The sequence below is a fragment of the Saccharopolyspora sp. NPDC045839 genome (assembly GCF_056431645.1).
Genome location: NZ_JBWKKH010000028.1, coordinates 19274 through 75720 on the forward strand (window position 1 = coordinate 19274; position 56447 = coordinate 75720).

General features: G+C 69.3%; 58 protein-coding genes (1 of these 58 cut by a window edge). 50 read left to right on the forward strand and 8 right to left on the reverse strand.

The window, feature by feature from the left end; genetic code table 11:
- Window positions 1-302 precede the first annotated feature (302 nt).
- The 36 genes from AC07EQ_RS31125 (at window position 303) to map (ending at window position 36355) form a co-directional block, all read left to right on the forward strand.
- Window positions 303-890, forward strand: coding sequence for a YbaB/EbfC family nucleoid-associated protein (locus AC07EQ_RS31125; RefSeq protein ID WP_478391432.1), 588 nt, complete (start codon window positions 303-305; stop codon window positions 888-890).
- A 44-nt stretch (window positions 891-934) separates the two neighbouring features.
- Entirely contained in the window at window positions 935-1231 is a 297-nt protein-coding gene (locus AC07EQ_RS31130; RefSeq protein ID WP_478391433.1) for an ESX-1 secretion-associated protein, read from the forward strand.
- Window positions 1228-8160, forward strand: a complete 6933-nt coding sequence (locus tag AC07EQ_RS31135) for a WXG100-like domain-containing protein (RefSeq protein ID WP_478391434.1) — start codon at window positions 1228-1230, stop codon at window positions 8158-8160. Before AC07EQ_RS31130 ends, AC07EQ_RS31135 begins: the two co-directional genes overlap by 4 nt.
- A gap of 3 nt (window positions 8161-8163) precedes the next feature.
- The gene (locus AC07EQ_RS31140; protein ID WP_478391435.1) at window positions 8164-9402 is read left to right on the forward strand and encodes an ADP-ribosylglycohydrolase family protein; all 1239 of its coding nucleotides are present in this window, start codon (window positions 8164-8166) and stop codon (window positions 9400-9402) included.
- Window positions 9403-9418: 16 nt separating this feature from the next.
- Window positions 9419-11605 (forward strand): ADP-ribosylglycohydrolase family protein, encoded by a 2187-nt coding sequence (locus AC07EQ_RS31145; protein WP_478391436.1) that lies wholly within the window; start codon window positions 9419-9421, stop codon window positions 11603-11605.
- 19 nt (window positions 11606-11624) lie between these two features.
- On the forward strand, window positions 11625-15605 hold the full coding sequence (locus AC07EQ_RS31150; protein ID WP_478391437.1) for an ADP-ribosylglycohydrolase family protein: 3981 nt from the start codon (window positions 11625-11627) through the stop codon (window positions 15603-15605).
- Window positions 15602-17245, forward strand: a complete 1644-nt coding sequence (locus tag AC07EQ_RS31155) for a TNT domain-containing protein (RefSeq protein ID WP_478391438.1) — start codon at window positions 15602-15604, stop codon at window positions 17243-17245. Before AC07EQ_RS31150 ends, AC07EQ_RS31155 begins: the two co-directional genes overlap by 4 nt.
- Before the next feature lie 190 nt (window positions 17246-17435).
- Window positions 17436-17690: a PASTA domain-containing protein gene (locus tag AC07EQ_RS31160; protein WP_478391439.1), complete on the forward strand. Its 255-nt coding sequence runs from the start codon at window positions 17436-17438 to the stop codon at window positions 17688-17690.
- A gap of 483 nt (window positions 17691-18173) precedes the next feature.
- Window positions 18174-18548: a 30S ribosomal protein S12 gene (gene rpsL / locus AC07EQ_RS31165; protein ID WP_009948619.1), complete on the forward strand. Its 375-nt coding sequence runs from the start codon at window positions 18174-18176 to the stop codon at window positions 18546-18548.
- Window positions 18548-19018 carry a 30S ribosomal protein S7 gene (gene rpsG, locus AC07EQ_RS31170; RefSeq protein ID WP_010315434.1) on the forward strand — a complete coding sequence of 157 codons (471 nt, stop codon included), beginning with the start codon at window positions 18548-18550 and terminating at the stop codon, window positions 19016-19018. The genes rpsL and rpsG overlap by 1 nt, the downstream gene beginning before the upstream one ends.
- Before the next feature lie 77 nt (window positions 19019-19095).
- Window positions 19096-21198 carry an elongation factor G gene (fusA, locus tag AC07EQ_RS31175; RefSeq protein WP_132493040.1) on the forward strand — a complete coding sequence of 701 codons (2103 nt, stop codon included), beginning with the start codon at window positions 19096-19098 and terminating at the stop codon, window positions 21196-21198.
- Window positions 21199-21401: 203 nt separating this feature from the next.
- Window positions 21402-22595, forward strand: a complete 1194-nt coding sequence (tuf, locus tag AC07EQ_RS31180; protein WP_093265650.1) for an elongation factor Tu — start codon at window positions 21402-21404, stop codon at window positions 22593-22595.
- Between the two features lie 650 nt (window positions 22596-23245).
- The gene (gene rpsJ, locus AC07EQ_RS31185) at window positions 23246-23551 is read left to right on the forward strand and encodes a 30S ribosomal protein S10 (protein WP_009948626.1); all 306 of its coding nucleotides are present in this window, start codon (window positions 23246-23248) and stop codon (window positions 23549-23551) included.
- Window positions 23552-23586: 35 nt separating this feature from the next.
- On the forward strand, window positions 23587-24237 hold the full coding sequence (gene rplC, locus AC07EQ_RS31190; RefSeq protein WP_478391440.1) for a 50S ribosomal protein L3: 651 nt from the start codon (window positions 23587-23589) through the stop codon (window positions 24235-24237).
- Window positions 24237-24920 carry a 50S ribosomal protein L4 gene (gene rplD / locus AC07EQ_RS31195; protein ID WP_132493038.1) on the forward strand — a complete coding sequence of 228 codons (684 nt, stop codon included), beginning with the start codon at window positions 24237-24239 and terminating at the stop codon, window positions 24918-24920. The genes rplC and rplD overlap by 1 nt, the downstream gene beginning before the upstream one ends.
- Entirely contained in the window at window positions 24917-25216 is a 300-nt protein-coding gene (gene rplW, locus AC07EQ_RS31200) for a 50S ribosomal protein L23 (RefSeq protein WP_132493037.1), read from the forward strand. The genes rplD and rplW overlap by 4 nt, the downstream gene beginning before the upstream one ends.
- Window positions 25217-25248: 32 nt before the next feature.
- Window positions 25249-26082 (forward strand): 50S ribosomal protein L2, encoded by an 834-nt coding sequence (gene rplB, locus AC07EQ_RS31205; protein WP_093265644.1) that lies wholly within the window; start codon window positions 25249-25251, stop codon window positions 26080-26082.
- 18 nt (window positions 26083-26100) lie between these two features.
- Window positions 26101-26382, forward strand: coding sequence for a 30S ribosomal protein S19 (rpsS, locus tag AC07EQ_RS31210; RefSeq protein ID WP_093265642.1), 282 nt, complete (start codon window positions 26101-26103; stop codon window positions 26380-26382).
- A 43-nt stretch (window positions 26383-26425) separates the two neighbouring features.
- Complete coding sequence (rplV, locus tag AC07EQ_RS31215; RefSeq protein WP_093265641.1) at window positions 26426-26842, forward strand: 50S ribosomal protein L22; 417 nt, start codon at window positions 26426-26428, stop codon at window positions 26840-26842.
- Window positions 26842-27681, forward strand: a complete 840-nt coding sequence (gene rpsC / locus AC07EQ_RS31220) for a 30S ribosomal protein S3 (protein ID WP_132493036.1) — start codon at window positions 26842-26844, stop codon at window positions 27679-27681. The genes rplV and rpsC overlap by 1 nt, the downstream gene beginning before the upstream one ends.
- Before the next feature lie 3 nt (window positions 27682-27684).
- Window positions 27685-28104 (forward strand): 50S ribosomal protein L16, encoded by a 420-nt coding sequence (rplP, locus tag AC07EQ_RS31225; protein ID WP_358388963.1) that lies wholly within the window; start codon window positions 27685-27687, stop codon window positions 28102-28104.
- Entirely contained in the window at window positions 28104-28346 is a 243-nt protein-coding gene (gene rpmC, locus AC07EQ_RS31230) for a 50S ribosomal protein L29 (RefSeq protein WP_093265636.1), read from the forward strand. The genes rplP and rpmC overlap by 1 nt, the downstream gene beginning before the upstream one ends.
- Window positions 28343-28618, forward strand: coding sequence for a 30S ribosomal protein S17 (gene rpsQ, locus AC07EQ_RS31235; protein ID WP_132493034.1), 276 nt, complete (start codon window positions 28343-28345; stop codon window positions 28616-28618). The genes rpmC and rpsQ overlap by 4 nt, the downstream gene beginning before the upstream one ends.
- Window positions 28619-28767: 149 nt before the next feature.
- Window positions 28768-29136, forward strand: coding sequence for a 50S ribosomal protein L14 (gene rplN / locus AC07EQ_RS31240; protein WP_010315405.1), 369 nt, complete (start codon window positions 28768-28770; stop codon window positions 29134-29136).
- Window positions 29136-29450 carry a 50S ribosomal protein L24 gene (rplX, locus tag AC07EQ_RS31245; protein WP_478391441.1) on the forward strand — a complete coding sequence of 105 codons (315 nt, stop codon included), beginning with the start codon at window positions 29136-29138 and terminating at the stop codon, window positions 29448-29450. The genes rplN and rplX overlap by 1 nt, the downstream gene beginning before the upstream one ends.
- 2 nt (window positions 29451-29452) lie before the next feature.
- Window positions 29453-30016: a 50S ribosomal protein L5 gene (gene rplE / locus AC07EQ_RS31250; RefSeq protein WP_132493032.1), complete on the forward strand. Its 564-nt coding sequence runs from the start codon at window positions 29453-29455 to the stop codon at window positions 30014-30016.
- 3 nt (window positions 30017-30019) lie between these two features.
- Window positions 30020-30205 (forward strand): type Z 30S ribosomal protein S14, encoded by a 186-nt coding sequence (locus tag AC07EQ_RS31255; protein WP_010315398.1) that lies wholly within the window; start codon window positions 30020-30022, stop codon window positions 30203-30205.
- Between the two features lie 227 nt (window positions 30206-30432).
- Window positions 30433-30831 carry a 30S ribosomal protein S8 gene (gene rpsH / locus AC07EQ_RS31260; RefSeq protein ID WP_010315396.1) on the forward strand — a complete coding sequence of 133 codons (399 nt, stop codon included), beginning with the start codon at window positions 30433-30435 and terminating at the stop codon, window positions 30829-30831.
- A gap of 16 nt (window positions 30832-30847) precedes the next feature.
- A complete protein-coding gene (rplF, locus tag AC07EQ_RS31265; RefSeq protein ID WP_478391442.1) occupies window positions 30848-31387 on the forward strand; it encodes a 50S ribosomal protein L6 in 540 nt (179 codons plus the stop codon).
- A 2-nt stretch (window positions 31388-31389) separates the two neighbouring features.
- On the forward strand, window positions 31390-31791 hold the full coding sequence (gene rplR / locus AC07EQ_RS31270) for a 50S ribosomal protein L18 (protein ID WP_235884041.1): 402 nt from the start codon (window positions 31390-31392) through the stop codon (window positions 31789-31791).
- 35 nt (window positions 31792-31826) lie between these two features.
- Entirely contained in the window at window positions 31827-32438 is a 612-nt protein-coding gene (gene rpsE / locus AC07EQ_RS31275) for a 30S ribosomal protein S5 (RefSeq protein ID WP_132493030.1), read from the forward strand.
- A 5-nt stretch (window positions 32439-32443) separates the two neighbouring features.
- A complete protein-coding gene (rpmD, locus tag AC07EQ_RS31280; protein ID WP_132493029.1) occupies window positions 32444-32626 on the forward strand; it encodes a 50S ribosomal protein L30 in 183 nt (60 codons plus the stop codon).
- Between the two features lies 1 nt (window position 32627).
- Window positions 32628-33077 carry a 50S ribosomal protein L15 gene (gene rplO, locus AC07EQ_RS31285; RefSeq protein ID WP_132493028.1) on the forward strand — a complete coding sequence of 150 codons (450 nt, stop codon included), beginning with the start codon at window positions 32628-32630 and terminating at the stop codon, window positions 33075-33077.
- Window positions 33078-33451: 374 nt separating this feature from the next.
- Window positions 33452-34765: a preprotein translocase subunit SecY gene (secY, locus tag AC07EQ_RS31290; protein ID WP_132493027.1), complete on the forward strand. Its 1314-nt coding sequence runs from the start codon at window positions 33452-33454 to the stop codon at window positions 34763-34765.
- Window positions 34766-34938: 173 nt separating this feature from the next.
- Window positions 34939-35493, forward strand: coding sequence for an adenylate kinase (locus tag AC07EQ_RS31295; RefSeq protein WP_478391443.1), 555 nt, complete (start codon window positions 34939-34941; stop codon window positions 35491-35493).
- Window positions 35494-35563: 70 nt separating this feature from the next.
- Entirely contained in the window at window positions 35564-36355 is a 792-nt protein-coding gene (gene map, locus AC07EQ_RS31300; RefSeq protein ID WP_478391498.1) for a type I methionyl aminopeptidase, read from the forward strand.
- A gap of 115 nt (window positions 36356-36470) precedes the next feature.
- On the opposite strand, the gene AC07EQ_RS31305 is transcribed toward map, so the two are convergent.
- Together AC07EQ_RS31305 and AC07EQ_RS31310 are read right to left on the reverse strand one after the other, a co-directional pair.
- The gene (locus AC07EQ_RS31305; protein ID WP_478391444.1) at window positions 36471-37073 is read right to left on the reverse strand and encodes a class I SAM-dependent methyltransferase; all 603 of its coding nucleotides are present in this window, start codon (window positions 37071-37073) and stop codon (window positions 36471-36473) included.
- 216 nt (window positions 37074-37289) lie between these two features.
- Window positions 37290-37931 (reverse strand): class I SAM-dependent methyltransferase, encoded by a 642-nt coding sequence (locus AC07EQ_RS31310; protein ID WP_478391445.1) that lies wholly within the window; start codon window positions 37929-37931, stop codon window positions 37290-37292.
- 370 nt (window positions 37932-38301) lie between these two features.
- Here AC07EQ_RS31310 and infA point away from each other — a divergent pair, with 370 nt between their 5' ends.
- The 9 genes from infA (at window position 38302) to AC07EQ_RS31355 (ending at window position 44080) form a co-directional block, all read left to right on the forward strand.
- Window positions 38302-38523 (forward strand): translation initiation factor IF-1, encoded by a 222-nt coding sequence (infA, locus tag AC07EQ_RS31315; protein ID WP_009948665.1) that lies wholly within the window; start codon window positions 38302-38304, stop codon window positions 38521-38523.
- Window positions 38524-38575: 52 nt separating this feature from the next.
- Window positions 38576-38689, forward strand: a complete 114-nt coding sequence (rpmJ, locus tag AC07EQ_RS31320; RefSeq protein ID WP_010315372.1) for a 50S ribosomal protein L36 — start codon at window positions 38576-38578, stop codon at window positions 38687-38689.
- Between the two features lie 150 nt (window positions 38690-38839).
- A complete protein-coding gene (gene rpsM / locus AC07EQ_RS31325; protein ID WP_132493024.1) occupies window positions 38840-39220 on the forward strand; it encodes a 30S ribosomal protein S13 in 381 nt (126 codons plus the stop codon).
- 25 nt (window positions 39221-39245) lie between these two features.
- Window positions 39246-39650, forward strand: coding sequence for a 30S ribosomal protein S11 (rpsK, locus tag AC07EQ_RS31330; protein WP_132493023.1), 405 nt, complete (start codon window positions 39246-39248; stop codon window positions 39648-39650).
- Between the two features lie 23 nt (window positions 39651-39673).
- A complete protein-coding gene (rpsD, locus tag AC07EQ_RS31335) occupies window positions 39674-40279 on the forward strand; it encodes a 30S ribosomal protein S4 (protein WP_132493022.1) in 606 nt (201 codons plus the stop codon).
- 151 nt (window positions 40280-40430) lie between these two features.
- On the forward strand, window positions 40431-41510 hold the full coding sequence (locus tag AC07EQ_RS31340) for a DNA-directed RNA polymerase subunit alpha (RefSeq protein ID WP_132493021.1): 1080 nt from the start codon (window positions 40431-40433) through the stop codon (window positions 41508-41510).
- 49 nt (window positions 41511-41559) lie between these two features.
- The gene (gene rplQ / locus AC07EQ_RS31345) at window positions 41560-42090 is read left to right on the forward strand and encodes a 50S ribosomal protein L17 (RefSeq protein WP_132493020.1); all 531 of its coding nucleotides are present in this window, start codon (window positions 41560-41562) and stop codon (window positions 42088-42090) included.
- Between the two features lie 65 nt (window positions 42091-42155).
- Window positions 42156-42992 carry a tRNA pseudouridine(38-40) synthase TruA gene (gene truA, locus AC07EQ_RS31350; RefSeq protein WP_478391446.1) on the forward strand — a complete coding sequence of 279 codons (837 nt, stop codon included), beginning with the start codon at window positions 42156-42158 and terminating at the stop codon, window positions 42990-42992.
- A 530-nt stretch (window positions 42993-43522) separates the two neighbouring features.
- Window positions 43523-44080 (forward strand): endonuclease domain-containing protein, encoded by a 558-nt coding sequence (locus AC07EQ_RS31355; RefSeq protein WP_478391447.1) that lies wholly within the window; start codon window positions 43523-43525, stop codon window positions 44078-44080.
- 218 nt (window positions 44081-44298) lie between these two features.
- Here AC07EQ_RS31355 and AC07EQ_RS31360 read toward each other — a convergent pair whose 3' ends face one another.
- Both AC07EQ_RS31360 and eccE read right to left on the reverse strand, forming a co-directional pair.
- Window positions 44299-45030: a hypothetical protein gene (locus tag AC07EQ_RS31360; RefSeq protein ID WP_478391448.1), complete on the reverse strand. Its 732-nt coding sequence runs from the start codon at window positions 45028-45030 to the stop codon at window positions 44299-44301.
- The gene (eccE, locus tag AC07EQ_RS31365) at window positions 45027-46331 is read right to left on the reverse strand and encodes a type VII secretion protein EccE (protein ID WP_478391449.1); all 1305 of its coding nucleotides are present in this window, start codon (window positions 46329-46331) and stop codon (window positions 45027-45029) included. Before eccE ends, AC07EQ_RS31360 begins: the two co-directional genes overlap by 4 nt.
- Window positions 46332-46505: 174 nt before the next feature.
- On the opposite strand from eccE, the gene eccB reads away from it, so the two are divergent.
- From eccB to AC07EQ_RS31380, 3 genes are all read left to right on the forward strand, one after another.
- Window positions 46506-48098, forward strand: a complete 1593-nt coding sequence (eccB, locus tag AC07EQ_RS31370; RefSeq protein ID WP_478391450.1) for a type VII secretion protein EccB — start codon at window positions 46506-46508, stop codon at window positions 48096-48098.
- Window positions 48099-48345: 247 nt separating this feature from the next.
- A complete protein-coding gene (locus AC07EQ_RS31375; RefSeq protein ID WP_478391451.1) occupies window positions 48346-48657 on the forward strand; it encodes a hypothetical protein in 312 nt (103 codons plus the stop codon).
- A gap of 2 nt (window positions 48658-48659) precedes the next feature.
- The gene (locus AC07EQ_RS31380) at window positions 48660-50237 is read left to right on the forward strand and encodes a WXG100 family type VII secretion target (protein WP_478391452.1); all 1578 of its coding nucleotides are present in this window, start codon (window positions 48660-48662) and stop codon (window positions 50235-50237) included.
- Window positions 50238-50541: 304 nt separating this feature from the next.
- Here AC07EQ_RS31380 and AC07EQ_RS31385 read toward each other — a convergent pair whose 3' ends face one another.
- Window positions 50542-51213, reverse strand: coding sequence for a response regulator (locus AC07EQ_RS31385; RefSeq protein WP_478391453.1), 672 nt, complete (start codon window positions 51211-51213; stop codon window positions 50542-50544).
- The gene (locus AC07EQ_RS31390) at window positions 51210-52334 is read right to left on the reverse strand and encodes a sensor histidine kinase (RefSeq protein ID WP_478391454.1); all 1125 of its coding nucleotides are present in this window, start codon (window positions 52332-52334) and stop codon (window positions 51210-51212) included. Before AC07EQ_RS31390 ends, AC07EQ_RS31385 begins: the two co-directional genes overlap by 4 nt.
- A 142-nt stretch (window positions 52335-52476) precedes the next feature.
- On the opposite strand from AC07EQ_RS31390, the gene AC07EQ_RS31395 reads away from it, so the two are divergent.
- Window positions 52477-53172, forward strand: coding sequence for a hypothetical protein (locus AC07EQ_RS31395; protein ID WP_478391455.1), 696 nt, complete (start codon window positions 52477-52479; stop codon window positions 53170-53172).
- A gap of 58 nt (window positions 53173-53230) precedes the next feature.
- Here the strand turns inward: AC07EQ_RS31395 and mycP are convergent, their stop codons facing one another.
- Both mycP and eccD read right to left on the reverse strand, forming a co-directional pair.
- Window positions 53231-54625, reverse strand: coding sequence for a type VII secretion-associated serine protease mycosin (gene mycP / locus AC07EQ_RS31400; RefSeq protein ID WP_478391456.1), 1395 nt, complete (start codon window positions 54623-54625; stop codon window positions 53231-53233).
- An 11-nt stretch (window positions 54626-54636) separates the two neighbouring features.
- Complete coding sequence (eccD, locus tag AC07EQ_RS31405) at window positions 54637-56076, reverse strand: type VII secretion integral membrane protein EccD (RefSeq protein WP_478391457.1); 1440 nt, start codon at window positions 56074-56076, stop codon at window positions 54637-54639.
- Between the two features lie 292 nt (window positions 56077-56368).
- Between eccD and eccCa the strand changes: the two genes are divergently transcribed.
- Window positions 56369-56447, forward strand: the beginning of a protein-coding gene (gene eccCa / locus AC07EQ_RS31410; protein ID WP_478391458.1) for a type VII secretion protein EccCa. Its footprint extends 4025 nt past the window's final position; only the first 79 of its 4104 coding nucleotides appear in the window; the start codon lies at window positions 56369-56371; its stop codon lies off the right edge, out of view.

A 56447-nucleotide genomic window follows, 5' to 3' on the forward strand; every position in this document is an offset into this window, starting at 1 on the left:
CTCATCTGCGAGAACGCGGCCGGCAGAGACCTTTGTCCTGCTTTCTTCTGTCCTCCCCCCCCCCCCCCCCCCCCCCCCCCCCCCCTGCGCTTTCCGGACATATGCGGCCGTGCTTTGCGGTCGTGATCGTCACTACACGGGAAATCCCGCAGATCCGACCCGGCCTCGCGCGCGCGGTTGATACGGTTCCCGCCGGACGAGATCGAGTGGGAAACCGTGCCAGGGCCAGGGGAACGCGGGTTGTCGCCGGATGGTGGCGCAGCGTTCCTGCCGGTGCGCGGTGGAGCGGTTCGGGGGACGGGTTGCCTGAGGACGACTTCGGACGCGACATCGGCGCGGCCGAGCGGATGGTTCGCGATTGGCAGGAGCGGGCCACCGAGAAGGCCGAGAAGTTCGGCCGGATGCAGCAGGAGATCGAGCAGATCTCGGTGACCGAGACCTCCCGGGACGGCGCGATCGAGGTGACGGTGAACTCCGCCGGCATCCTGCAGGGCCTGCAGCTGTCCGAGAACGCCGGCAACCGCCCGATGGCGAAGCTGGCGGCCGAGATCATGCGCGCCGTGCAGACCGCGCAGGCGAAGGTTCCCGAACTCATGCAGCAGGCCGTGGCGGGCACGGTCGGGCTGGAGGATTCCGCCGCGCAGCACGTGCTGGGCCAGGCCCGCAAGTACTTCCCGGAGATGCCGGAGGACGAGGAAGAACCGCAGAAGCAGGGTTCCGGCCTGCAGGAGTTGCGGTACGGCGTCGAGGACGACTACGAGGAGCCGCAGCAGCGGCGCCAGCCCCCGGCCCCGCCCCAGCGCCCGGCCGCCCCGCCGCAGCAGCCGCCGTCGCGCCGTCGCCCGGACGACTTCGACGACGACTTCGGCGGCGGCTCCTTCCTGCGCTGATCCTGCCGAGCCGACCCGAGGGACCCTTTGCGATGCCGGACGAGATGAACGTCGTCATTGAGAACCTGCGCACCCATGCGTCCAAAGTGGATGGTGTGGTGGACCGGCTGAACGTCGCCATCGACGCGTCGCAGCAGGTTTCGCTGGACAACGACGCGTACGGGATCCTCTGCCGGCCCTTCGCCTGGATGCTCGACCCGGTGGAGCAGCACGGCGTCCAGACGCTGCGGAAGGCCGTCGAGGCGATGCAGGAGGTCGCCGAGAACGTGCGCGGCGCCGCGGAGGAATACCAGTCCGCCGACGACGCGGGTAGCGACGTGATCGGCGGGATCGAGGTATGAGCAACCCGCTCGTCGCGCAGCAGAAGGAGAATCCGGACGGCCCCGGCCCGCTCACCGCGGGCACCGGCGACGCCGGGTGGGGCACCGGGATCGGCATCGCCGAGTCCATCAACGACGTCTCCTCGCTGAACGACGGTTCGAGCTGGGTCGAGAGCGGGCTGGCCTACGGCGGGCTGGCGCTGGAAGTCGTCAGCATCGCCACCGACCCGATCGGCACCCTGCTGTCCTACGGCCTGTCGTGGCTGATCGAGCACGTCGAGCCGCTGAAGGAGGCGCTGGACTGGTTCGCCGGCGACCCGGACGGGGTCAAGGCGTACGGCGAGACCTGGGCCAACGTCAGCAAGGCCGTGGGCGAGGCCGCCACCCAGTACAACGACGCGGTCAAGGCCGACACCGCGCAGTGGACCGGCGCGGCCGGCGACGCCTACCGCCAGCAGGCGGGGGAGAAGGGCGAAGCCCTCGCCGGCGCCGCGGAACTCGCCAACACGATCAGCACCGTGGTCACGGTGATGGGCGAGGTCGTCTCGTTCGTCCGCGAATTCGTCCGCGACCTGGTCGCCGACTGCATCTCGCGGCTGATCACCTACGCGCTGGAAGCGCTGGCCCCGCCGGGCGTCTCGCTGGCCTGGGTGGTGCCGCAGGCGGTCTCGTTCATCGCCAGGACGGTCGGCAAGATCACCGAGATCGTCACCAAGCTGATCAAGACGATCAGCAACGTGGCGCCGAAGCTGGCCAAGCTGGTCGAGGTCTTCGGCGACATCATGAAGGCCCTCGGCAAGCTGGGGAAACGAGCGGCCGACGGCGTGAAGACCGCGGCGACCAACGTCGGCAAGGTCGCGGACAAGCTGGACGTCGCGGGCAAGCTGGGCGACAAGCTGGCGGAGAAGACCTGGAAGAAGGTCGACGACGTCTTCGGCACGGACGTCGTCGGCAAGCGCAACGCCAAGTTCGGCGGCCCGGATGCGCCGGGCGGCGGCTCGGACGGCGAGAGCGACAGCGGCTCGTCCGGGACCGGGCCGGGTTCCCCGGGGTCCGGCTCATCCGGGACGGGCTCGGGTAGCGGCTCGGCGGGGGACGGGACTGGTTCGACCGGCGACGGCTCCGGTTCGGCGGGCGACGGAACGGGTTCCGGCTCGTCCGGGACGAGTTCGGGTAGCGGCTCGGCGGGCGACGGTTCCGGTTCGACAGGTGGCGGAACGGGATCGGGCAGCGGCTCGACTTCGAGCCTCGCGGGCAGCGGCACGAGCGGTTCCGGCTCCACGTCGACGGGCGGCGGAACCGATGCTCCCGGCTCGGGCTCCCACGGCGGTTCCGGTTCGTCGCCGGACGGCTCGGGTTCGCATGGCTCTTCGCCTGATGCCGGTGGTTCCGGCTCCTCGTCGAACGGCTCGGGTCCACAAGGCTCTTCGACCGGCACGCACGGTGGTTCCGGCTCTTCGCCGGATGGTTCGGGTTCGCACGGCGGTTCCGGCTCCTCGTCCGATGGTTCCGGTTCGCACGGCGGTTCCGGCTCTCCCAGTGCGTCGAGCGGTCCGGATTCCCCGCGTAGCGGCGTCGATTCGAGTTCGCACGCGCCGGAATCGTCCGGTCGCAGCGCGGACGCCGGCTCCGGCGGGCAGGCCGATGCGCCGCGAAGTGCGTCCTCGACGGACACCGGATCGAGCGGCCATGGCGGCGCGGACACGCGGTCCGCAGCCCCGGAAGGCGGCCCACGCACCGCATCGGTTTCGGATGGAGCACCGTCCGGTGGCTCCGGTTCTGGAGCGCACTCCGGTGGCGGCACCGGGGGCGGCTCGGCCGCGAACCTCGGCTCGGGCGGTGGATCGCCGCACATCGGTGGTGGCTCGGGTGCCGGCTCGCCGCACGTTGGTGGTGGTTCGGGCGGTGGCCCGGCTCCCACCGGCAGCGGCTTCGGTCCGGACGTCGCGAACCGTCCGCCGTCGACCCCGGCGCACACCTCGACCGCCGGCGTGAGCGCGCCGGAACGACCTGCCGACATGGGCGTCGGCGCACCGCCGCCCAACGCGCCATCGGCACGTCCGGACCAGCCCGCCGGCGGCGGAGCCACCGGCGGTGGAGCCGCGGGTGGCGCGCCGGGAGGCGCACCGTCGTCCTCGCCAGGCGGCAGCCGTCCGGGCTCGGGCGGTGGCTGGACGGGCACGCCCGGAAGCCCCGGCGCAGCCGGGCGAAGCATGCCCAGCGGACGCGCCCCCGAGGCGCCGCGGCCACGCGGCCCCGAGGGCGCCCCGGCGAGGAGCGGACCGGCGCAGCCGGACGCGCCGCACCGCCCCGGCGGAGCCGGTCAGCGCCCTGCGCAGCCGGGAAGCCCCGTAGGGGCGCCGCGGGCCGACGGCCCGGCAGGACCGGCCCGGCCCGGCGGGCCGGGAGGTCCGGCGCATGCGAACGGGCCCGGACAGCCCAACGGCCCGGCGCGCGCGGATGCCCCGGCGAACCCGAACGGCCCGGCACGGCCCGACACTCCGATGCGCCCGAACGGTCCCAGCGGATCGGCACACCCGGACGCCCCGGCCAGGCCGAACGGCCCGGCTCGCCCGGACGGCCCGAATGCCCCGGCGCGGCCCAACGGTCCGACTGGTCCCCAAGCCGCACCACGCGCGGATGCCCCGGCGCGCCCGAACGGCCCGATGCGTCCAGACGCATCGAACGGCACACCGCGTCCGGACGCCCCGTCCCGCCCCAACGGCCCGACGAGTCCGGACGCCCCGGCGCGGCCAAACGGTCCGATGCGTCCAGACGGTCCCGCGCGTCCGGATGCCCCGGCGCGCCCGGATGGTCCGAACAGCTCGGCCAGGCCCGACGGCCCGTCCCGCCCCGGCGGCCCCGATGGATCTGTCCGCAATGGACGGACGGACGGCGGCCCGGAGATGCCGCGCCAGCGGCAGCCGGAAACCCCGTCCCGCCTGAACGACCCGGCCGATCCGCGCCCGCAGGGCACCCATCCGGACGCCCCGCGCCCGGATGCACCCCGCGTCGAGGCGCCGCGTCCCGATGCGCCACACGTCGACGGCCCGCGCCCGGACGCACCGCACGCGCCGCAGCCGAGCCGCCCGCAGGCGGCCAGGCACGCCGACGCCGACCGCTACCCGTACGCGGACGTGAAGCACGAGGACTTCGCGCACGTCAAGGGCGAAGGCGTCCGCCACTGGGGCCCCGGCTGGCAGCAGCGGATGGCCGAGGACGCCCGGATCCGCGCCGAGTCGCTCGGCTACCACAAGCCGGACGCCCCGCACGCCCCGGAACCGGCGGCCCCGGAAGCGCCGCCGCGCTCCACTTCGGAGTCCATGGCAGCGGAGAAGCCGCCGGAGAACCCGTTCGAGCACCGCTGGAACGAGCGGGTCGGCGAGCACAAGCGGCTGGACATCTCCGACGAGCTGCGTGAGAAGCTCGGCGGCACGGGCCTGGGGATCCGCAACACGAATTCCGGCCTCTCGATGATCCGGCACTCGCGACAGGGCTACTACGGCAGCGCGGACTTCGCGCAGCGCATGCCGCGGCCGTCGGTGGACCCGAAGCGGTTCACGGTCGAGGTCCACGGCAGCCCGAACGGCGTGCATTTCAACGGCAAGGAGCTCTCGGCCAAGGAACTGGCCGAGATCATCAAGGGCGCGCCGGGGTACAAGCACGGCGAGCCGGTGCGCCTGCTGTCCTGCCAGACCGGCGCCGACCTGCCGGACGGCTCCCCGAACTTCGCCCAGCAACTGTCGAAGGAACTCGGTGTGGAGGTCCTGGCGCCCAACAAGGACGCCTGGGTCGACAACTTCGGCAACATGTACGCCAGCGGCAGCCGCGCGGAGTTCGACGTGGACGCCTCGGGCACGCCGCAGCCGCGCTTCGACGAACCGGGCCAATGGGTCAGCTTCAGCCCGGACGGAACCAAAGCGGTCCACGACAGCCCGTTCCCCCCGGGCCACGAACCGGAGTGGACCCGCTTCGGCCACCAAGCCGACGCAGCCCACCAACGCGGCTACGGCGATCAGCCGCCGAAGGAGTTCCAGCATCCGGGCGGTCCCGCCTGGGGCGGTTGGCATTCACGGCCCGACGCCTACAACGAGCCGGTCCCCGGGCACCTCATGCCGAACGGCGAGTTCGTGCCGCACGGCGAGTTCGACGTCCACGGCAAGTGGATCCCGCACGGGCAGCTCGACAACCTCAACCGCTGGGTGCCGGGACACCTGAACGGCAACGGCCAACTGGTCCCCAACGGGCACTACGACCAGAGCGGCGCGTGGGTCGCGCACGGCCGAACCGACGAGTTCGGCCGCTGGATCCCGGTCCACCGCGACGCCGACGGCTACCACGATCTGGGCCGGTTCAACCCGCAGAACCACCAGTGGGAACCCGCGGGCTACGTCGACCGGAACACCGGCCAGTTCGTCCCGAACAACCCGCCGCAGCAGGTGCCCCACGCCGGTCCGCCGCAGGCAGGACCGGGACACCAGTCGGCACCGAACTCAGGTCAGGCCCAGCAACCGCCACCAGCTGCGCCGCATTCGCAGCCTGCTCAGGCGCCGCAGCCGATGACGGCGCAGTCCGGATACGGGGCGCACCAGCAGGCCGGACAGCACCCGGCGGCACCTCAGCAATCGCCGCACCAGCAGCCGATGCAGCAGCAGGCTCCGCAGCAACCGAACTACCAGCAACCGAACTACCAGCAACCGGCTGCCCCGCACGCGGGACAACAGCCGAACTACCAGCAACCGGCCGCTCCGCACGCCTGGCAGCAACCCGCACCCCCGCACGCCGGGCAGCAGCCGTCTGCGGCGCCAAATGCCGGTCAGCAGCAGCCGATGCAGCAGCAACCGGCGCAACCTCCGCGGCAACCACACCAGCCGCCGGCTGCTGCGCCGCAGTTCGGGCAACAGCCGCCCCCTGCACGTCAGCAGCAACCCCCGGCACCCACGCCGCATGGCGCGCCGCAGCAGCAAGGGATGCGTCAGCAGGCACCCGCTGCGAATGCGCAGCAAGCGCCCCACCAGCCCAACCGACCTGCGGCAGGAGCACAACCCGCCGCTGGTCAGCAACACCAGGCACCGCAGTTCCCGGCAAGTCGGCAGCCGAGTGCGCCTCAGCAGCCCGCTGCGCCATCGGCGCGTCCGCCGGCACCGCAGCCCGCGGATGTCAGCGGTCCGCGCCCAGCGCCTTCGGCTCCGCGCCAGGCGGCCCCGCCGGTGGATGTCCGAGGCCCCCGCATGGACGGCCCGTCGTCCCAAACCAGGGCGCCATCCACCGACCCCGGCAGCCAACCGCAGACTTCGCGTCCTGCCCAACCGCCGGCAGACGTCAACGGCCCCCGGCAACCGCAATCACCGGAAGCCCCGCGCCGACCGGATTCCGCACAAGGCCAGGGCACATCGCCCCAGACACCCGCCGGCCACCGCTCGGATGCACCACCCGCCGAGACCAACGGCCCCGGGCCGAAGCCGGCCGATGCGCCGGAGCCGGTCAAACCCACGGACACGACCGCGCCGCGAACCGACCAGCAAGCCGAAAGCTGGCAGAACGACTTCGAACCGGCCCCGCAGAAGTCGCCCGAGCCCGCGGACTCGACGAGCGGCGCGGATTCGTCGGACTGGCAAAAGGACTTCGAGCCGACTCCGTCCCAGCCATCCAGCCCGTCGAACAGCCAGCACGGGGACCTGGACACCGAGACCGATGCCCCAAGCCCGAGCGACGCCACGAAGCCTGCGCCGAAGTGGTGGGAATCGGATGGCGGAAGCCCGTTCGATCCCAAGCCGGACCCGGCTTCGCGGCCGACCCCGGCACCGGATCACGATGCCGATGCCGACACGTCCAGCGGTGCGGACTCCAACCAGCAGTCGGGGACTTCGGGATCGTCGCCTTGGCAGGGCGCTGATGGGCACAGCCCGTTCGACCCGCCCAAGTCGGGCCCGGACACCCCGCACACCGGTGAGTCGGCGGGTTCCCCCGGGCCTGGTCTGAGCGCTCGCGAGTCGTGGGCCAGGATGGACGTCACCCCGACGCACACCTTGGGCCACAACTCTGGCGGCGGAAGCCTCGGCTCTTCCCCGGACAGCCCGTCGACGAGCCTCTCGGACTTCGACGGGCCGGCCACCACGCACGAGCCCCCGGTGCGGTCCAAGATCGAGGACCTCCTGGGAGGTCCAGGCGACTCGCCCAGCGGTCCGACCACCCATGGGCCCGACCTGGGCACGCACGCTCCAGATGCGGTCCCGCACGCGCCTGACCTGGGTGGGCACGACCCCGACCTGGGTTCGCGCGCGCCTGAGTCCGAAAAGCCGGACGCGCTCGAAGTGGTCGGCGAGCAGCGTCCCGACTTCCGGGCTACCGAGGCGGATCGTCAGGTATACCGGGAACGCATCGAAAGAAGCCGGTTGCGCGGCACGACGTTCGAGGAGAGCGTCGCCAAGCTGCGCGCGGAGTACCCGCAATTGGCGCATCTCCCCGACGTCGAAGCGGTGGCCTTCCGCCGCTACGTGGGCGAGGATGCGATGCAGATGAATCATGCGCTGCGGACCCTGGACAAAATCGACCTGGAGTACCTGGCGCCGGAGATCAAGGCCCTGCGCAGCGCCCTCAACCAGATGCCGGACTACGCGGGCTCGACCGCTTACCGGAACATCAGCGTCGAACCGCAAGACCTGGACTCGCTGTTGGAGCGCTACAAGCCAGGCGGCATGGTTACGGAAAACGCGTTCACCAGCGCAAGCAAGGATGCTCCGCTCGACCAGTTCGGCAAGGTGGACGGTAGGCATCGGGTTCAGTTCGTCATCGACAACCCCCGCTATGCCAAGGATCTGGAGTTCATGAACCCGGATGAGCGGGAAATCCTGTGGCCGGACGGCAACCGCTTCGAGGTCTCGAAGCAGTATTTCGACCCTGAATCGGGCGAGTGGAAGATCCACCTGATCGACCGCGGGAGGGAGTGAGCGATGGATCAGCATCAAGGGCCGAGTGCGGCGCTGACCGGGAAGGTCGCGGAATTGTTGACCCTCGACGAGCAGGTCGTGCTGGAGACCCGCGGTCGGTCGGACACGACGACGGACTACGAATGGCGCAACGGTGAACGCGTCATGGGTTACTGGGATGTCCAGCGCGTGCGGAGGGTCTTCGGGCGCAGCAGTGACGAGTTCTGCCAGGAACTGCGTTACGACAAGACCATCAAAGACGCGTCCTTGTTCTACGGGATCGGGATGCATTTCCCGTTCGCGGCGTTGGAGTCCGTGCTGGCCGACATGGTCGTGCACGGACGGCTCTCCTCGTCGACCCAGATGACGCTGTTCTGCCTCGACGCGGTGGTGCGCACGGAGACCTGGCTGCGTCAGACGAAGAGGCTGATCCCGCGCACGATCAGCCTGCTGGGCCTGCTGCGATGGCTGCACACCCAGGGCGTCCCGTGGAATAGGGCCGTGACTGCGGGCATCTTGGACGAAGTCCCCGAACCGACCGGGTGGCTGATCAAGGTCCCGGAACTCTTCGAGCGTCGCGACCCGGATCCGGTGTGCATCGAGGCGCTGTCCGCATTCGCGGAAAGGGACGTGACGGGGTGGTTCTCGAAGCCGGTCAACAGGGCGCGGACTCCGTCTGCGGTGCCCAGAGCGATCGCTCTGTCGGCGTGGTCGGATATCCCGGAGCGCGTTTTCGAGCAGGCCGTCGCGAACGCATTGCTCACGCACGGACACCCCGATGCATACCTGAGCGCGGGCGCGTACGCGGTCCTGGTCAACACGGTGTTGTCCGGGGGGACGCTGGAAGACGGCATCGAGGTGGTTGCGGACGAGCTGGTCAAGTGGCCGGATGAGAACGTTCGGCGCCTGCTGGATTCCTGCACGCTGACCGGTCCGCCGCCGTCGCCGAGCGAGTTGTCAGCGCTGGTGGAGGACGGTGCGGCTCCAAACGCGCTGGCCGTCGCCGTGGTGGTCGCGGCGCGGGACAACGATTTCGAGTCCGCCGTGCGGCGCGCGGCCGAGGTCCTGCCCGCCGCGGCGCCGCTGGTCGGCGGCTTCCACGGTGCGCGAAACGGTGAGCAGGGACTTCCGCGGGAGTGGCTGGAGCGGCTGGAGCTTCGCGACGTGGTGGATCGGTTGGTCTTCGACGTCGCGGCCGTTCAGGTCGGACTGCCGGAACGGGTCTGGACACCTGACTGGGCCAGCCCCTACCCGGGGTTCTGAGCACGGGGAGTAGCAGATGAACGACAGCATCACGGCTCAGGACGAGCTGACCCCGAACGAGCGGAAGACGCTGCAGGCGTGGCGGGACATCAAGTCCCGACCGACGCTGCTCCCGATGTCGTGGTTCGAGGCAGTCGACCGCCAGGTCGGGATGGTCTTCGGGGGTGATCGGAACGATCCGCTCGCCTGGCCGCGGCGGCAATACCAGGTCCTCGGCCGGGTGATGGGCATGCTCGTCGGTGGAGCTCTGGGAGATTCCCTCGGGGCCACGGCTGAAGCGGAAGGAATCGGGACCGGGGGTGCGCTGCTGGCCGCGATCCGGTCGCGGCCGTGGCAGGCACCGAACTCGGCGGCCTTGGCCGGTGCTGTCGAGATCGCGACACGCGCCCACGCAGATCAGGGCGAGGGCGTGGACCTCGACGCTGCGTTGATGACACGTGCTCGCGACGCAGAATTCGCTGGAACTCTCGGATGTTTCGCCGCGTCCATCCCGGCCGCGCTGGTCAGCATCACCAGCCCGGACGAAGACGCGTTCCGCCGCGCTGAGGGACTGGCCCAACTGCTCAGCGAGCCCCCGGAGGAATGCGCCAGTGCGGGCGTGTTCGCCGTGGCGCTCGTACGAGCGCTCAACGGCCAGAATCTCCGCCTCGGCCAGATCTCCGAGCTACTGCTGGAGCAGCTGGGTACTGAGCACGCTGAGCTCCGCCGCAGGCTGGAATACCTTGCGACGGTGCGCGAAGACGCCAACGAGCAGCGGATTCTCGCGGAGCTGGGCGACGGCTCCTCCGGACCGGAGGTCGTCTCCCGGGCGCTCTGCCTCGGAGCTCGCAACACCGGCGGATGGGCCGAGGTCCTCCACGCCTTCGCCGGAGGGACCCGGTCCCGCAATGCGCAGGTGTCCGGTCTGCTCACCGGCGCGCGAGACGGCGCGGAGGCATTCCCGCTGCTGTGGCGCCGGAAACTCGAACCTGCCGGCCTGCTCGAATCCGTCGCGGGAACTTTCATGACCGAATTCGGTCCGGACGAGGTGAGAATCACCCCGCAACCCGATGTCCGAAATGAGAACTCCCCGTCGCAGCCTGCTGCCCCTGCTCCGGCTGAGCCTCCGCAGACCTTGGACCCCCACGAGCGGTTCATCGGTTCGATGGTCGCCGGTGCGATGGGCGATGCTCTTGGGTTTGCCATCGAGTTCCATGACATCGGGATGATTCGGCGGGATCACGGGGATGCCGGGCTCATTTCCCCGGTGCTTCGCGACGGCGTCGCTCAGGTCTCCGATGACACGCAGATGATGCTGTTCACCCTCGAAGGGCTCATCCGGGCTCATGTCGCTCGGCGGATCAATCCGACCGACAACGATCCCGTTCCCGAGGTTCAGCACGCTTATCAGCGGTGGTTCCACACGCAGAGCCAGCCGTGGGATCGCGCCGGCGGGCCCTATGCGCAGCACCTGCAGCAGCCCGATGGGTGGCTGATCACCCATCCTGAGCTGTTCAGCTCGCGGGCTCCGGGGAGCACCTGCATGTCCGCCCTCGCCAACTTCGCGCGGACGCATCAGCACGCGACTCCGCAGTTCAAGATCAACGACTCGAAGGGCTGCGGCGGCGTCATGCGTGCCGCGCCGGTCGCGGTGTGGTCCAACGATCCCGCCGAGGTCTTCTACGCGGCCGTCGGAACCGCCGCGCTGACGCACAGCCACCCCAGCGGCTACCTCTCCGCCGGCGTGCTGTCAGTGATCGTGCACCAGCTGATCCGCGACGTGCCCTTGCCGGAGAGCGTCCGGATGGCCCGGGATCTGCTGCTGCGGTGGCGCGGGCACGAGGAGCAGCTGAAGTTCCTCGACGCCGCCGTCGAGCTGGCGAAGAAGGGCGCCGTCAGCCCCGAGGAGATCAAGGACACACTCGGTCAGGGGTGGGTCGGGGAGGAAGCTCTCGCGATCGGGCTCTACGCCGCGCTGGCCACCGATAACTTGAGGGACGCGCTGCTGTTGTCCGTGAACCACTCGGGGGACTCCGATTCCACGGGGATCGTGTGCGGCAACATTGCGGGGGCTCTTTACGGGGCTCGGGCCGTTCCTCCGGAGTGGCTCGCGTCCCTGGAGCTGCGCGAGCTCGTCGAGACGCTGGCCAAGGATGCGCTGGTCGAGTTCAGCCCCGGGCCGCCGACCGATCCGGGGTGGACCCGGCGGTACCCCGCCTGGTGACCATGAGGGAGACATCGCGATGACCGACGCTCAACCGCCGCAGCTGTCGTGGGCCGAACGATTCCGCGGCGCCATGCTCGGCGGGGCCGTCGGCGACGCGCTGGGCGCCGGCGTGCGCAACACCAGCACCGCCGAGCTCCAGCAGTGGTTCGGTCCGCAGGGCGTCGTCGACTACCTGCCCGTTTTCGGGCGGCGCGGCGCGGTCAGCGATCTGACCCAGCTCACCGTGTTCACCATGGAAGCCCTGCTGCGGGCGAAGGCCGCGAACCCGGGCGGCAACGGGTGGTTGCCGACCGAGTTCGTCTTCACCAACTACCTGCGTTGGCTGCACACCCAGGGCGTCCCGTGGGATTACGCGATGTCGGCGTACCTGTCGACGGAACCCGCGCCCAACAGCTGGTTGCTCGAACGGCCGGAGCTGTACTCGACCCGCAACCCGGAGGGCCCGGCGATTTCCCTGCTCGGGCGGATGGCCCGGCAGTCCCCGCTCGGCGCCGACGGCCTGCTGCGTCCGCCGACCGGCATCGACGGTTTGGCGGGCTGCGTGGCCTGGGCCGCGCCGGCCATGGTGTGGTCGAACGCGCCGGAGGCCGTGTACTCGACCGGCGCCGCGACCGCGAACCTGTTCACCTCCGCACCGAACTCCGTCAGCGCGGCCGGCATGCATGCCGACGTGCTGGCCCAGCTGATCCGCGGGGTGCCGTTGTGGGACGCGGTGACCGCATCCGATCGCAACCGGCTCGGCAGCGCGTACCAGGTCCGCGACGTCCCCGCCGACGTCCGGCGGACCGTGCACGCGGCGATGTTCGTCGGGCAGCGGGGCGTTCGCCCTTCCCCTTCGGACCTCGACATCGAGTTCGACACCCACAACAAGCCCGGCGAGCTCGGCATCGCGCTGGCCGCGGTGGGCAGCACCCGGAACTTCGCCGACGCGGTGCGGGTCGCCGTGAACCAGTCCAGCGACAGCGCCGTCACCGGCGCGCTGGCCGGGCAGCTCGCCGGCGCGATCTACGGGCCGGGCGGGATTCCCGCGCAGTGGGGCGAAGAACTCGAACTGCGCGAGGTCATCGAGATCCTCTGCGCGGACGCCACCGAAGCCTTCGCGCCGCCACCGCCGCCGCAGTGGGCCCAGCGGTACGCGCCGAACAACCGGTCGTTCGGCGGCCCCCGGGAACTCGCCGCCGGCACGCCGAACACCGTCGAAGGCTCCGCCGAGCAGACCATGATCATGCCCGCGATCGCGGCCGCGCCGGACGACGCCGTCGACACGCCCCCGCAGGGCATCCCGCCGCAGAGCGCGCGCTCGGAGAACATCGGGGCGCCGACGTTCCCGGCGGCCCGCACCGAACCCCGGGTGGAATTCACGGCGACCGACCCGTCGAGCACCGGCCCGATCCCGGTGCCGCGCCTGCTGTCGAACGGCGCCCCGGTCGAAACCACCGCGGTGTTCCCGGCGGTCGACACCCCGGCCGAGCCCGAGCAGGCCGACGCCGAGCCGCAGATCGGGGCCTTCCCGCCGCTGGCCGCTCCGCGCGCCGCGGCTCGGGCCCCGGAAGTCCGCGCGACGCCTGCCGAATCCCCGGCCGAGCCCGATTCGGCCCCGGACGAGACGCAGGCCTCGGACCACGACTTCGGGCGGATCGTCGTGCCGGAGCCCGACGACATCGCCGCCGAGCGACCTGCCGATAGCGCGGAGGTCGCTATCGGTGCCGTGGAAGAGGACGCCGCCGAGCAGGGGTTGAGCGTCGCCGACACGGCGCAGGAGCCCGCGATGTCCACATCGCTGGGAGCCTTCGCAGAGGACTTTTCCGCCGAAGACCAGTCCGTCGCCGCTCCACCGGTCGAGCGCGAGCCGGTCGACATGGAGCCGCCGTCGCGCGCACCGATCGACCTCGAACCGGCCGATTTCGGCACGATGCCGGGCGAAGACCTGGCGGACCCGTTCGCCGCGGACGCCGACCCGGCGGAAGCCGACGAACCGGAGGCCGATGGGGCGGTCTTCCCGTCCTTCGCGGAGTCCTTCCCGGCGGAGGTCGAGCCGGTGGAGCCGCTGGGGCTGTCCGACGCATCCGATGCCGGAGAAGCGCGGGCCGACGAGCCAGTGCTCGGCCCCGACCACATCGCCCGGCCGAGCATCTTCAAGCCGGTCGTGGGAGACACCGCGGTCGAGGAAGCCGAACCGGAGCCCGCCGAGTTCGAATCGGTGGAGGCGTTCGACGCCGACCCGGTGGAGCCCGGAGAGCCGGACGGCATCGAACCCGTCGCGGCGGAGGCCGGGACCGAGCCGTTGGGCGCCGATCACATCGCCCGCCCGAGCCTCGCCGAACCCACCGCGCCGGCAGCCGCCGAGCTTGCAGACGTCGTGCTTCAGGACGCAGAGCCCGAAGATGCCGTGTCCGAACGCGCCGCGCTCAAGGACGTCGTGCCCGACGACGAGTCCGAAGATGTCGTGCCCGGAGACCCTGTGCCCCAAGACGCCGTGCTCCAAGACGCCGTGCTCCAGGACGCCGTGTTCCAGGACGCCGTGCTCCAGGACGCCGAGCGCGAAGAGGTCGACCTCCAGGACGCCGTGCCCGAAGACACCGAGCCGGAAGTGCAGGCCGAGGTCGGCGAGCGCGAACCGGAGACGCCGGACGTCGTCGAGGCGCTGCAGGCCGAACCGAAGCCCCCCGAGCCCGCGGCGGCGGTGCCGCCGATCGTCCGCGGCGAGCACGCCAAGGCCGACCGGCCCGACGACAGCGCGCCGTCGCTGACGGAGCGGGTGCTGGGCTGCTTCCTCGGCGGGGCGCTCGGCGACGCCCTCGGCGCCGACCTGGAGTTCATCACGGCCGAGGAGATCACCAAGCGCTTCGGCCCCGACGGGCCGAGCGGCCTGCGCGAGGCGTACGGGGTGCACGGCGCGATCACCGACGACACCCAGATGACGCTGTTCACCGCCGAGGGCCTGATCCGCGGCAGCGTCGCCGCCCGGATGCTCGGCGTCGAGGACCCGCTGCCCGAGGTCCAGCTGGCCTACCAGCGCTGGCTGCACACGCAGGGCGTCGAGTGGGATGCCGCCGCCGGGCGGTTCCTCGCCGACTACCCCGCGCCCGACGGCTGGCTGATCGAGGTGCCCGGCCTGTTCAAGACCCGGGCCCCCGGCAAGACCGTGTTCCGCGCGCTGGCCCGGTTCGGCGACGGCCACCCGGCCGGCTCGTTCACCGAGAAGATCAACGACTCGAAGGGCTGCGGCGGCGTGATGCGCGCCGCCCCGGCCGCGCTGTGCTCCACCGATCCCGCCGAGGTGTTCCGGCTGGCCGCGCGCACCGCCGCGCTGACCCACAGCCACCCCGCCGGCTACCACTCCGCCGGGGCGCTCGCGGTGATCGTCCAGCAGGCGCTGCTCGGCCGCGGCCTCGACGACGGCGTGTGGCTGGCCCTGCAGGTCCTGGAGACCTGGGAGGACCACGAGGAGACCAGCGCGATGCTGAAGGCCGCCGTGGACCTGGCCGAGGCCGGTGTGCCGACGCCGCAGCAGGTCGCCGAGACGCTCGGCGGCGGCTGGGTCGGCGAGGAGGCGCTGGCGATCGCGGTGTGCGCGGCGCTGGTCGGCGGCGAGGACGTCGAGCTCGCGCTGCGGATCGCCGTGCACCACGACGGCGACAGCGACTCCACCGGTGCGATCTGCGGGAACATCGTGGGCGCGCTGCTCGGCGTCGGCGCCCTCCCGGTCGACTGGCTGGCGGAACTGGAGCTGCGCGACGTCGTCGAGCAGGTGGCGCTGGACTGCGTCGCCGAGTTCGGCCGGGGCGCGTTCCAGCCGGGGCCGGCCGCGATCGAGCCGCCGACCGACGAGGACTGGAACGAGCGCTATCCCGCACGCCCGCAGTGGTCGGTTCCGGAGCCGGCTCTGCGGACGGCCGGTGATGAGCCCGCCGCGGAGTTCCCGGCGCCCAAGCCCGCGCCGCGCCGCATCAACGGAGTCGTTCGAACCGAGACCTTCGAGGGGGAGGGCAAGTGATCCTCGGTACGCACATCCCGGGGTTGTACGGCGTCATCGACGGCGAATCCCAGCTGGTGATTGACCTGCGGGACGGCGGGGCGCGGATCAACGGCAGGCCGGATGCGATCCCGGTCGAGCAGGTGACCGCGGTGTTCTTCGAGCAGGAGGACGACGCCCACCCGGTGCGCCCGCAGTTCCCGGCGCCGGCGTCCTACGGTTCGGTGCCGGACCGGTCGGCGTTGCGGCAGGAACTGGTCGACTCGCTGCACGGCGCGCTCGCCGCCGCGCTGCCGGAAGGCTGGCGCGAGGCCCGGGTGAACTGCACGGCCCTGGGCACCCGGATCGAGATCACCGCGACCGTCACCACCGACGAAGAGCACCAGTGGATCCCGGCGCAGGAGGTCGTCGACGCGCTGCGCGGGCTCCGCAACGTCGAGTACCGCCCGGACACCGGTGCGTGGACCACGGCGAGCATCGCGATCAGCCGCGACGGCGCCGACTACCTGACCGGGCACGATTCTCCACAGTGGACGCGTGCCGACGAGGGCTTCCGCGCGTACTACGACGAGCTGCGCTTCTACCCGCGGACGACGGCGCCGGACTGGCTCTTCGAAGCCGCGTGGCAGCACCACGCGGACAACCGCGGCGGCTTCGAGGTTCCCGCCCCCGTCGGCATGGTCCAGGTCTTCGACGGCCTCGGCGCCGACGACCGCCCGTTCGCGCACCGGCCCGCGCTGTCGTGGGCGGAGAAGCAGGCGGTCCTCGACTACCTCTACGGCGGCGAGATCCTGCTGTCGGCCCCCGGCACCTCGGCGGACGAGGTGGACCCGCAGCAGCCGCCGGAGGTGCCCAAGCAGTTCCACACCGACGGCACCTGGGTGTGGCCGCTGGCGATGGCCTACTACCTGGGCGTGCACGACATCGCGCCGCCGCGCGACTTCCTCGAGCACGTCAGGCGCAACGGCCACCGGCCGCCGGAGGTCGTCGCCGAGCGCGCTGCGGCGGAGGCCAAGGCGCTGGTGCTGGGCGCCGACGCGGACGCCCTGGAGAACGTCCCGCCGGCCGAAGCGATCGAGCTGGCCAGGGGCTTCATCGGCGCGATGGGCATGAGCCGCCGGTTCTACAGCTTCGAGCAGCCCGTCGAGGGCGGCTGGTGCATGCTCCGCGAGCTCGACGGCTGGTGGGCGGTGTTCTGCGTCGACGGCGGCGCGGTCAAGAACAAGTCCCGGTTCCCGGAGCCGTTCGCCGCCGCCGCGCACCTGATCGGCGCGATGGCGCTGACCCGGGACCAGTTCCTGCGCGCGCCCGACGAGCCGCTGGCCGACTTCGAGTGCCCGATCCGGCCGCTGCCGGGCGAGCCGCCGCTGGACGCCTACGACGACAAGTTCCTCGTCGACCTGCGCGCGGGTGACGAGGTCGACAGGTTCGGCGACCCGGCGGGCAACACGGTCTTCGTCGCGGGCACGACGCTGCCGCAGCGATCCGCGCCGCCGCAGCAGCCGGCCGGGGACTACCGCAAGTACCGGGTCCGCACCGGGTTCCAGGTGATCTCCGGCGTGGCGAAGCCGGACTTCGGCCAGGTCGGCGGCGGCACCGCCTTCGTCCTCCCGGCGGACCTGCGCGCGCTGGTCGCGGACGGCCGGCTCGCGGAGGTCTGACCAAACAACCGCAACGACCAGCGGAAACACCTCCGCTCACCGGCGTCCGTTTGGGCCATCCGGGGGCGTGGACGAGGACTCGCCGCCGGTACGCTCCATGGCTATCTTCTGGGGCGACACGGCAGGAGGCCGCATTGGCAACGCTGCACTGGGCCCCTCTCACCACGCCCGCCGGCCCTGGGGCGGCGTCATGAGGCCGGAGCGCGGAGTCAACCGGTACCTCGACTACTACGGCGATCCGCGGCCCATCCCGGACCTGGTCGGGCGGACGCCGCGGGAGGCGCTCGCGGTGGCCAATGCCGTCGGGGTGGAGGTCGTCGTCGGCGGCCCGGACGGCGACCCGCGCCCGCTGCGCCGGGACCACGGCCGCATCCAGCGCCAGCACCCGGCGGCCGGGCGGCCGATCGGGCAGGCCAGCTGGGTCGTGGTGTGGCCGGCCGAATGACCCCGCCGGTGTGAGCCATCTCGCTCCGCGGGAGGCCCTTGTCAGCCTGGGTAGAGTGTCCGGGAGGGAAGCCGCGAGCTCGCACCCCGAGGTGGCGCCGTCGCAGCGCCGGGTGATCGAGCAGGTCAAGGGGGACCCCGTTTTGACCCTCTGAGAACGGGGCAGGTATCTTTGTTTATCGGACCCGACACCCATCGGGTCGATCCGCATGCCCGTGCATGACGTGGTCGCCAGCCGCTGGTTGAGACCGCGCCAGCGCCGAGGATGTGTGGAACTCCTCTCGACAACCCTCTGGGGTCGTTCCCATTGGGGCGCATCGGCGCCGAAAGGCCGAGGAGCGGGCGACACGCCCGACCTCGTGGTGCGGGAGGAGTCCCGAAACACAGTGCCTGACAGGTGCTCGACGCCAGGGCACGCCGAAGCTCGAACGAGCGCCGCTTGGTCGAGTACCAGAAGACGCGAACGCTGACAGAAAGCCGGTCCATGCCCACCATCCAGCAGCTGGTCCGTAAGGGCCGCCAGGACAAGGTCGCCAAGACCAAGACTGCGGCGCTCAAGGGGAGCCCGCAGCGGCGTGGCGTGTGCACCCGCGTGTACACGACCACCCCGAAGAAGCCCAACTCGGCACTGCGCAAGGTCGCTCGTGTCAAGCTGACCAGCGGCATCGAGGTCACGGCCTACATCCCGGGTGAAGGCCACAACCTGCAGGAGCACTCGATCGTGCTCGTTCGTGGCGGCCGTGTGAAGGACCTCCCCGGCGTGCGCTACAAGATCATCCGCGGTTCCGCTGACACCCAGGGTGTGAAGAACCGCAAGCAGGCTCGCAGCCGGTACGGCGCGAAGAAGGAGAAGAGCTGATGCCCCGCAAGGGTCCGGCCCCGAAGCGGCCGCTGCACGCCGATCCCGTGTACGGCGCGCCGTTGGTCACGCAGCTGGTGAACAAGGTCCTCGTGGACGGCAAGCGCTCGCTGGCCGAGCGGATCGTTTACGCGGCGCTGGAAGGCTGCCGGGAGAAGACCGGCACCGACCCGGTCGTCACGCTCAAGCGTGCCCTCGACAACGTGAAGCCGACCCTGGAGGTCCGCAGCCGCCGCGTCGGTGGCGCGACCTACCAGGTGCCGATCGAGGTGCGCGCCGGTCGCTCCACCACCCTCGCGCTGCGCTGGCTGGTCGGTTACTCCCGGCAGCGCCGCGAGAAGACCATGGTCGAGCGCCTGATGAACGAGCTGCTGGACGCGAGCAACGGCCTCGGCGCGAGCGTCAAGAAGCGTGAAGACACGCACAAGATGGCGGAGTCCAACAAGGCCTTCGCGCACTACCGCTGGTGACGTCGGGTCGGCTCTTGCCCGCCTCGGCGCACCGATTCGACAGCTTGCACCTGCTGTAGGGAACGGGGAAGAAACTCGTGGCACGCGACGTGCTGACAGACCTGACCAAGGTCCGCAACATCGGCATCATGGCCCACATCGACGCGGGCAAGACCACCACGACCGAGCGGATCCTCTACTACACGGGGATCACGTACAAGATCGGCGAGGTGCACGACGGCGCCGCGACGATGGACTGGATGGAAGAGGAGCAGAAGCGGGGTATCACCATTACCTCGGCTGCTACCACGACCTTCTGGGGCGACACTCAGATCAACATCATCGACACCCCGGGCCACGTCGACTTCACGGTCGAGGTGGAGCGGTCGCTGCGCGTCCTGGACGGCGCGGTCGCGGTGTTCGACGGTAAGGAAGGTGTCGAACCGCAGTCCGAGCAGGTCTGGCGTCAGGCGGACAAGTACGACGTTCCGCGCATCTGCTTCGTCAACAAGATGGACAAGCTGGGTGCGGACTTCTACTTCACGGTGCGGACGATCGAGGAACGCCTCCACGCCCGGCCGCTGGTGCTGCAGCTGCCGATCGGCGCCGAGTCGGACTTCCAGGGCGTCGTCGACCTGGTCCGCATGAAGGCGCTGACCTGGCGCGGCGAGGTCAAGAAGGGCGAGGACTACGAGGTCGAGGACATCCCGGCCGACCTCGCCGAGAAGGCCGCGGAGTACCGCGAGAAGCTGGTCGAGGCCGTCGCGGAGTCCGACGAGGCCCTGATGGAGGCCTACTTCGGCGGCGAGGAGCTGACCGAGGAGCAGATCAAGGCCGGCATCCGCAAGCTGACCAACAGCCGCGAGGCCTTCCCGGTCCTGTGCGGTACCGCGTTCAAGAACAAGGGTGTCCAGCCGATGCTGGACGCGGTGGTGGACTACCTGCCGTCGCCGCTGGACGTCCCGCCGGTGCAGGGTCTGCTGCCCGACGGCGTCACCGAGGCCGAGCGCAAGCCGAGCACCGACGAGCCGTTCGCCGCGCTGGTCTCGAAGATCGCGGTGCACCCGTTCTTCGGCAAGCTCACCTACGTCCGGGTCTACTCGGGCAAGGTCGCCGCGGGCACCCAGGTCATCAACTCGACCAAGGAGCGCAAGGAGCGCATCGGGAAGATGTTCCAGATGCACTCCAACAAGGAGAACCCGGTCGACGAGATCCAGGCCGGTCACATCTACGCGGTGATCGGGCTCAAGGACACCACGACCGGTGACACCCTGTGCGACCCGGCGAACCCGATCGTGCTGGAGTCGATGACGTTCCCGGCTCCGGTCATCGAGGTGGCCATCGAGCCGAAGACGAAGGCCGACCAGGAGAAGCTGTCCACGGCGATCCAGAAGCTCGCCGAGGAAGACCCCACGTTCCAGGTCAAGCTGGACGAGGAGACCGGTCAGACCATCATCAAGGGCATGGGCGAGCTGCACCTCGAGGTGCTCGTCAACCGGATGAAGACCGACTTCAAGGTCGAGGCCAACATCGGCAAGCCGCAGGTGGCCTACCGCGAGACGATCCGCAAGTCGATCGACAAGTACGAGTACACGCACAAGAAGCAGACCGGTGGTTCCGGTCAGTTCGCGCGCGTGATCATCGGCCTGTCGCCGATCGAGCAGACGTCGGAGAGCGCGACCTACGAGTTCGAGAACAAGGTCACCGGTGGGCGCATCCCGCGCGAGTACATCCCCTCGGTGGACCAGGGCGCGCAGGACGCGATGCAGTACGGCGTGCTGGCCGGCTACCCGCTGGTCGGCGTGAAGGTGACCTTGCTCGACGGCCAGTACCACGAGGTCGACTCCTCGGAAATGGCCTTCAAGGTCGCCGGTTCGATGGCGCTGAAGGAAGCCGCCGCCAAGGCCTCCCCGGCGCTGCTCGAGCCCATGATGGCGGTCGAGGTGACCACGCCCGAGGACTACATGGGCGATGTCATCGGCGACCTGAACTCCCGCCGTGGTCAGATCCAGGCCATGGAGGAGCGCAGCGGTACCCGCGTCGTCAAGGCCCTCGTGCCGCTGTCGGAGATGTTCGGGTATGTCGGCGACCTGCGGTCGAAGACCCAGGGCCGTGCCAACTACTCGATGGTGTTCGACTCCTACGCCGAGGTTCCGGCGAACGTGGCGAAGGAGATCATCGCCAAGGCAACGGGCGAGTGACCCGGTGCCCGGTCACGGCTGAGCCGGGGCCGGGCACGAGGCAACGCCTCGCGAAGGCGACCGGGGAGCAATCCCCTCCAGTTCGGCGGCGGACGGGCCGCCACCCCGCAAGGGAGCGGCCCACCCGTCACCTACCCGACAGGACTCCGCCTGGCACAACAAGTCGTACGGCGGAAAGTTAACAAGTCCAGGAGGACAATCCAGTGGCTAAGGCGAAGTTCGAGAGGGACAAGCCGCACGTCAACATCGGGACCATCGGTCACGTTGACCACGGCAAGACCACGCTCACCGCGGCCATCACCAAGGTTCTGCACGACAAGTACCCGGACCTGAACCCCTTCACGCCGTTCGACGAGATCGACAAGGCGCCGGAGGAGCGCGAGCGCGGTATCACCATTCAGATCGCGCACGTCGAGTACCAGACCGAGAAGCGCCACTACGCCCACGTGGACGCCCCGGGTCACGCCGACTACGTGAAGAACATGATCACCGGTGCCGCGCAGATGGACGGCGCGATCCTGGTGGTCGCGGCCACCGACGGCCCGATGCCGCAGACCCGCGAGCACGTGCTGCTGGCCCGCCAGGTCGGCGTTCCCTACATCCTGGTCGCGCTGAACAAGTCCGACATGGTCGACGACGAGGAAATCCTCGAGCTCGTCGAGATGGAGGTCCGCGAGCTGCTGTCGGCCCAGGAGTTCCCGGGTGACGACGTGCCGGTCGTCCGCGTTTCCGCGCTGAAGGCGCTGGAGGGCGACGCCGAGTGGGGCGCCAAGATCGTCGAGCTGATGGACGCCGTGGACGAGAACGTCCCGGACCCGGTTCGCGAGATCGAGAAGCCGTTCCTGATGCCGATCGAGGACGTCTTCTCCATCACCGGCCGCGGCACCGTGGTCACCGGCCGCATCGAGCGCGGTGTGGTCAAGGTGAACGAGGAGGTGGAGATGGTCGGTATCAAGGAGAAGCCGATCAAGACCACCGTCACCGGTGTCGAGATGTTCCGCAAGCTGCTCGACGAGGGCCAGGCGGGTGACAACGTCGGTCTGCTGATCCGCGGTGTCAAGCGCGAAGAGGTCGAGCGCGGCATGGTCGTCGTGAAGCCCGGCACCACCACCCCGCACACCGAGTTCGAGGCTCAGGTGTACATCCTGTCCAAGGACGAGGGTGGCCGGCACACGCCGTTCTTCAACAACTACCGTCCGCAGTTCTACTTCCGGACCACCGACGTGACCGGCGTGGTGACCCTCCCCGAGGGCACCGAGATGGTCATGCCGGGCGACAACACCGAGATGTCGGTCCAGCTGATCCAGCCCATCGCGATGGACGAGGGTCTGCGGTTCGCGATCCGCGAGGGTGGCCGCACCGTCGGCGCCGGTCGCGTCACCAAGATCAACAAGTGACGTGGCGAGGGCCCGCTCCCGTTCTTCGGGAGCGGGCCCTCTTGCTTTTCAGGTGACAAACCTGCCGAAGTTTCGTCTTTGAGGCGGCGAAGCCGCCCGCGTACGCGGGGCGACCACCGGTGTCCGGGATTCCGTCACGGGACCGCCCGGGCGAGGTGAGCCCGGCAACAGTTCTCCCGTAATGCCACCCCCGATTTGGGCTGGCTAAACGGGTGTGTCATCCTGTATGGGTTGCTCGTTCAGGGCGGCCGGGTTTTGAACTGATCGAAATCGAGAAGGTTCGAAGCAGCGGCCGCTTTGCTGCGAGGGCCTCGCGCCCTTGTTCTGGTTCACCGGCTGTTCTCAGGCGGTGCTGGTGCCGCCGGTTCGCCGGTGGCGGGCCGAACAGGGCACAAGAAGGTGTACGGGCCGCAAGGCCCACCCCATCGGCGACGTTCGAGGGGACCGGTATGCGGTAGCCGGGCGACACGCCCGACCGCGTGTACCGGGCACCAGATACCTGAACAGGGGCGGACTGAGAGCTGTGGCGCCTCCCGGCATCGGGATGACGCAAGGCCGAGGCCGCGTGGGGCACCACCGCCCGCGAGGGTGCGGTGCACCCGCACCCAAGACGAAACCGCGGCACGAGACTAGAGGAACGGCAAGCCACTATGGCGGGACAGAAGATCCGCATCCGGCTCAAGGCCTACGACCACGAGGCGATCGACGCGTCCGCACGCAAGATCGTCGAGACCGTGACGCGCACCGGCGCTCGGGTCGTTGGGCCGGTGCCGCTGCCCACGGAGAAGAACGTCTACTGCGTCATCCGCTCCCCGCACAAGTACAAGGACTCGCGGGAGCACTTCGAGATGCGGACGCACAAGCGGCTCATCGACATCCTCGAACCGACGCCGAAGACGGTTGACGCGCTGATGCGCATCGACCTGCCGGCCAGCGTCGACGTGAACATCCAGTAAGCGCGGCGACGAGGTAGCTGGAGAGAACGAGACCTATGTCTGACAGGCAGATCAAGGGGATTCTGGGCACCAAGCTCGGCATGACCCAGGTCTTCGACGACCAGAACCGGATTGTCCCGGTGACCGTCGTCCAGGCCGGGCCGAACGTGGTGACCCAGATTCGGACCCCCGAAAAGGACGGCTACGCGGCCGTGCAGCTGGCGTTCGGCGCCATCGACCCGCGCAAGGTGAACAAGCCGCGGAGCGGCCACTTCGCCAAGGCCGGCGTCACCCCGCGCCGCCACGTCGTGGAGCTGCGCACCGCCGACGCCGGTGAGTACGAGCTGGGCCAGGAGATCGGCGCGGACCTCTTCGAGGCGGGCGCGGTGGTCGACGTCGTCGGCACCAGCAAGGGCAAGGGCTTCGCGGGCACCATCAAGCGGCACGGTTTCCGCAGCCAGGGCGCCAGCCACGGTACCCAGGCGGTGCACCGCAAGCCGGGTTCCATCGGTGGCTGCGCCACCCCCGGTCGCGTGTTCAAGGGCATGCGGATGGCCGGGCGGATGGGTTCCGACCGCGTCACCACGCAGAACCTGAAGGTCCACAAGGTGGAGTCCGAGACCGGCCTGCTGCTGATCAAGGGTGCCGTCCCCGGCCCCAAGGGCGGCCTGGTCCTGGTTAAGAGTCCCGCGAAGGGTGGTGCGTGATGAGCCTGACGCTCGATGTCCGTACCCCGGACGGTAAGACCGACGGCACCGTCGAACTGCCCGCCGAGATCTTCGACGTGCAGGCCAACGTGGCGCTGATGCACCAGGTCGTGGTGGCCCAGCTGGCCGCCGCGCGCCAGGGCACGCACTCCACGAAGACGCGTGGCATGGTGTCCGGCGGCGGCAAGAAGCCGTACCGCCAGAAGGGCACCGGCAACGCCCGGCAGGGCTCCATCCGGGCCCCGCAGTTCACCGGTGGTGGCATCGTTCACGGGCCGCAGCCGCGGGACTACTCGCAGCGGACCCCGAAGAAGATGAAGGTCGCCGCCCTGCGCGGTGCCCTCTCCGACCGGGTTCGCGCCGGCCAGCTGCACGTGGTCACCGGCGTGGTCGGCGGCGAGACGCCGTCCACCAAGTCCGCCAAGACCGCGCTGCGGAACTGGACCGAGGCCAAGAAGGTTCTGATCGTGCTCAACCGCCACGAGGAGGAGAACTCCTGGTTGAGCCTGCGGAACCTGCAGAACGTGCACCTGATCGACCCGGGTCAGCTGAACACCTACGACGTGCTCAACAGCGACGACGTTGTGTTCACCAAGGCCGCGTACGAGCGCTTCGTCGCGGGCCCGGTCAAGGGCCGGTCGGTCAAGGCCGCCGCGTCTTCCGCAGAGGAGGCAGAGCAGTGAGCGCCGACCCGCGAGACATCATCCTTGCGCCGGTGATCTCCGAGAAGAGCTACGGGTTGCTCGAGCAGAGCCAGTACACCTTCCTGGTGGACCCGCGCTCGAACAAGACCGAGATCAAGATCGCGATCGAGAAGATCTTCGACGTCAAGGTCACCAGCGTCAACACGATCAACCGCAACGGCAAGCGCAAGCGTTCCCGCACCGGGTTCGGCAAGCGCAAGGACACCAAGCGGGCGATCGTCACCCTGTCGCCGGAGAGCAAGCCGATCGAGATCTTCGGCGGACCGGCCGCCTGACCGGTGCTGATTAGGACGAGGTTGCGTTAACAATGGGCATTCGCAAGTACAAGCCGACGACGCCGGGCCGTCGTGGCGCGAGCGTGTCCGACTTCGCCGAGATCACCCGGTCGGAGCCGGAGAAGTCGTTGGTGCGTCCGCTGAACAAGAAGGCGGGCCGCAACGCTCAGGGCAAGATCACCACGCGGCACAAGGGTGGCGGTCACAAGCGGGCTTACCGCGTGATCGACTTCCGCCGCAACGACAAGGACGGTGTGCCGGCCAAGGTCGCGCACATCGAGTACGACCCGAACCGCAGTGCTCGGATCGCGCTCCTGCACTACGCCGATGGCGAGAAGCGCTACATCATCGCGCCGAACAACATCAAGCAGGGCGACGCGATCGAGAGCGGTGCGCGTGCGGACATCAAGCCGGGTAACAACCTGCCGCTGCGCAACATCCCGACCGGCACCGTGATCCACGCGATCGAGCTCCGCCCCGGACAGGGTGCGAAGATCGCTCGCTCGGCCGGTGCCCGGGTGCAGCTGGTGGCCAAGGACGGCCCGTACGCCCAGCTGCGGATGCCCTCGGGCGAAATCCGCAACGTGGACGCGCGGTGCCGGGCCACCGTCGGCGAGGTCGGCAACTCCGAGCACGCCAACATCAACTGGGGCAAGGCCGGCCGCATGCGGTGGAAGGGCAAGCGCCCGACCGTCCGCGGTGTCGTCATGAACCCGGTGGACCACCCGCACGGTGGTGGTGAGGGCAAGACCTCCGGTGGTCGTCACCCGGTCAACCCGAAGGGCAAGCCGGAGGGTCGCACCCGCCGCCGCAAGCCCAGTGACAAGCTCATCGTCCGCCGTCGCCGTACCGGCAAGAAGCGCTGAGCAGGGAGGTAAGCAAACATGCCACGCAGCCTGAAGAAGGGCCCGTTCGTGGACGACCACCTGCTCAAGAAGGTGGACGTGCTTAACGAGTCGGGCAAGAAGACCGTGATCAAGACTTGGTCTCGTCGGTCGACGATCATCCCGGACATGCTGGGCCACACCTTCGCGGTGCACGACGGTCGCAAGCACATCCCGGTGTTCGTCACCGAGTCGATGGTCGGGCACAAGCTGGGCGAGTTCGCCCCGACCCGTACTTTCAAGGGCCACGTCAAGGACGACCGGAAGTCGCGCCGCCGCTGAGCCGGGGCTGTGACACGAACGAGTAAGAGCAAGGGGTAGCAGGATGACAGCCCGTTCCGACGACACTGCTGCGGAGTTCCCGCACGCAGTGGCGCGGGCCCGGTTCGTCCGCGTGTCGCCGATGAAGGCGCGCCGCGTGGTCGAGCTCATCAAGGGCCGGAGTGCCGCCGATGCCCTGGCCGTGCTCCAGTTCGCGCCGCAGACCGCCAGCGGTCCGGTGTCGAAGGTGCTCGCCAGTGCGATCGCCAACGCTGAGAACAACCTCTCCCTCGACCCCGAGACGCTGGTCGTGCGCCACGCGTACGTGGACGAGGGCCCGACGTTGAAGCGGTTCCGGCCGCGCGCGCAGGGTCGTGCGTACCGGATCCGCAAGCGGACCAGCCACATCACGGTCGAGGTCGAGTCTCGGCCGAAGGCGGCGACCAAGTCCCGAAAGAGCCAGAAGGGGAGTGCCCGGTAGTGGGTCAGAAGATCAACCCGCACGGCTTCCGACTCGGCATCACCACGGACTGGAAGTCTCGCTGGTACGCCGACAAGCAGTACTCGGAGTACGTCGCGGAGGACGTCAAGATCCGCCGGCAGCTGTCTCGCGGTATGGAGCGCGCTGGGATCTCGAAGGTTGAGATCGAGCGCACCCGCGAGCGGGTCCGCGTGGACATTCACACCGCTCGGCCGGGCATCGTCATCGGCCGCCGCGGTGCCGAGGCGGACCGCATCCGCGGTTCGCTGGAGAAGCTGACCGGCAAGCAGGTCCAGCTCAACATCCTCGAGGTCAAGAACCCCGAGGCGGACGCCCAGCTGGTCGCGCAGGGCGTGGCCGAGCAGCTGTCCAACCGCGTGTCCTTCCGGCGCGCGATGCGCAAGGCCATCCAGTCGGCCATGCGCTCGTCGCAGGTCAAGGGCATCCGGGTGCAGTGCTCGGGTCGCCTGGGCGGCGCGGAGATGTCCCGCTCGGAGTTCTACCGCGAGGGCCGGGTTCCGCTGCACACGCTGCGCGCGGACATCGACTACGGCTTCTTCGAGGCCCGCACCACCTTCGGGCGCATCGGCGTCAAGGTGTGGATCTACAAGGGCGAGCTGGTCGGTGGCCTGAAGCAGAAGCAGCAGGAGTCCGAGGTCCGTCCGCCGCGCGGCGGCGGTGACCGCGGTGACCGCGGTGGCCGTCCGGACCGCGGTGGCCGTCGCCGGGGTGCCGGTGGCGCGGACCGCGCTGCAGCTGACAAGTCCGCCAAGGCCGAGAAGGCCGCGGAGGGCGAGCAGCCGCAGGCTGCTACGGCTGAAGAGAAGACGGAGGGCTGAGACGTGCTCGTCCCACGCAGGGTGAAGTGGCGCAAGAGCCACGCCCCGAAGCGCAAGGGCATGGCCAAGGGTGGTACCCGGATCAGCTTCGGTGAGTACGGCATTCAGGCGGTCGAGCACGGCTACGTGACCAACCGTCAGATCGAGTCGGCTCGTATCGCGATCACCCGGCACGTCAAGCGTGGCGGCAAGGTGTGGATCAACATCTTCCCGGACCGCCCGCTGACCAAGAAGCCCGCCGAAACCCGTCAGGGTTCCGGTAAGGGTTCGCCGGAGGCCTGGGTCGCCAACGTCAAGCCCGGACGCATCATGTTCGAGCTGACCTTCCCGAACGAGAAGACGGCGGTCGAGGCGCTGACCCGTGCGGCGCACAAGCTCCCGATGAAGTGCAAGATCGTGTCCCGCGAGGGTGGTGACTTCTGATGGCAGCGGGTGTCACCGCATCCGAGCTCCGCGAACTCAACGCCGAGGAGCTCGTGCAGCGGCTGAAGGAAGCCAAGGAGGAGCTGTTCAACCTCCGCTTCCAGATGGCCACCGGTCAGCTGAGCAACAACCGGCGGCTGCGCACGGTCCGGCAGGACATCGCCCGGATCTACACGATCATGCGTGAACGCGAACTGGGCCTGACGGTTTCCCCCGAAGGCGCTGAGGAGGGCGCGGCATGAGCGAGAAAGGACAGGGCGTGGAGCGCAACCGTCGCAAGGTGCGCGAGGGCTACGTCGTCTCGGACAAGATGGACAAGACGATCGTGGTCTCCCTCGAAGACCGCAAGAAGCACGCGCTCTACGGCAAGGTCATGCGGCAGACCAGCAAGGTCAAGGCGCACGACGAGGCCAACACGGCCGGTGTCGGCGACCGCGTGCTGCTGATGGAGACTCGTCCGCTGTCGGCCAGCAAGCGCTGGCGACTGGTCGAGATCCTCGAGAAGGCCAAGTAAACGAAGGTGTGCGGCCGGCCGGCCGCCGGGAACCATCCCAGCGGCCGGCCGTTCTCGTGCCGGAAGTTGACCGCGCGCGTCAGGTCGGAAATTTGGCGCGCCAGAGTGTGCCCGGGCCAGGTCCGGGTACTTAGGGTCAGGAGAAAGACGTGATCCAGCAGGAGTCGCGACTGCGTGTCGCCGACAACACCGGGGCCAAGGAGATCCTCACGATCCGTGTCCTCGGTGGGTCGGGTCGCCGGTACGCGGGCCTCGGGGACATCATCGTGGCGACCGTCAAGGAAGCCATCCCCGGTGCCGGTGTCAAGAAGGGCGATGTGGTCAAGGCCGTCATCGTCCGGCAGAAGAAGGAAAAGCGTCGTGCGGATGGTTCCTACATCCGTTTCGACGAGAACGCTGCGGTGCTGGTCAAGCCCGGTGGTGAGCCGCGGGGCACCCGTATCTTCGGTCCGGTCGCCCGCGAGCTGCGCGACAAGAAGTTCATGAAGATCATCTCGCTCGCGCCGGAGGTTTTGTGATGAAGATCAAGAAGGGCGACACGGTCGTCGTCATCTCCGGCAAGGACAAGGGCGCCAAGGGCAAGGTCATCAAGGCCATCCCGCAGGAGCAGCGCGTCCTGGTCGAGGGTGTCAACCGGATCAAGAAGCACACCAAGGTCTCGCGGACCGAGCGTGGCGCGCAGTCCGGCGGCATCGTCACCCAGGAAGCAACGATCCACGTGAGCAACGTGATGGTCGTGGACTCCGACGGCAAGCCCACCCGGGTCGGCTACCGCATCGGTGAGGACGGCAAGAAGGTTCGCATCTCTCGTCGTAACGGTAAGGACATCTGATCATGACTACCGCTGAGAAGATCGTCCCGCGGCTGAAGACCCGTTACCGCGAGGAGATCCGCCAGGCGCTGAACGAGGAGTTCGACTACTCCAACGTGATGCAGACGCCGGGCGTGGTCAAGGTCGTGGTCAACATGGGTGTTGGCGACGCCGCTCGGGACAGCAAGCTGATCGAGGGCGCGGTCCGCGACCTGTCGATCATCACCGGTCAGAAGCCGGAGATCCGCAAGGCCCGGAAGTCCATCGCGCAGTTCAAGCTCCGCGAGGGCATGCCGATCGGTGCGCGGGTCACCCTGCGCGGCGACCGGATGTGGGAGTTCCTGGACCGCCTGGTCACCATCGCGCTGCCGCGAATCCGCGACTTCCGCGGGCTGTCGCCGAAGCAGTTCGACGGCAAGGGCAACTACACGTTCGGCCTCAACGAGCAGTCGATGTTCCACGAGATCAACCCGGACAACATCGACCGCCCGCGTGGCATGGACATCACCGTCGTTACCACGGCCACCAACAATGAGGAGGGCCGGGCGCTGCTGAAGCACCTGGGCTTCCCGTTCAAGGAGAACTGAGCGATGGCCAAGAAGGCGCTGGTTATCAAGGCGGCGCGCAAGCCGAAGTTCAACGTCCGCGGCTACACCCGCTGCCAGCGCTGCGGTCGGCCGCGTGCGGTGTTCCGCAAGTTCGGGCTGTGCCGCGTGTGCTTCCGCGAGATGGCGCACGCCGGCGAGCTGCCCGGCGTGAGCAAGTCCTCCTGGTGACTGCCCGCCTGCTGGGGTGATACCGATTGCCGGTACCCTCAGCAGGCGCTACCAGGGCTGATGCCCACGCTCCGCGGCGAAAGCCGTGCTTGCACGCGAATTGACAAGGGAACCGGCTGCTCGGCCGGGAAACCCCGAACTTCGTCCAGGCCAGGGCCCAGACGTCCACCTCAGGGTGGTGCGCGATCGGGGCCCATCGGAACCAGACGAGAAAGGTTGAGCAGGTCATGACGATGACCGATCCGATCGCAGACATGCTGACGCGTCTGCGCAACGGAAACTCGGCATACCACGACGAGGTCGTGATGCCGCACTCCAAGCTGAAGGCGAACATCGCCGAGATCCTCAAGCGCGAGGGCTACGTGTCCGGCTCGCGCGTCGAAGAGGGCGAGAACTGCAAGCAGCTCGTCGTCGAGCTCAAGTACGGCCCGAACCGCGAGCGGAGCATCGCGGGCCTGCGCCGGGTCTCCAAGCCCGGCCTGCGGGTCTACGCCAAGTCCACCAACCTGCCGAAGGTGCTGGGTGGCCTGGGCGTCGCAATCATCTCGACCTCCGGCGGTCTGCTGACCGACCGGCAGGCCATGAAGAAGGGCGTGGGCGGGGAAGTCCTCGCCTACGTCTGGTAAGGGAGGAGGAGCGGCAATGTCGCGCATCGGAAAGCTGCCGATCACCGTCCCCTCCGGCGTCGAGGTGACCATCGACGGCCCGGCGGTGACGGTCAAGGGCCCCAAGGGCAGCCTGCACCACCAGGTTGCCGAGCCGATCATCGTCGAGAAGGACGAGGACGGCGCGGTGCTGGTGAAGCGCCCCAACGACGAGCGGGAAAGCCGTTCGCTGCACGGGCTCACCCGCACGTTGGTGAACAACATGGTGATCGGCGTCAGCCAGGGATACCAGAAGAACCTGGAGATCCACGGCGTCGGTTACCGCGTGATGCAGAAGGGGTCGAACCTCGAGTTCGCCCTCGGCTACAGCCACCCCATCGTGGTCGAACCGCCGGAAGGCATCCAGTTCGCGGTCGACGGCCCGACCAAGCTCTCGGTCCAGGGCATCGACAAGCAGCTGGTCGGCGAGATCGCGGCCAGGATTCGCAAGCTGCGCAAGCCCGACCCGTACAAGGGCAAGGGTGTCCGCTACGCAGGGGAGATCATCCGCCGCAAGGTCGGGAAGACGGGTAAGTGACCATGAGCGAGACGACAGCTACCAAGCGCAAGCCGGTGGGCAAGGACATCTCGACCAAGCGTCGGCTTGCCCGTGCCAAGCGGCACACGCGCATCCGCAAGAAGATCGTCGGCACCGCCGAGCGCCCGCGCCTCGTCGTGACCCGTTCGCTGCGCAACATCGTCGCGCAGGTCATCGACGACACCAAGGGCCACACCCTGGTCTCGGCTACCAGCCTGGAAGCCGATGTCCAGGCCTTCGAGGGCGACAAGAAGGCCAAGGCCACGAAGGTCGGCGAGCTCGTCGCCGCCCGTGCCAAGGACGCCGGCATCGACAAGGTCGTGTTCGACCGCGGCGGTAACGCCTACCACGGTCGCGTGGCCGCGCTGGCCGACGCCGCCCGTGACGGCGGACTGGAGTTCTGACAAGTGGCTAAGAACGAGAACGGAAGGGACGCCTGATGCCTGGACGCACTCGGCGTGAGGGCGGGGAGTCCGGCGGCAAGGACCGCCGGGACCGCCGCGACGGCGGCCGTGGCGGGGCGGCCCAAGAGAAGACCCCGCAGTTCGAACGCGTCGTGACCATCAACCGCGTCGCGAAGGTCGTCAAGGGTGGCCGGCGGTTCAGCTTCACCGCGCTGGTCGTCGTCGGCGACGGCGACGGCATGGTCGGTGTCGGTTACGGCAAGGCCAAGGAAGTTCCGGCGGCCATCGCCAAGGGCGTTGAGGAGGCGAAGAAGAACTTCTTCCGCGTCCCGCGCCTGGGCGGCACCATCACCCACCCGGTGCAGGGCGAGGACGCCGCCGGCGTCGTGCTGCTGCGTCCGGCCAGCGCCGGTACCGGTGTCATCGCCGGTGGCCCGGTGCGTGCGGTGCTGGAGTGCGCCGGTGTCCACGACGTGCTGAGCAAGTCGCTGGGCAGCGACAACCCGATCAACATCGTGCACGCCACGGTCGCCGCGCTGAAGATGCTGCAGCGTCCGGAGGAGGTCGCGGCTCGTCGCGGCCTGCCGCTCGAGGACGTCGCGCCGGCGTTCATCATGCGGGCCCGTGCGGCGCAGCAGGGGGCCTGATCGACATGGCACAGCTGAAGATCACCCAGGTGCGTGGTCTGGTCGGCACCAAGCAGAACCAGCGCGACACCATGCGCACCCTCGGGCTGCGCAAGATCCGTCAGTCCGTGGTGCGTCCGGATGACTCCAACGTGCGCGGCATGATCAACGCCGTCCGTCACCTGGTGACGGTCGAGGAGGTCGACTGACATGGTCATCAAACTGCACGACCTGCGTCCGGCCCCCGGCGCCAAGCGCGACAAGGTCCGCGTCGGTCGCGGTGAGGGCTCCAAGGGCAAGACCGCGGGCCGCGGTACCAAGGGCACCAAGGCTCGCAAGAACGTCTCCCCTCGCTTCGAGGGTGGGCAGATGCCGATCCACATGCGGCTCCCGAAGCTGAAGGGCTTCAAGAACCGCTTCCGCACCGAGTACCAGGGTGTGAACATCGGTCGGCTGGTCCAGGCGTTCCCGGAGGGCGGCACCGTCGGCATCGACGAGCTGATCGCCAAGGGTCTCGTCAAGAAGAACGAGCTCGTGAAGATCCTCGGCGACGGGGATCTGGAGGGCATCAAGCTGGAGGTGACCGCGCACGCGTTCACCGGCAGCGCCCAGGAGAAGATCACCGCTGCGGGTGGTTCGGTCACCAAGCTGGACCGCTGAGAACGGTTAACCCAGCCGAGGGCCGGGCGACGACAAGTCGCCCGGCCCTCGGCCTTTTCCCGATCAGGTGAAGTGCGCGGGACGTTCCCGATCGGACAACTCGGACTTGCGCGCCCTCGAATTGCGCTGCGACGCTGCCGATTTCGCGGATTCCGGGAACGCTGCCGCGTGGTTTTCCCGGTTTTCGGGGAAATTGTGAATGTCTTTGTTCGCCAATGGCTGACGCCGTGATCAGCAGTGAGGCTTCGGTCGCCGTCCGTGGCCGCGTTAGGGCCTGCTAGAGTCGCCCCGGCAGTGCCGTAAACATCGGGTGCTGCGGAAATTGCCGCATCTTTCCCGGCCGGTTCCGACCGGCTCGCGTACAGGAGGTTCGCGTGCTCGGCGCCTTCCGCTCGGCTCTGGCGACGCCGGACCTGCGCCGCAAGATCCTGTTCACCCTGGGCATGGTCGTGCTCTACCGGCTCGGTGCCACGATCCCCGCTCCCGGGGTGTCGTACCCGAACATCCAGCAGTGCATCGAGGAGATCCAGGGCAGCGGTTCGCAGAGCGTTTATTCGCTGCTCAACCTGTTCAGCGGCGGTGCGCTGCTGCAGCTGTCGGTGCTGTCGCTGGGCATCATGCCCTACATCACCGCGAGCATCATCATCCAGCTGCTGCAGGTGGTCATCCCGCGCTTCGAGCAGCTGAAGAAGGAAGGCCAGTCCGGCCAGTCGAAGCTGACCCAGTACACGCGGTACCTGACGATCGCGCTGGCGATCCTGCAGGGCACCGGCATCGTGGCGCTCGCGGTCCGCGGCCAGCTGTTCCAGGGTTGCTCGACGTCGGTCATCCCGGACGACTCGGTGCTCAACCTGATCACCATCGTGGTCGTCATGACCGCCGGCGCCGCGGTGCTGATGTGGATGGGCGAGCTGATCACCGAGCGCGGCATCGGCAACGGCATGTCGCTGCTGATCTTCGTCTCGATCGCCTCGCGGATCCCGGCCGAGGGCGGCGCGATCCTGCAGTCGCACGGCGGCCTGGTGTTCGCCGTGGTCTGCGCCTTCGCCGTCGTGATCATCGCGACCGTGGTCTTCATCGAGCAGGCCCAGCGCCGGATCCCGGTGCAGTACGCCAAGCGCATGATCGGCCGCCGGATGTACGGCGGGACCTCCACGTACCTGCCGCTGAAGGTGAACCAGGCCGGTGTCATCCCGGTCATCTTCGGTTCCTCGCTGCTGTACCTGCCGCAGCTGCTCGGCCAGCTCGCCGGCAACCAGGACACCTGGTGGGCGCGGTTCATCCAGACCTACATCGTGTCGCCGTCCAGCTGGGTGCACATCCTGCTGTACATGTCGCTGATCATCTTCTTCGCGTACTTCTACGTGTCGATCACGTTCAACCCGGAAGAGCGCGCGGACGACATGAAGAAGTTCGGCGGCTTCATCCCGGGCATCCGGCCCGGTCGGCCGACCGCCGAGTACCTGAGCTTCGTGCTGTCCCGGATCACGCTGCCCGGCTCGCTGTACCTGGGCATCATCGCGATCCTGCCGAACTTCTTCCTCGGCATCACCGGTGGCCAGGGCGGGAACCAGAACTTCCCGTTCGGCGGCACCGCGGTGCTGATCATGGTCAACGTCGGTCTGGACACCGTGAAGCAAATCGAGAGCCAGCTCACGCAGCGCAAGTACGAGGGTTTCCTCCGGTAGGCTGGACGGTCCGGGCGCGCGTCGACGCATGCCCGGATACCCCTGTTGCGGGTGGGGCGACCTGGTGCGTCGCCCCATGCGTAGGGTGTGAGCGCGGCTGCCCCGATGCAGGTGGGCGCCCGCGGAGCTCGTCAGCAGTTGGCGCGCGAACGGATTGATTCGGAGGCAGACCCTTGGTGCGATTGGTTCTCGTCGGCCCGCCTGGTGCGGGCAAGGGCACCCAGGCAGCCGTGCTCAGCGAGCAGCTGGACGTCCCGCACATCTCCACCGGAGATCTGTTCCGCGCGAACATCGGCAACGCCACTCCGCTCGGCCAGAAGGCCAAGAGCTACCTGGACACCGGCGACCTGGTCCCGGACGAGGTCACCAACGAGATGGTGCGCGACCGCCTTTCCGACGACGACGCGGCCAAGGGCTTCCTGCTCGACGGCTACCCGCGCACCACCACGCAGGCCGAGGTGCTGGCCGAGATGCTGCGCGAGCGCGGCACGGAGCTGACCGCGGTGCTGCAGTTCGACGTGCCGGAGGAAGAGCTCGTCACGCGCATGCTCGCTCGTGGGCGCGCGGACGACACCGAGGACATCATCCGGCGCCGGCTGGCGGTCTACCGGTCGGAGACCGAGCCGCTGCTGGAGTTCTACAGCGACCGGATCGTCAAGATCGACGCCGTCGGCTCGATCGAGGAGATCACGGCCCGCGCGCTGGAAGCGCTGCGCAACCGCGCTTGAGCCGGTCGGCCGGTCGCAGCGGCGGCCGGCCGGAACCGCAATCCTAGAAAGAATCCTGAAGGTGAGTGCCTTGTTGCGTCGGGGTAAGGGCATCGAGCTCAAGTCGCGGGGCGAGATCGAGGCGATGCGTGCCGCCGGCCTGATCGTCGCCCGCGCGCTGGCCGCGGTGACCGAGCACGCGAAGCCCGGTGCGACCACCGGTGAGCTGGACGCCGTCGCGGAGCAGGTGATCCGGGACGCCGGCGCGGTGCCGTCGTTCAAGGGCTACCACGGGTTCCCGGCGTCGATCTGCGCATCGCTGAACGAGAAGGTGGTGCACGGCATCCCGTCCCGCAGCGAGGTCCTCGCCGAGGGCGACCTGCTGTCGGTGGACTGCGGCGCGATCCTGGACGGCTGGCACGGCGACTCCGCGGTGACGCTGGCGATCGGCGAGGTCAGCGCGCAGGACCGAGCCCTGTCCGCGGCCACCGAGGCCAGCATGTGGGCCGGCATCGAGCAGGTCCGGGCCGGGAACCGGCTCACCGACATCTCCCACGCGGTGGAGACCGCAGCCCGCGCGGCGGCGAACGCCGACGGCCTGGAGTACGGGATCATCGCCGAGTACGGCGGGCACGGCATCGGCACCCAGATGCACATGGAGCCGTTCCTGCCGAACCTCGGCAAGCCCGGGCGCGGCCCGAAGCTGCGGGTCGGCATGGCGATCGCGGTGGAGCCGATGCTCACGCTGGGCTCGGCGGAGACCGAGGAGCTCGACGACGCCTGGACGGTCGTGACAGACGACGGCTCCCGTGCGGCGCACTGGGAGCACACGGTGGCGATCACCGAAGACGGCCCCTGGGTCCTCACCGCCGCCGAGGACTGATCGGGTCCTGCGGCGTGTCGGGCCACGACACGCCGCAGGCTGTGGACAACTTGTTCGATTTCAATGGAAATCGAATGTCTGATTTCAATGGAACTTGCGTCGGGTTGGGGTGCCGTCACTTCGGCCGGCGGCAGGTGTAGATGCGGGCCGGGGGCACGTTCCGCCAGATCGTGGTGCGCGGCAGCACCTCGTCGAAGGTGTCCTCCAGCGCCGACACGAACTCGCGGGTGGACGGTCGCCACAGCGTCGTCAGGTAGGTGACCGTGGTGAACACCCCGCCCGGCGCCAGCACCGAGACCGCCTGCTCCAGCAGTTCGCGCTGCTTGTCCGGCGGCAGCAGGGTCCACGGGATGCTGCTGATGACCGCGTCGACCTGGTCGACCCCGGCGGCGTCCAGCAGTTCGCGCAGGTGCGTCACGTCGCCCGCGATGACTTCCAGCCAGGGCTTGGTGCGGTGCAGGTAGCGGACCATCTCCTGGTCGATCTCGACCGCGAGGTGCCGCGCGCCCCCGGACAGCCGGCGCTGGATGGGGCTGCTGAGCGCACCGGTGCCCGGGCCGAGTTCCAGCACCGTCGGCGTGCCGAAGCTGGGCACCACGGTGGCCACCGCGGCCGCGACGTGCCGGGAGGTCGGCAGCACGGCCCCGAACGTCGACGGCCGGCGGACCGCGCGGCTCAGGAACGTCCAGTACTCGCGCAGCTTCTTTCGCTTGCTCACGGCTGCTCCTGCCCGTTCGCCGAACGCGGCGGTGGTAGCTGGTGCTTCCATCGCAGCGTCCCGCTGCGGTCCGCGGGTCGCAGCGCGTGGCAGGGCGTTTTCACGAAGTCGCGTTGCGGGGGTGCTCTCGCTCATGCGCAAAGCCTGCGCCCCCGTCGTGCCCGGCGGCCTCCGGGGTTGCCCCGGACGAGACCCGAACCACCCCCGGTCAGGGTCTCAGCGCAGGGGCCGGCGGCAGATGTAGTGCAGGATCGGCGGGATGTTGCGCCAGGTGGTGTGGGTGATGATCTCGTCGAACGTCTGCGCGAGGCGGGCGCGGAAGCGGCGGCCGCCCGGCGTCTGGTCGGCCGGCAGGTAGGTCAGCGCCGTGAACGCACCCTGCGGGGCGAGCGCCTCGGCGGCCTGGCGCAGGATGTGGTTCTGCGCGTCGCTCGGCAGCAGCGACCACGGGATGCTGCTGATGACGGCGTCGACGCGGTCGATGTTGTGCTTGTCCAGCAGCGCGAGCAGGTCGCTCGCGTCGCCGTGCACGATCTCCATCCACGGCTTGTGGGTCCGCAGGTGCTCGACCATGCCTTCGCCGAGCTCGATCCCGACGTGCCGGGCGCCCGTGGGCAGCCGGCGGTGGATGCCGTCGCTCAACGAGCCGGTCCCGGGACCGAGCTCGACCACGACCGGAGTGCCGGTGGTCGGCACCACCTGGGCCACCGTGGCGGCGACGGCGGCGGACGTCGGAGTCGCCGCCCCGACCATCCTGGGGTTGCGCACCGCGGTCTGGAAGAAGGTCCGGTACTCGTCCAGCTTGCTGGTCGTGTTCTGCCCGACCTTGCCGATCTGCTGGTCCTGCTGGGGTGTCACGCTTCTCCTCGGTTGTCCCACGGCGTCGGCCTCGACCCCGGTGTCGAGCGTGATCGAACGTAGTGAGGCTCGGAGCGCCCACGCAACCCGCCGCAGTGGTGCAGCGTGACATCAGTGTTGCGCGGAGTAACCAGGGCGGCGTTGAGCTGCCCCGATGTGGAGTGCCCGATCGGCGGGGCGTACAGTGGAACATCGGCGCACTCGTAGCGCCGGTTCGTTGTGCCTGGGTATCCGCTTCCGAACATCCGGATCGGGTCGTCATCGGTGTTTCGGGCCGGGCTGCGGTGTGCCCGTCGTGGGTGCCGGGGCCTCCGGTGCACGCGGCGGGACTTAGGTCCGCAAACCGTCACCGTCACGAAACGCGGAGGACATGGGCAAGAAAGACGGGGCCATTGAGGTCGAGGGTCGGGTGATCGAACCGCTTCCCAACGCGATGTTCCGTGTCGAGTTGGAGAACGGCCACAAGGTCCTCGCACACATCAGTGGCAAGATGCGTCAGCACTACATCCGCATCCTGCCCGAGGACCGGGTCGTGGTGGAGCTCTCGCCGTACGACCTTTCCCGTGGGCGCATCGTCTACCGCTACAAGTGACCTCCACGGTGTCCGGGTGACCGGACACGCGTCCGAGCAGGAGAGCACGACCGTGAAGGTCCAGCCGAGTGTGAAGCGAATCTGCGACAAGTGCCAGGTCATCCGCCGTCATGGGCGGGTGCTGGTGATCTGCGACAACGCCCGTCACAAGCAGCGTCAGGGCTGAGCGCAGCACAGCGTCGCAAGGATTGAGAAGAACTCCCTTGACCTGTCGGCCTAACGCGGGCCGACTGACCCCCGGACCAGGCCGGGGCTCCGCACCAGTTGCGGGGGCGGCAAGGGAGCAGACCTGGAAAAACGAAGGAGAACCGGCCAGATGGCACGGGTCGTCGGCGTTGATCTGCCGCGCGAAAAGCGCATGGCGATCGCGCTCACCTACATCTACGGGATCGGCAAGACCCGGTCGAAGGAGATCCTCTCCGCGACCGGAATCTCGCCCGACGCCCGCCCGCGCGACCTCGATGACGAGCAGCTGACCAAGCTGCGCGACTACATCGAGAGCAGCTACCGGGTCGAGGGTGACCTCCGCCGCGAGGTCCAGGCCGACATCCGCCGGAAGATCGAGATCGGCTGCTACGCGGGGCTTCGGCACCGCCGGCACCTGCCGGTTCACGGGCAGCGGACGAAGACCAACGCCCGTACCCGCAAGGGGCCGAAGAAGACGGTCGCCGGCAAGAAGAAGGCCGGGAAGAAGTAAGCCTCGCTAGGAGTCAGCTAAAGCCATGCCACCCAAGTCTCGCGCTGGCGCCGTCAAGAAGGTGCGGCGCAAGGAAAAGAAGAACGTCGCTCACGGCCAGGCGCACATCAAGAGCACGTTCAACAACACCATCGTTTCGATCACCGACCCCACCGGTGCGGTGATCGCCTGGGCCTCCGCCGGCCACGTCGGGTTCAAGGGCTCTCGCAAGTCCACCCCGTTCGCCGCGCAGATGGCCGCCGAGAACGCGGCCCGCAAGGCCGCCGAACACGGCATGAAGAAGGTCGACGTCTTCGTCAAGGGTCCGGGTTCGGGCCGCGAGACGGCGATCCGGTCGCTGCAGGCCGCCGGTCTTGAGGTCGGCACCATCCAGGACGTGACCCCGCAGCCGCACAACGGCTGCCGGCCGCCGAAGCGGCGTCGGGTCTGAGGCGCGGGAAGGAGTAGACAAAGATGGCACGTTATACCGGTCCCGCGACCCGCAAGTCCCGCCGTCTCAAGGTTGACCTCGTCGGTGGTGACCAGGCGTTCGAGCGCCGTCCGTACCCCCCGGGTCAGCACGGTCGCGCGCGCATCAAGGAAACCGAGTACCTGCTGCAGCTCCAGGAGAAGCAGAAGGCGAAGTTCACCTACGGTGTGCTGGAGCGCCAGTTCCGCTCGTACTACGAGAACGCCAACCGGCGCCCCGGCAAGACGGGTGACAACCTCCTGCAGCTGCTGGAGTCCCGGCTCGACAACGTCGTGTACCGGGCCGGCCTGGCCCGCACCCGCCGCATGGCGCGTCAGCTGGTCAGCCACGGCCACTTCACGGTCAACGGCAAGAAGGTGAACGTCCCCAGCTTCCAGGTTTCGAAGTGGGACATCGTCGACGTCAAGCCGAAGTCCCTGGGCACCACGCCGTTCATCATCGCCAAGGAGACCCTGGGCGAGCGTCCGGTTCCGGCCTGGCTGCAGGTCGTGCCCTCGAACCTGCGGATCCTGGTGCACCAGCGCCCGGAGCGCGCGCAGATCGACACTCCGGTCACCGAGCAGCTCATCGTCGAGCTCTACTCGAAGTGACGCGTCCCGCCGGCGGCTCCCTTCGGGGTACGGCCGCCGGCGGCTCGCAGCCAGCGGTGGCGGTGCAGGAATCCGCCACCGGCCCGCGCTTCGCGGGCAACGCCATTCCATCGGCGTCAAATAGCGGGCGTCGTGAGGAAAGGAAAACGAAGTGCTCATCTCCCAGCGACCCACACTGTCCGAAGAGGCGGTGTCGGAGACGCGTTCCCGGTTCGTCATCGAGCCGCTGGAGCCGGGCTTCGGCTACACCCTCGGCAACTCGCTGCGTCGTACCCTGCTCTCCTCGATCCCGGGGGCGGCGGTCACCAGCCTGCGCATCGACGGTGTGCTGCACGAGTTCACCACGATTCCGGGTGTGAAGGAAGACGTCACCGACGTCATCCTGAACATCAAGGAGCTGGTCGTCAGCTCCGAGGAAGACGAGCCGGTGACGATGTACCTGCGCAAGCAGGGTCCGGGTGAGGTCACCGCGGCCGACATCGTGCCGCCGGCGGGCGTCACGGTGCACAACCCCGACCTGCACATCGCCACCCTCAACGCGAAGGGCAAGCTGGAGATCGAGCTCGTCGTCGAGCGTGGTCGTGGCTATGTCCCCGCGATGCAGAACAAGCAGACCGGCGCCGAGATCGGCCGCATTCCGGTGGACTCGATCTACTCGCCGGTGCTGAAGGTGACCTACAAGGTCGAGGCGACCCGTGTCGAGCAGCGCACGGACTTCGACAAGCTGATCCTCGACGTGGAGAGCAAGCCGTCGATCACCCCGCGCGACGCGGTGGCTTCGGCGGGACGCACCCTCGTCGAGCTGTTCGGGCTCGCCCGCGAGCTCAACATCGATGCCGAGGGCATCGAGATCGGCCCGTCGCCGGCGGAAGCCGACACCATCGCGGCCTACGCGATGCCGATCGAGGACCTCGACCTGACGGTGCGCTCCTACAACTGCCTCAAGCGGGAGGGCATCCACACCGTCGGCGAGCTGGTCTCGCGCAGCGAGGCCGACCTGCTGGACATCCGCAACTTCGGTGCGAAGTCCATCGACGAGGTCAAGATGAAGCTGGCCGGCCTTGGGCTCGCGCTCAAGGACAGCCCGCCCGGATTCGACCCGTCGGCCGCGGCGGCCGAGTACCCGTCCGAAGGCTGGTCCTCCGAGGAGACCACCGTCGGCGCGGTCGGGCCCGTCGAGGACAACGGCTACGACGACGGTCAGGACTACGCGGAGACAGAGCAGCTGTAGCTGTGTTGCGCGTCCGGGGTACACCGGCGCGCCCTGAGAGGAGCAACCGATGCCCACCCCGACCAAGGGTCCGCGTCTCGGCGGGTCGCCGGCGCACGAGCGGCTCATCATGGCCAACCTGGCCACCTCGCTGTTCGAGCACGGTCGGATCACCACCACCGAGGCCAAGGCGAAGCGGCTGCGGCCGATCGCCGAGCGGCTGATCACCAAAGCCAAGAAGGGCGACCTGCACAACCGTCGCGAGGTCATGAAGACCATCCGCGACAAGGACGTCGTGCACAAGCTCTTCGCGGAGATCGGTCCGCACTTCGCGGAACGCAACGGCGGTTACACCCGCATCATCAAGACGATGCCGCGCAAGGGTGACAACGCGAAGATGGCCGTCATCGCGCTGGTGACCGAGCAGCTCGTCACCACCGAGGCGGAGGCCGCTCGCGGTACGAAGTTCGCCAAGGACGAGGAGGCCCCCAAGGCCGAGGCGACCGAGGCTCAGGCGGAGACCACCGAGGCCGCTGAGGCCCCGGAGGCGACCGAGGCCAAGGCCGAGGACACCGCTGCCGAGAAGAAGGACGAGTCCTGATTCAGGCACGTAGTACTGCTGTGGACGAGCCCGTCGCTCCCGCTGGGGAGGGCGGGCTCGTTCGCGTGCGCCTCGATTTGTCCTACGACGGAACGGATTTCTGCGGCTGGGCGACGCAGCCGGGCCAGCGCACCGTGCAGGGCCTGGTGGAGGATGCGCTGGCGAAGCAGCCGCCGGGGCGGTCGGTGCCGCGGCACGTGGTGGTCGCGGGGCGGACGGACTCCGGGGTGCACGCTTCGGGTCAGGTCGTGCACTTCGACGTCGTGCCCCACGACCCGGCCGGTGGTGGGCGGATTTCCGTTGACGAGCAGGGGATTCCGGACCTGGGGCGGATGGTCCACCGGTGGAACCGGATCCTGCCGCCGGACGTGCGGGTGCTGGGGGCACGAGTGGTGCCGACGGCGTTCGACGCGCGGTTCTCGGCTCTGCGGAGGCATTACCGGTATCAGGTGTCGGATGCGCCGTGGGGCGTGGACCCGCTGCGGCGCCGGGACACGCTCGCCTGGAACCGGCCGCTGGAAGTGGCGGCGCTCAACGCCGCGGCGCAGGAGTTGTTGGGGCTCAACGACTTCGCGGCGTACTGCAAGCCGCGGGACGGTGCGACGACGGTGCGCGAGCTCCAGCGCTTCGAGTGGGAGCGGGTGGCGGAGCACCTGGTCGTCGCGCACGTGAGCGCGGACGCGTTCTGCCATTCGATGGTCCGGAGCCTGGTGGGCACGCTCCTGATGGTCGGCGACGGCCGCAAGGCGGAGCCGTGGCCGGCGAAGCTCCTGGAATCCACCACCCGGACAACGGCGGTGGCCCCGGCCCACGGCCTGACGCTGACGGCGATCGACTACCCGTCGGATGAAGAGCTCGAAACCAGGGCCACCCAGACCCGGGCGATGCGAACCCTCCCCTGACCGCAGTGGGTGGGTCCCCGATTTTGCCTAAAATTGGAGACCCGCACCCGGGCCTTGAGGTCACGGCACAGGGCTGGTGGAAGTCCAATTTTGCCTAAAACTGGTACGTCTTCGCCCATGCGGGGGTGGGCAACCATGCACAGGGGGCTCGGTAGTCCACAGATTCGCCCGGTGGCCTTGTGGCGATGATCATCATTGATCAGCTTTGATCCATGACTATCAACGTTCTCGCCGTCGGCCAATGCCCCGGCCTGTTCACCCGTGTCGAAGCTCTCCAGGCCGGCCTGACCGATCACGACCTGAGGAACCCGGGGTACTGCCGTGTGATCCACGGTGTCTACCGGACTTCGGAAACGACCCTCACGCACGAGCTCCGATGTCGTGCTGTGGCGATGAAGCTTCCGCCCGGAGCGGTCATAACCGGGAAGTCGGCAGCGACGCTGCACGGCGTTCCTCTGGCCCGGCCGCAGGATCCAGTCGAGGTGCTGGTCAAGGGGTGCAAGAGGCTGCACGGAATCCGATGCTGGGCTGTGCGGCACTACGAATTCGAGAGCATTGAGTGGTCCGGCGTTCGCCTCGCGACGTTGGAGCGAGCGGCGCTCGACATCCTGATGCGGAACTCGCTGACCCAAGCGGTGGGGCTTTGCGACATGTTGTTGCACGCTGGCGTGATCGACAAGGACACGATCGGAAGGTATCTGGAGGGGCGGCACGACTACGGAATCCGCCGGGCTCGGAGGGCCTTCGAGTTCCTCGACCACCGGGCGGAGTCACCACCCGAGTCGGTTCTCCGGGTCATGTTCGTGATGGCTGGGCTAAATCCGGTGCCGCAGTTGGAGATTCCTGGGGAGAACGGCTCGCTGCTACGGGCCGACCTTGGCTTCGACGAGGCGCGGGTGCTGGTCGAGTACGACGGCGCCTGGCATGCGGATCCCGAGCAGTTCCGGCGTGATCAGCAGCGGCTTCGGTGGTTGCGGGCCAACGGGTGGCACGTCATCGTCGTGACTGCCGAAGACCTGGCGAAAGCGCCGCAGCGGATCGTCGACGCGGTCCAGGCGGCGGTTCGGGGGACGCCCGATTTTGCCTAAAATTGGAGACCCTCCGAGTCTCGACGTGCCTTGGCTTTCGGCGACGGGTCGGTGACTTGTGGTCATCGACCGGATGCTCGGAGCGAGTCGTCCTGAATCTACGTGGCTCGTATTCGTTTCGAGTTGACGTAGGGGCTATTACTACTCGCGATGTCCAGTGCCGGAAACGAAGAAGCCCCGACCGGTTCATCCGGTCGGGGCTTCTTCGTTCTGCCGGTTCAGTCGCCTCGGCGGATCGGGCCCAGGATTTCCTGTTCCATCGCCTTCGTCACCAGGCGGATCATCGTCCACGTCATGTTTCCGAGGGCGATCGCCTGGTCGTCCTTGAGCTGCGTGAGCTGTTGGACCTGGTGGCCGTGCAGGCTCCAGATGCGCTGGGCGAGCTGCGCCTGGTTCAGCGGGAGGCGCTGCAGGAGCACCAGGTCCGCCGTGTTCGCCGCGGTGCCGCTGCTGACCTGCGGGTGCAGGTAGGGCAGCACGTACATGGTCGTCTGCCACGGCGCGCGCGGCGGGAACAGTTCCTGCGGCACCGCGCCGCCGTCGTGGATCACCAGCAGCGGGGTGTCCTCAGTGGACCGAGGCAGGTCGAACGGCGCCAGCCGCCGGATCTGCACCAGCGGCACCGGCTTCCCGTCCGGGGTCTGGCCGGCCGCCCGCTCCAGCATCTTCCACGCCGCCGGCCGCCCGGTGGCGACGATCACCCACGCGCCGGTGGCCATCGCGCGCAGCGCCAGCTGCCGAGCGAGGTACAGGCCGCCGACGGTGACCATGCGGGTCGGGTTCGGCCGCAGCATCGACGCGGCCTGCGCGTTGCCCTGCGGGTCCGAGCCGATGATCACGCCGCCGCGGTCGGCGGACGGGCTGATCGCGTCCAGGGTTTCCGGAGTGACCAGGAATTCCGGTGCCGCGCCGCGGCTGCCCGGCACGTCGATGGTTCTGCTTCGGCTCATGCCGCACCTCCGAGCGGCAGCGTCGCCGCGTAGCCGGCCAGTTGCGAGCCGCGCAGCGGGGTCAGGGTCAGGCCGATGCGGCCGCTGATCGCCTTCAGCCGCTCGTCTGCGGTGTCGAGTTCGGCGGGGGTTCGGGCGCTGACCCGGACCAGGCCGCGCAGCCCGACCTCGCCTGCCTCGCCGACCGGTGAGATCGACAGCGCGATGCTGGTGGACAGCGCGCGGATCCCGGTGAGCACGTTGAGGCTGTCGTTCATCTGGTTCGGCCAGCTGGTGATGGCGTAGCTGGAGTGGCCGACGCCACCCGCGGTCACGCCGTCCCACCGCTCCTTGAGGCCCACGGGCCGCTGCGAACCGAGCACGTTGTGCAGTTCTGCCGAGGAAATCCCGGCCTGCAGCAGCTCGTCCGGGTCCAGCGGGCGGGTCGGAATGCCGCTGCGCTCCAGCGCGTTGCGCACTCGGGACAGCGCGCCGATGAGTGCCCGCTGCGCGCCGAGGATGCCGCCGCCGCGCTCGCCGATCGCCTTGGCGCAGCGCTGCGGGTCCAGCCGCACCGCGATCCAGGTGGTGCGCCGCGCCGCCGCGGGCAGCCGGCCCTGGACCTCGAGGTAGGAGTTCAGCGCCGGGGAATTCGACGGCAGCGCCGCGCTTCCCGGGTAGCAGTGCCAGATGACCTGGATCGCGTCGAGCACCACGCCGCGGTCCTCCAGGCACGGCGTCAGCACGCCCAGCGGCAGGTTCGGCGTGTCCTCGATGGGGTTCAGCAGCGACGGCGACGGCTCGGCCATCAGCACCGCGGTCCACTTGCCCTTGTGCCAGGACATCCCGACCGGGTTGCGGTCGTGGTCCTGAGCGCGGGAGATCACCAGGTCCTCGACGACCAGGCGCAGCAGCGCGACCCGGTGGTTCTCGTCCGGGCCGATGATGCCGTCGCCGTCCTTGTCCTCAGCCGGTTCCATCGCGTCGACGCTGGCCGGCTGGGAAACGCGGGTGTGGTTGCGGCCGCGGTATTCGAGCACCAGCCCGAACCACTGCGTGAACCACCGGCCGCGCCGCCGCAGCAGCGCGATGATGATCGCCAGCACCGCCACGCCCGCGCTCACCGGCAGCAGCATCTGGTCGATCAGGAAGAGGATCAGGCCGATGGCGAGGCCGACCTCGATGAGCACGATGTTGGCCGCCGGAATGCCGCCGAGCGTCACGCCGTTGATCCGCCGACGGCGCGCGCGAATTCGAGCGCGGGGCGGATTGGCGGGCCCGGGAGCAGTCGGCTGGGCCGGATGTTGTGTGGTCACGGACATCCGTTCGGTCTCTCCCCCTCGCAGGTTGGTGCGGCGCACAGCGCGCTGGGACGCGTTCTGGAGTCAGCCGCCTGACGAGAATACTGACGGACTCGGTCGAACCGCACCCATTCGGTATCTCTCTGCGACTATCCTGCGAAACCGTACCTCGGACGGGAGAGCTGTAGGCGAAGAATGGCATCAACACCCACAACGAAGTCACAGGTTCAGGCGTATCGGTTCGTGCTGCGCCGCATGGAGTCGGCGCTGGTGCGCAAAGACGCGGTGATGCTCCACGATCCGATGGGCTCGCACAAGCGGGCCACGGTCGCCGGCGCGGTGCTCGCCGCGATCGGCATGATCGGTTTCCTGGTTTGGGGTCTTTTCGGCGGCAAGGGTTCGGTGCCGGAACCGGGGTCGATCATCATCGCGAAGGAAAGCGGCAGCGTTTTCGTCGTCACTTCCGACCAGCAGGCCCAGAAGCGGCTGATTCCGATGATGAACATGGCATCGGCGAAGCTGCTGGTCATGGCCCAGGGCGGCGGCCAGGGCGGCGGCCCGGTGCCGACCACGACGGTGAAGCAGGCCGCGCTGGCGGACTTCCCGCGCGGCGCGCTGACCGGCATGGTCAACGCCCCGACCTACCTGCCGGACGCGAAGAACGTCGCGGAGCCGTCCTGGGCGATCTGCGATGTCGGCCAGGTCCGGGACACCCTCAGCAGCGCCCGCGTCGAGGCGTCGGCGAAGGTGGAGACGACGGTCATCGGCGGTGACGGCAACCACGGCACGGAGATCGCGCCGAACCAGTCGCTGTACGTCAAGGACCAGACGTCCGGCCAGGAATACCTCGTCTACCGCGTGAAGGACCTGCCGGGTCGCGCGCACACCCACGTGGTCAAGTCGCAGGTCGACCAGACGGAGACCACCGTCATGGACATCTTCCGGCTGCGGGGCGCCACCCCGCGGACGATCAGCACGAACATGCTGAACGCGATCCCGGAGGTGCCCGCGCTGCAGGTGCCCACCGTTCCCAACGAGGGCACGCAGTTGAGCTACATGTCCCGCTACCAGGCCGGTGACGTGGTCAAGCGCACCGTGCCCGGCCAGCCGGACCAGTTCTTCCTGCTGCTGCCGAGCGGGAAGCAGGAGATCAGCGAGGGCGCGGCGGCCGTGCTGCACGCGTCGAAGACGAACAGCCAGGACGTCCCGAACGCGACCGGTGCGGTCACCGACGCCCAGCTGGCGGAAACCTCCGAGCAGCTGAACCTGTCGGGCTTCCCGATGGCGGTGCCGACCCCGGTCACGTTCCAGCAGTCCGACACGTCCTGCCTGAGCTGGAAGAACGTCAACGGTGACCAGAACATCACGGTGACCGTGCACAAGGGCTCGCCGACGGCGAAGCCGCCGGTGAAGCTGGCCCAGTACGACGGCGCCGGGCAGAACGTCGACTACTTCTACATGCCGCCGGGCAAGGCGGCCGTGGTGCGCGGCGCGTCGAACGAGGCGGGCGCGGACAGCGGCCCGATCTTCCTGGTTTCCGACCAGGGCGTGCAGTTCGGCATCAAGGACGTCGCGACCGCGCAGGGACTCGGCGTGATCGGTGGTGCCGGGGACATCAAGGCCGGGCCGTCCTGGCTGATGCGGGTGCTGCCGAAGGGCGACTTCCTCGACCCGGCGAACGCGAGCCTGACCTACGACTCGGTCCCGGTGGGGCCGGGCGGGGTGAACCGCCCGCCGCAGAACCCGCAGCAACAGCAGCAAGCCGGAGGCGTCCAGGTAGGTAGCTGACGGTCGTGAGTGGTCGTGGCCGCTCCGGCGACCACAACCACTCACGAAACCGGGAACCGAACTGGTCGGCTCGAACGTCCGAGGAACAAGCGATCCGCCCGCAGCCCACGGTGAGCTGCGGGCGGATCGTCTTTAGAAGCGGTCTCCGAACTCGTCCTGCGCGGCGGTGCCGGTAGCGCAGGCGGGCTGAGCGGCTGCGCCGCTTGAAAGACAAACGCTTGAGAGCGACCAACGTGGGAGGTGCCGGATGTCGGGGATCCGGATCGACGTCGAATGGCTGGCGACGTGCGCGCGCGAGGTGCGCGCCGCCGGCGAGGAGATAGCGGCCGCGCAGCCGGCCGTGGCGGCCGCCGAACTGGCGCCGGAGGCCTTCGGCGCGCTCGGCCGCGAGGCGGGCGCTGCCGAGGCGTACCAACGGCTTTGCGAGCTGCTGCTGGACCAGAGCCGACGAGCGGGGGAGACGCTGACCCGGGCCGGTGACGAGCTGGGCGAGGTCGTGGACTTCCACAGCGGTGGCGACGACGACAGCGCCGTCGAGTTCCGGAAGCAGGAGGCGTGATCATGGCCAAGAGCCCCGAGGTGGCCGAACACCTCGACTACCTGTCCCGCGTCGCCGACGAGCTGGACTTCGAGAACTCGATCCCCGCCGACCTCGCCGAACTGGTCGGTCGCCACGAGGAACTGCTCGAAGCCGCGCGGGTCTGGCGCGAGGGCGCGGAAAGCATCGAGCACGCCGCGGAAGGCGTGCAGGGCAAGCTCGGCGGGATCGATTCGGCCTGGCAGGGCAAGGACGCCGACGCGTTCCTCGGGCACATCCGCGAGGTCGGCGTGGCGGGCCACGACCTGGTCGACACGATGCGCGCGCTGGCGGATGTGCTGGATCACACGGTGGAGGCCCTGCAGGCGCAGTTCGATGACCTGGGCGCGCTGGTCGCGGAGGCGGCGGACTCGGTGTCCGCCGCGCTGCTGGAGCCGGAGGACGGCCACAAGCGGGCGCGCAAGCACCTCGCGGAGCTGGCGCAGCCCACGCAGGAACTGACGGAGTCCATTTCGGACAGTTATCGCGCGTTCGCCCGGTTCTGCGACGACGTGGCCGCGGGCCGCTCGGCGGGTCCGGCGAAGCTCGAACACCGGATGCCCGCCGAGGCCTGGGACTTCAACGCCCCGGCCGCTCCGGCGCCCGCCGATCCGGCCGCGGCCGAACCGGCTGCTGCCGGTGGTGGCGGCGCGTCCGGTGGCGGCGAACCGGCCGGTGGCGCTGGCGGCGGTTCTGCCGGTGGTGGCGGTGGCGCGGTGGGCGCTTCGGGCACCGCGGCTGCCGGAGGTGCCGAGCAGGAGCTCACCCCGGGCGACACCACGCGGGCCGGGGAGCCTTCGGCGATTCCGCCTGCGGCCGCTGCCGCCGCAGGTGGCGCGGCCGCGGCGGGTGGCGCCGCGGCCGGTGGCATGTACGGCGGCATGATGCCGATGGGCATGATGGGCGGGATGGCCGGCGGCCAGGGCGGGGGCCAGGAGCGCAAGAACCAGTCCCGCCTGAAGAGCAAGCCGGAGGAGCTGTTCGGCACGCCGCCGGACGCGGCCCCGCCGGTCTTCGGCGAAACTCAGCGGGACAAGCCGGAGCCGGCCAAGCCGACGACGTCGCAGTCGACGCCGAGGCGGGGTGTCCCGACGATCATCGAGCCGACGCCGCCGCGCCCGTCGATCGCGGATGCCCTGCACCCCAAGCAGCCCGAAACCCCGAAACCGGCCACGTCATCGGTCGGCGACGCCCCACAGCCGAAGCCCAAGACCGGCACGGCGTCTGTGGGCGATGCTCCGTCGCCGAAGCCGAAGACGGCATTCGTGGACGCTCCATCGCCGAAGTTCAAGACCGGTACGTCGTCGGTCGGCGACGCCCCGTCGCCGAAGCCGAAGCCCGGCACGGCATCCGCGGGAGACGCCCCGCCCCCGAAGCCGAAGACGGCACCCCTGGTTGAGGCTCCGTCGCCGAAGTTCAAGATCGGTACGGATTCTGTGGGCGACGCCCCGCCGTCGAAGCCGAAGACCGGTACGGATTCTGTGGACGACGCCCCACCGCCGAAGCCCAAGACCGGTACGGCGTCCGTGGGCGACGCCCCGCCGCCGAAGCGTCGGGACTAGACCCTCGCGCTTCGCGATCTGCCGCTCGCGGAGCGCTTGCGTGGCCCGGGGTCGTGAGCGGATTGGGCCGCAGCGGAGGATGTTCGGGGTTGTCCAGAACGCCGTTTTCGCGCGAAAGCGGCGTTCGCCACGCCTGCGGGATGACGGTTTCGCGCGAAAACGACGCCCCGCGCGGCCGCGAAGCGGTCTCGCCACTTCACGGGCAGAAGCCCGCCGCTACCGCATCCGGAGCAACCTCTGCGGCAACAAAGCGCTCCCGGCCGGTGAGTGCAAAGCACTGCTGCGACCCGTGATCGGGCGGGGTTCAGCGCGGGGTTGTGGGCGTGACCAGGCCGGTTTCGTAGGCCGCGATGACGAGCTGGGCCCGGTCCCGGGCGTGCAGTTTGGCGAGCAGGCGGCCGATGTGGGTCTTCACGGTCGGCATGGTCAGGTGGAGGTGCTCGGCCAGTTCCGCGTTGGACAGCCCGCGGGCCACCAGGACGAGCACCTCGAGTTCCCGGCCGGTCAGCGATCGAAGGGCGCGGGCCGGGGCACCGGGCGGTTCCGGGCGCCGGGCGAACTCCGCGATCAGCCGCCGGGTCACCGAAGGCGCCAGGAGCCCGTCGCCGGCCGCGACCACCCGGACAGCGGTGAGCAGGTCGGCCGGCGGGGTGTCCTTGAGCAGGAATCCGCTGGCCCCGGCGCGCAATGCCGCGTACACGTACTCGTCCAGGTCGAACGTGGTGAGGATCAGCACCCGCACGCCGGGAAGCCCGGGATCGCCGCAGATCCGCCGGGTCGCCTCGATGCCGTCCACGTCCGGCATCCGGACGTCCATCAGCACCACGTCCGGCCGAACCCGCCGGGCCACCGTGACGGCCTCCTCACCGGTCGCGGCTTCCCCGACGGCGGAGAGGCCGGGGGCGGTGTCGACGAGCAGCCGGAAGCTGCCGCGCACCAACGCCTGGTCGTCCACGACGAGCACGCGGATGGTCACCTGTGTTCCCCCTTCCCGCAGGGCAGCCGGGCCGTGACGCCGAATCCGCCACCGGGGCGAGGCCCGGCGGTGAACTCGCCGCCGTACATCATCACCCGCTCCCGCATCCCCACCAGGCCGTGCCCGCCGCCGGGCCGACCAGCCCGCGTTCCGTCGTCCACGACGTGCACCCCGACCGCATCCGCGCCGACATCGACGCGAACGGTGCAGCGAGCCGGAGCGGCGTGCTTGACGGCGTTGGTGAGCGACTCCTGCACGATCCGGTAGGCCGCGAGCTCCACCCCGGCGGGCGGGTGCCCGGTCCCGGTGATCTCCAGGTCGACAAAGACCCCGGCGGCGATCGCGCGATCGGCGAGTTCGCGCAGCGCAGCAAGGCCCGGAACGGGTTCGTGGGGCAGTGGTTCGGCGGATCGGAGCACCCCGAGCATGCCGCGCATCTCCAGCAACGCGCTGCGGCTGGCCTCCTCGATGCCGCGCAGTGCTTCCCGGGCTTCGGCGGGCCGCTGCTCGGCGATGTGGTTGGCGACACCGGCCTGCACCGCGATCAGGCTGAGGTTGTGCGAGACGATGTCGTGCATCTCCCGCGCGATCCGCAGCCGCTCCTCGGCGCGGACGCGCCGGATCTCGCGTTCGGCGAAGGCGTCGCGCTGCCGGAAGTGCGCGCCGAGCCCCCAAGCACCACCGGCCAGCAGCCAGACGGCGCCGACCAGCCCGGCGATGTCGGCGACGTTCCCGGTGGGAGTGAACACGGCCTCGCCCAGGAACAGTCCGATTGCGACGGTCAGCAATGCGGTGACCACGGCGGGTGCTGATCGCCGCAGCGGCTCGGAACGTCCCACGGCGTGCAGGGCGAGGGCGGTGGAGATGCAGGGTTCGCGGGTGATGTCGAGCAACGTGGCCGCGGTCGTGGCCACCAGCACGACGGCGAGGACCGGCAGCGGCCACCTGCCGCGCACCGCGACGGGGAGGCCGACCGCTGCCGCGATCAGCCAGCCGAGCCAGGCCGGGCCGGTGAAGACCGGCAGCCCGTCCGAGCCGTCCTGCATCGCGAAGGAGACGTATGCGGCGCTGATCGCCACGCCCAGGACGGCATCGAGGAGAACGAGGCGGTTGCCGAGCACAGCGCGACACTAATCGCGCGGTCGGCGGAGGTCGTCCGACCGAGGTGTGCGAGTTCTCGGCGCCCGTCATACCCGGGTATGACGGGAAAGTCCGGACCCCGGTCCGATGCCCGGACGGGCGCCGGGGCCGATCGTTCACCGCATGACGCACACTCGTTTCCCCGGTGCCTGGCCCGGTGGGCTGGCGCTGGTCCTCGGCCCGCTGTTCATGCTGGTCGGGGCCCTGCTCCGGGCCGGGCACAACTTCTTCTTCCCGGACCAGCTCGCCGCGTACGCCGCCGAACCGGCCCTGATCGCGGTCGCGTACAGCGCGTTCCTGATCGGCGACGTGGTGCTGTGGCCGGGAGTCGTGCTGCTCGCGCAGCGGATCGGCGGGAGCCGTCCCGGCTGGGCGCTCTGGGGCGGGATGCTGACCGCCTTCGGTCTTTTCGCCCGCGTCTTCCACGCGGGCATCGACCACCTGGCGTTCCAGCTGGCCGATCTGCGGGGAGTGGCATCCGCGACGAGCCTGGTGGGCGACGCGTACGGCGCCTACCACGTGATGAGCGCGCTGAACCCGGCGATCATGGCCGGTTGGGTGGTGCTGGCCTTCGGCGCCTGGCGCGCCGGTGTCCTCGGGCCGTTCCGGGCGGTGGCGTTGGGCCTGATGGCAGCACTGCCGATCGGTGTCCTGAAGGGGACCACCGCGCTTTCGGTGATCGCGCTCACCGGACTCGCGGTGGCCTTGGTGTCGCTGGGCTGGCAGGAGCTGCGCGCCGCACCCCGCCCGCCGGCCCGGCGAATCGCGTTCGCAGCGGTGGTGATCGGCGCGATGGCGTTGCTCGGCACGCTGGGCTGACGCTGACGTGAAACGGCCCGGTGTCCGAAGTGGACACCGGGCCGTTTCGTCGTGTTGCTCAGCGGTCGCCTCGGGCCCTCGCCCGGACGCTGCGCACCGCGTTGATCAGGAACGCCGTGAAGATGATCCCCGCGACTCCCGCTCCGGCACCGCCCAGGGCGATGATCAGGGCCGGGTAGTCCTTCTGCGGAATCACATCCGCGTCCAGCTTCGTCGGCTTCGGCGGCGGCGCCTGCTTGCCCCACTCGGCGGGCACCACGTCCGCCAGCGCCGCGGCCGGGTCGACCATGCCGTAGCCGACGATGTCGTTGCGCCCGTTGATGCCGCCCGGGTGCAGAGAAGTCTCCTTGATCCGGTCCATGATCTGCCCGGCGGTCAGGTTCGGGTACTTCTCCTTGATCAGCACCGCCAGCCCGGCCACGTATGGCGAGGCGAAGCTGGTGCCCTGGATCGGGCCCGGCTGGCCGTTCTCGCCCGTGGCGATCTGGCTGGCCAGTCCTTGGCCGCCGACGCCGGGGTCGAGCGCGACCAGGTTCTCGCCCGGCGCGGCCACGTCCACCCACGGACCCGGCACCGTGAACTCCGACGGCGCACCCTGCTGGTTCACCGAGGCGACGGTGAGCACGTACTCGTCGAACCAGGCCGGCAGCACTGCGGTCGTCGGGCTACCGGACGCGTTCTTCTGGCAGGCCTCGCCGGTGTTCCCGGCCGCCACGACGACCACGACGTTGCGTTCATACGCGGTCTTGACCGCGTTGTGCAGCCTTTGGTTGCCGTAGTCGTTGTAGTTGCTGGCCTGCGCGATCGACTGGCAGGACGACTGCGAGATGTTGATGACGCTCGCGCCCCGGTCCACCGCGATGTTGATGGCCTGCGCCATCGTGTCGGTGTTGCCGATCGTGGCGTTGTCGGCCTCGTTGACGAACAGCTTGGAGGACTGCCGGATCGACAAGATCGAGGCATCAGGTGCGACGCCGACGTAGCCCATCTTGCCGGACGGGTCGGAGCCCGCCGCGATGATGCCCGCCACGATCGTGCCGTGCCCGTCACAGTCCTTGTCCCCGCCACCGTCCGGAACGCTGCTTCCGCCGTTCTGGACCTTGCCGCGCAACAGCGGATGCGAAGCGTTCACACCGGTGTCGATGACTGCCACCGTCTGCCCGGAACCGCGCAGGCCCTCGTCGTGGGCCCGCTCGAAGCCGAGCACCAGCTGGCTCCACGGCTTCTCCTCGATCACGGAGTTGCCGCTGTTGCCCCGCATGCAGCCCTGCTTCTGCGGATAGTTGAACGACTGCAGCGAGTGACTGGCCAATTGGGACGGATCCAGTCGCGGCGGGCCGACGGTCTGCGCGACCGCAGGTGCCGTCGGACCGCCCAGCGCCAGCGTGCCCGCCGCGGCGAGCAGCGCGAATCCGCGCAGCCCGCCGCGGGAGCGGAAGGTCCTAGAGCGCATCACGCTGCCCCTCAGAAGAAGTTCAGGTTGAGGTCGCGGATCATCATGTAGAGGTCCATGGCGGCCAGTGCCAGCGGCAGCACCAGTGCGATCAGGACGGCTTCCAGGATGTCCACCATGCGGCGCTGCACCGGCGAGAACCGGCGGTTCGGGAACACCACGCCGAAGACGATCGACAGGATGCCGAGCAGCAGCAGCGGCGGGAACACCCAGGCGACGGCCAGCGGCCACTGCGCGACCTGCACGAGCAGTCCGATGGTGACGCCCAGCGACGAGAGCAGACCGCTCAGCAGCAGCGCGATCGCCTGGCTGCCGTTGGCGTAGTTGCGGCCGCGCAGCAGCAGGACCGCCGAGACGACGATGGCGAACACCGCGCCCCAGATGCTGGCCGCGGCCGCGAGGATCGAGCCGAGCGCGGCGACCACGCCACAGCCGATGATCAGGCCGGTCATGTACTGGTGGGCCAGGCCGGTCTGCCGCTCGATCATCCGGTAGTCCGGGAACCCGGTGTCTTCCTTGAGGTCCTCGGCGCTGCCCGGCACGTGCGGCAGCGGCAGCTTGGCGAGCTGGATGGTGATGCGCGGCAGCAGCGAGATGCCCGCCAGGCCGACGGCCGCGGCGCCCGCGGCGATGCCCGCGGTGGTCGCGGCGTCCACAAGGGTCGCGACGAGGAAGGCGATGGTGCCGAACGCCGCCGCCGTGGCGGCCGCGATGAAGGTGACGATGCCCGCGCCGATCACCATGATCGACACCGCCGCGAAGATCAGCATCAGCGCGCTTGCCAGCAGCAACCGCGGTTCGAGCGCGTTGCCCGGCACGATGTTGAAGCCGGCTACGAACGCCATCGGCAGACCGCCGGCGGCGGCGATCACCGTGCCGGTGGTGGAGGCCGCGTAGGCGCGGGTCACGATCGACCCGACGCCGGTCGCGAAGATCGCCACCACGACCGCCGTCACGGCGGCCACGATCTGGTAGACGATCGGCGCGGTGCCCTCCATGGTGGGGTGCAGCAGCCCGGCCGGGCCCGCGAGTCCCAATGCGACGGCCGCGCCGATGAGCGCCAGCGCGCCGGCCGCGTGCCCGATCTTGGCCGCGGTTTCCTTCGTCCACGGCCGGTAGCTACCCGGTTCCGCTTCCGCGAGTGCGTCGACGACGTCGTCGTACAGCGGCGGCGGTGGGTCGTCCGATCGGCGCCGCAACTGCAACATGTCGCCGTCGACGATTCCCTGCGAGGACAGCGTCTGGCTCGGGTCGAGGGGCTGGCTCTCCCCGAGCTTGGCCAGGCACCAGCCGCCGTGCCGGGAACCGCCGTCCGGGGTGATCCCGCGGGCCATGTCCAGCACCATCGGCAACAGATCGGCCACCGCTACGTCGGCGGGAAGCGCCAGGTCGATGCGAGTTGTAGGCGCCACCACCGTCACGCGGCTGAACACCGTGGTACCGGTCGCCACTTGGGCCCCCTACTCCCTGAGGTTGATTGCCTTGCTTCGTTTGTGTCGCTGGGCTCGATCCAACCAAGGCCGGTTTTTCTTCCGAAACCCACCCGCCCGGTCGAAGAGCGCCCCTAGTATGGCCACACCGACCGTCGACGGGTGACAGGTTTGGTCGAACTCGTGCCAACTACTTCATATCTGGTTGGTCACGCCCGACTCGCTCCCCGGCGCCGGCGGTGTTGCGGCGATGCAGAATGCTGGCTGCGACACATTCGAGAGCACGTTTGACACGGAAAGGTTGTTGCGTCCGGTGAGCACGCTGCAGTTCAAGCGAACGCCACGCCTGGCCGCTCCCAGGCCACCGGGCGGGGAGGTGCACCTCGAACCAC

What these genes read in the sequence shown, in the direction of transcription:
- AC07EQ_RS31130 (WP_478391433.1), top strand. Translation starts at nt 935, where the DNA reads ATGAACGTCGTCATTGAGAACCTGCGCACCCATGCGTCCAAAGTGGAT.
- AC07EQ_RS31135 (WP_478391434.1), top strand. Translation starts at nt 1,228, where the DNA reads ATGAGCAACCCGCTCGTCGCGCAGCAGAAGGAGAATCCGGACGGCCCC.
- AC07EQ_RS31140 (WP_478391435.1), top strand. Translation starts at nt 8,164, where the DNA reads ATGGATCAGCATCAAGGGCCGAGTGCGGCGCTGACCGGGAAGGTCGCG.
- AC07EQ_RS31145 (WP_478391436.1), top strand. Translation starts at nt 9,419, where the DNA reads ATGAACGACAGCATCACGGCTCAGGACGAGCTGACCCCGAACGAGCGG.
- AC07EQ_RS31150 (WP_478391437.1), top strand. Translation starts at nt 11,625, where the DNA reads ATGACCGACGCTCAACCGCCGCAGCTGTCGTGGGCCGAACGATTCCGC.
- AC07EQ_RS31160 (WP_478391439.1), top strand. Translation starts at nt 17,436, where the DNA reads ATGAGGCCGGAGCGCGGAGTCAACCGGTACCTCGACTACTACGGCGAT.
- rpsL (WP_009948619.1), top strand. Translation starts at nt 18,174, where the DNA reads ATGCCCACCATCCAGCAGCTGGTCCGTAAGGGCCGCCAGGACAAGGTC.
- rpsG (WP_010315434.1), top strand. Translation starts at nt 18,548, where the DNA reads ATGCCCCGCAAGGGTCCGGCCCCGAAGCGGCCGCTGCACGCCGATCCC.
- rpsJ (WP_009948626.1), top strand. Translation starts at nt 23,246, where the DNA reads ATGGCGGGACAGAAGATCCGCATCCGGCTCAAGGCCTACGACCACGAG.
- rplC (WP_478391440.1), top strand. Translation starts at nt 23,587, where the DNA reads ATGTCTGACAGGCAGATCAAGGGGATTCTGGGCACCAAGCTCGGCATG.
- rplD (WP_132493038.1), top strand. Translation starts at nt 24,237, where the DNA reads ATGAGCCTGACGCTCGATGTCCGTACCCCGGACGGTAAGACCGACGGC.
- rplB (WP_093265644.1), top strand. Translation starts at nt 25,249, where the DNA reads ATGGGCATTCGCAAGTACAAGCCGACGACGCCGGGCCGTCGTGGCGCG.
- rpsS (WP_093265642.1), top strand. Translation starts at nt 26,101, where the DNA reads ATGCCACGCAGCCTGAAGAAGGGCCCGTTCGTGGACGACCACCTGCTC.
- rplV (WP_093265641.1), top strand. Translation starts at nt 26,426, where the DNA reads ATGACAGCCCGTTCCGACGACACTGCTGCGGAGTTCCCGCACGCAGTG.
- rpmC (WP_093265636.1), top strand. Translation starts at nt 28,104, where the DNA reads ATGGCAGCGGGTGTCACCGCATCCGAGCTCCGCGAACTCAACGCCGAG.
- rpsQ (WP_132493034.1), top strand. Translation starts at nt 28,343, where the DNA reads ATGAGCGAGAAAGGACAGGGCGTGGAGCGCAACCGTCGCAAGGTGCGC.
- rplX (WP_478391441.1), top strand. Translation starts at nt 29,136, where the DNA reads ATGAAGATCAAGAAGGGCGACACGGTCGTCGTCATCTCCGGCAAGGAC.
- rplE (WP_132493032.1), top strand. Translation starts at nt 29,453, where the DNA reads ATGACTACCGCTGAGAAGATCGTCCCGCGGCTGAAGACCCGTTACCGC.
- AC07EQ_RS31255 (WP_010315398.1), top strand. Translation starts at nt 30,020, where the DNA reads ATGGCCAAGAAGGCGCTGGTTATCAAGGCGGCGCGCAAGCCGAAGTTC.
- rpsH (WP_010315396.1), top strand. Translation starts at nt 30,433, where the DNA reads ATGACGATGACCGATCCGATCGCAGACATGCTGACGCGTCTGCGCAAC.
- rplF (WP_478391442.1), top strand. Translation starts at nt 30,848, where the DNA reads ATGTCGCGCATCGGAAAGCTGCCGATCACCGTCCCCTCCGGCGTCGAG.
- rplR (WP_235884041.1), top strand. Translation starts at nt 31,390, where the DNA reads ATGAGCGAGACGACAGCTACCAAGCGCAAGCCGGTGGGCAAGGACATC.
- rpsE (WP_132493030.1), top strand. Translation starts at nt 31,827, where the DNA reads ATGCCTGGACGCACTCGGCGTGAGGGCGGGGAGTCCGGCGGCAAGGAC.
- rpmD (WP_132493029.1), top strand. Translation starts at nt 32,444, where the DNA reads ATGGCACAGCTGAAGATCACCCAGGTGCGTGGTCTGGTCGGCACCAAG.
- rplO (WP_132493028.1), top strand. Translation starts at nt 32,628, where the DNA reads ATGGTCATCAAACTGCACGACCTGCGTCCGGCCCCCGGCGCCAAGCGC.
- infA (WP_009948665.1), top strand. Translation starts at nt 38,302, where the DNA reads ATGGGCAAGAAAGACGGGGCCATTGAGGTCGAGGGTCGGGTGATCGAA.
- rpsM (WP_132493024.1), top strand. Translation starts at nt 38,840, where the DNA reads ATGGCACGGGTCGTCGGCGTTGATCTGCCGCGCGAAAAGCGCATGGCG.
- rpsK (WP_132493023.1), top strand. Translation starts at nt 39,246, where the DNA reads ATGCCACCCAAGTCTCGCGCTGGCGCCGTCAAGAAGGTGCGGCGCAAG.
- rpsD (WP_132493022.1), top strand. Translation starts at nt 39,674, where the DNA reads ATGGCACGTTATACCGGTCCCGCGACCCGCAAGTCCCGCCGTCTCAAG.
- rplQ (WP_132493020.1), top strand. Translation starts at nt 41,560, where the DNA reads ATGCCCACCCCGACCAAGGGTCCGCGTCTCGGCGGGTCGCCGGCGCAC.
- AC07EQ_RS31360 (WP_478391448.1), bottom strand. Translation starts at nt 45,030, where the DNA reads ATGAGCCGAAGCAGAACCATCGACGTGCCGGGCAGCCGCGGCGCGGCA.
- eccE (WP_478391449.1), bottom strand. Translation starts at nt 46,331, where the DNA reads ATGTCCGTGACCACACAACATCCGGCCCAGCCGACTGCTCCCGGGCCC.
- eccB (WP_478391450.1), top strand. Translation starts at nt 46,506, where the DNA reads ATGGCATCAACACCCACAACGAAGTCACAGGTTCAGGCGTATCGGTTC.
- AC07EQ_RS31375 (WP_478391451.1), top strand. Translation starts at nt 48,346, where the DNA reads ATGTCGGGGATCCGGATCGACGTCGAATGGCTGGCGACGTGCGCGCGC.
- AC07EQ_RS31380 (WP_478391452.1), top strand. Translation starts at nt 48,660, where the DNA reads ATGGCCAAGAGCCCCGAGGTGGCCGAACACCTCGACTACCTGTCCCGC.
- AC07EQ_RS31395 (WP_478391455.1), top strand. Translation starts at nt 52,477, where the DNA reads ATGACGCACACTCGTTTCCCCGGTGCCTGGCCCGGTGGGCTGGCGCTG.
- mycP (WP_478391456.1), bottom strand. Translation starts at nt 54,625, where the DNA reads ATGCGCTCTAGGACCTTCCGCTCCCGCGGCGGGCTGCGCGGATTCGCG.